Here is a 54,879-nt window from a genome sequence, read left to right on the forward strand (position 1 = left end):
GGAGCCACGGCGGTTGGCCGCGAAGCCAATGCCGGCTTCGATAACTCGACCGCGATCGGTTACCAGGCCACCACCACGGCGGCCAACCAGGTCACGCTGGGAGGGACCGGGTCGTCGGTGAGGATCGGCGATGTCGCTGCGTCCACCGCTGCCCAGAGCGGGCCGGTCGAAGCGGTCACGGTCGATGGCAATGGTGTGCTTGGTACCACGGCTGTTGCCTCGGCTGCCGCAGTCCGCGACGTCCAGGCCGGGCTCGGCTATCTCGCGGCGGTCTCCGACCAGCAGTTCAGCGCGCTCAGCGGAAGGGTATCGGGGCTGGAGAATGGGTTTGCCAATGTGAACTTCCGGCTCGATGAGCTCGACGAAAGCACATCTGGCGGGATCGCCGCTGCGATGGCCTTTGGCGGAACCATGATCGTCCCTGAAAGCAATGTTTCCGTCAGCGTCAACGCTTCGACCTACCAGGGTGAGCAGGGATTTGCCGGAACAGTCACGGCCCGTGTCGCGCCCAAGGTCTACGTCTCAGCCGGTGTTGCCGGATCGACCGCCCGGAACTCCACGGGTGGACGGGTCGGAGTAGCGTTTGGGTTCTAGCCAGGAGTCGAACATATGCCTGCCCGGGAAGCGTGGTTTTCCCGGGCGGGCATCTACAGCCATTCCAAACTGCGCTGAAAACTTGGAATGCTCCGGGAAGCGCTGGGTTGAGCGATTCCTGTGGTTTGTGCTGACGCCTGTTGCTGATCTTCAGCGGCGATTTCATGCTTGGCTTGACCTCCCTGTCCCCAGGAATGACGCGCCAAGCCAGTGGGTTTTTTCCTAATTATCAATTGTTTGGCGAGACGTTTGGTGCCTAATAGACCGCCGAAGTCCTTGAACAAATGGCAATACCAGCGCACTTTCCTTGAAACCAGAGTGCACCCCCAATAGTTGGCCGAGCATGTTCAAACGATATAATCCTTCAAATTGGGAGCTCGATTGGGTTGCCGTCGGCGAATCCGCGATGATCGTCGCTCTCGCTGTGTCAGCCGCCTACCTTCTGTACCGGGTTGTCTTTGCTATCGCCTATCGGATCACGCGATCTTCCGACACTCCGATTGACGACATGGTGCTGCGCAAGATCCAGCGTCCGATCAAATGGGCAATGATCGCCGTCTCGATCACTCTCGTTGCGGAAGCCAATGCTACGCTCGCTTCGATCTGGGAACCGATCGCCCGCTTCGTTCGCCCGGCGATCATGGGCTGGATCGCCTATACGCTGGTCAAGGCTTTTGCTGCCGGGTTGGAATATCGGCTCGAAGTTCGCGAAGAAGGCGAAGCGATCGACCTGGCAGCATCACGCAGCCGCAAGACGAGGATCGCCATCCTCTCGCGTACGGCGACATTTGCCATCGTCTTCATTACCGTCGGGCTGATGCTGTTGAGTATCCCGGGCGTGGCCGCAATCGGGACGACAGTCCTCGCCTCGGCCGGTCTTGCTGCCCTGGCTGTCGGTGCCGCTGCGCAACCTGCCCTGAAGTCGCTGATTGCCGGATTGCAGATGGCCCTGACCGAACCCTTGCGGATCGGCGACCTCGTCGTCGTCGACGGGCATACCGGGCGGGTCGAGGAAATCCGCATGAGCTTCATTACCGTGCGGACATGGGATGAGCGCGTTATCATCGTGCCGACCAGCCGCTTCTTGGAACAGAGTTTCGAGAACTGGTCGCGCAAGAGCGAGATGCTGACCGGACCGGTCTTCCTACATCTTGACCCAATCGCCGAGATCGAGCCGATCCGCATCGAGTTCGAGCGCTTCGTCAAGGCCCACCCACTTTGGGACCAGCGCAACATCGGCCTGTTGATGACCGATGCTTATCCAGAGAGCATCGCATTGCGGCTGTCGATGAGTTCCAAGACGATCGGCGACCTGTTCCAGTTGCGGTGCGATGTCCGCGAGCACATGCTGGAATGGCTTCGCGCAAACCAGCCAAATGCGCTGATCCGGCACCGTCTCGAATTGCCCGGGGGCCATCCGAAAGCGGAAGAACCACAACTGCCCTAGCCGGCTTCCGAATCATGTTTCTGGTCGCGTGTGGACTCAACCATCCCTTCGTGAATGAAGCCGATCGGCGTGACTTCAGCAGCGCGCTTCTTGAGCTCGCCGCGCATCTTGCGATATTCCTCTTCCATCTTGGCAGTGACGGTCGCGCGAGAATCCTTCAGCGCTTCGGCGAAGTCCGCTGAGGAAACTTCCTGCACGTCAGCCCCCGCCCGATGCAGCGCGTTCAAGCCAGCGCGGCGGACGACATCTTCGAGGTCCGCCCCCGTGAAACGCTCTGTCTTGCCAGCAAGATCGGCGAGGCTCACCTCGCTCGCGAGGGGCATCTTTGCGGTGTGAATCCCCAGGATCTGTTCCCTACCCTTCTTGTCCGGTGTGCCGACATACACCAGCTCGTCAAACCGCCCCGGTCGAAGGAGTGCGGGATCGACGAGAGCGGGCCGATTGGTGGCACCAATCACTACTACTGACTGGAGTTCTTCCAACCCGTCCATCTCGGCGAGGATAGTGTTGACCACACGCCCCGTGACCTGCGGTTCGCCTTGGCCCGATCCGCGCGCAGGCACGAGGCTGTCGATCTCGTCGATAAAGACGACGCAGGGTGAAACGGAGCGGGCGCGTTGGAACATCTTGGCAATCTGCTGTTCGCTTTCGCCGTACCACTTGGACAGCAGGTCGCTGCTCTTCATGGAAATGAAGTTGGCTTCGGCCTCCTTGGCGACAGCCTTGGCCAGCAAGGTCTTGCCGGTCCCCGGCGGACCGTAGAGCAGGAAGCCTTTGGCCGGACGGATCCCGAGCCGGCGGAACGCCTCCTGGTTCTTGAGCGGGAGTTCAATGCCTTCCTTGAGTTTCTCGATGGCATCGTCGACTCCGCCAATGTCTTCCCATCCGACATTAGGCATCTGGACCATGACTTCGCGCATGGCCGAGGGCTGGATCCGCTTGAGCGCGGAGAGGAAATCGTCTCGCTCGACGCACAGCTCTTCGAGCACTTCTTGCGGGACTTCGCGGGCATCGAGATCGATTTTCGGCATGATCCGGCGGACCGCATCGATTGCAGCTTCTCGCGCCAGAGCCGCTATATCAGCGCCGACGAAGCCATAGGTCATCCGGGCCAATTCCTTGAGGTCGACCTTGTCGCCCAGCGGCATGCCACGGGTATGGATCGACAGGATTTCGCGCCGACCATTCTCATCGGGCACCCCGATGACGATCTCGCGGTCAAAGCGACCCGGGCGACGCAACGCCTCGTCGATCGCTTCGGGTCGGTTGGTGGCCGCAATCACAACCACATTGGCGCGTGCTTCCAGCCCGTCCATCAGCGTCAGCAGCTGGGCCACCAGGCGCTTCTCCGCCTCGCCCGGTACCCGGTCGCGCTTGGGCGCGATGGAATCAATCTCGTCTATAAAGATGATCGCGGGCGCATTCTTGCTGGCGTTCTCGAACACTTCGCGGAGGGCCTTCTCGCTCTCGCCATAGCCCGACCCCATGATCTCGGGGCCGTTGATGATCGAGAAGTCGGCATCGCTCTCGTTGGCGACGGCCTGCGCGAGTCTGGTCTTGCCAGTCCCCGGAGGGCCATGCAGCAGCACACCCTTGGGCGGGTCGACGCCCAGCCTGGTAAACAGCTCGGGATAGCGGAGCGGCAGCTCGACCATCTCGCGCAACTGCTGGATGGTGTCATCTATGCCGCCCACGTCATCATAATTGACTACCGCGCGACCAACCTTGGCTTCTTCGAATTCGGTGCGGAGCTCGACTTCGGTGTTCTCGTCGATATGGACCGCCCCCTTGGGAACGGTCGAAACGACCCGCAGGCGAATCTGCGTGAGGGCATAGGCCGGAGCGTTGAACATCCGGCGTACTTCGGGCGGCATGTTCTGAACCGGCTGCTGGCCGGTCGTTGCGACGAGATCGCCTGCCACCAGCGGCTTGCGAAAGAAATTGCGCTTCAGGGCCTGGGTTGGCCCCTGCAACCGCATCTCGCGGCTGGCCGGCGCGAATACGACCCGCGTCGCCGGGCGCGATTCAACGGCGCGGATCATCACATGTTCGCCTGAACCCGCTTCGGCATTGCCGCGCTGCAACCCGTCGAGCCGAACGACTTCGAGACCCTGGTCCTCGGCATAAGCGGCCATCGCCACAGCGACCGTCGCGCGCTTGCCTTCGATCTCGACGACATCGCCTTCAGTGATGCCAAGCGCCTGAAATGCGGAGCGCGGCATGCGTGCAATGCCCTGTCCGCTTTCTTCCTGGCGAGCGGCTGCCACTTGCAGGCGTACCTGCCTGTCTTTCACCGCACTCTGCGCATCGGCCATCTAAGCTGGCTCCCATCTTGTCCGTATTCGAGGTCTTAACCGCCTAGCTAAGGAGCGCGGAGCCACTATGCAAATGTCCGCCGCTACAGCCAGTTTCCTGCATCGGGATGAACGCCAGGCAAGGACATGCCCTGAGGACAAGAAAAAAGCCCGGCTGGCGGACCAACCGGGCTGGAAAAGTTTGGGAGAGGATGCCTGAAAGGCCCGCCCTATGTGCTTGCATTGCGCGCATTGTGCAAGTGCGAAATAAGCCAAGACTGTTGCGTAAAACGCAATGTATGCGTTGCGCTGATCACTCAGGCTTCTGAAATTTCATGATAAATCTATCTGTCTTACCACGAACGCTTTCGTCAAAGACCGATAGGTTGACGTCGTCATTGCTGCGCCGCAACACGTCCGACTGGCCGACAAGGACGAACCCCGCCCCTGTCATTCGTTCGACCACCGTGGCAGGGTGGATCCGGTGCAGGCGATTCACGACGTCGCGCGGATCGCCCGCCGGACCGACATGGTCGATGATCGTGACTGTACCCCCGGGCCGGACCGCCGCAAACCAATTGGCAAGCATGAAATCAACGTCGAGCCGGGGAAATTCAAAGCGTTCCGATTCGAAGAACAGGTCATGGAAGGTGAGGTGGGCGAAGATGGCATCGACGCTGCCTGGTGCAAGCTGCATCCCGCGCGGGTCGCTCACCAAGGTGCGGATATTGCTGTCTGCAGCGAGTCGCGCTTCCCAGGCTTCGACATTGTGGAATCGCGTTGGATTGACAGCATAGACCAGCCCGCTGGGACCGACGAGATCAGCCAGTAGCGATGTGTAATAGCCCCCACCGGCCATGAAGTCGGCAACGATGTCTCCGCGTTCGACCGCGGAAAACTCCAGTACTTCGACCGGTTGGCGGCCTGCATCCATTTCGCGGTCGGCATCGCTACGTGCACTGTCGGTGACGGCGTCTTCGACTGACTGCGCGAAGGTGACCTGCGGCACGGCCACCGCCAAAGCAGCGACAAGAAGGCAATGCATTTTCATAGTAGCAATCCCCTGACAATCCCTAGCCTCGACGCTGCTCGCGATTGCGTCAATTGTGCAATCACGCTTCGACCAACCAGCATCGCCAGCCGACGGGTGGTTGGCGGATGACAGCCCACCCGATGGGCGCTATGCCGCGCTGCAACACCTGCCCTCCTCAGCCAGGAAGTAGTCATGCAGAAGCTCTATCCCGATGCCACTAGCGCCCTTGAAGGGGTGTTGAAGGACGACATGTTGATCGCCAGTGGGGGCTTCGGCCTGTGCGGCATTCCCGAACGCCTGCTCGATGCCATTCGCGATAGCGGGGTCAAGGGCCTGACCTTTGCCAGCAACAATGCCGGGATCGACAATGAAGGCATCGGCAAGCTGCTGCGCACCCGCCAGGTCAAGAAAATGATCAGCTCCTATGTCGGTGAGAACAAGGAGTTCGAACGCCAGTTCCTTGCCGGCGAGCTTGAGGTCGAGTTCTGCCCACAGGGCACACTGGCCGAACGGATGCGCGCCGGCGGAGCTGGCATTCCCGGTTTCTACACCAAGACCGGTGTTGGGACGCAAGTCGCGGAAGGCAAAGAGGCCAAGCAGTTCGAGGGCGAAGACTACATCCTCGAGCGGGGGATCTTCGCTGACCTCTCCATCGTCAAGGCATGGAAGGCCGACGAGACCGGCAATGTGGTGTTCCGCAAGACCGCCCGCAACTTCAATGTCCCAGCCGCCACCTGTGGCAGGATTTGCGTTGTGGAGGTGGAAGAAATCGTCCCGGCCGGCTCGCTCGACCCGGACTGCATCCATTTGCCCGGCGTGTATGTGCAACGCATGATCGTGGGCGCTCCCTACGACAAGCAAATCGAGTTCCGCACCACGCGTGAGCGGGCCTCGGCGTAGCTCGCCATGGAGCGTCGCGCCTCCCTGCTTGCGCTTCTGTTGCTGGCATTCGGCCTGCAAGGCTGTGTCGCGGCGGTGATCCCGCTGGCTGCGGGGGCAGCGATGGCGACCACCGTCCGCGACAACCCTGAAACACCGCAAGTGGAAACGAAGTTGTCGCAGCAGGCCGCGCCGGCAATTGCCGCATCCCCTGCATTGCGACCGGAAGATTCTGCAGGGGAAGGTACCGTCGCGCTAGCCTTGCCTGTCACGGATGCTCCCGTCGAAGCGGGCACCAATTCGCCGATCCCGCCCATGGCGACCACCACAGCCAGCGATGCCGCAACCTATGCTGCCTTCGCCGACTACGCGCTGGAGAACGCTGCGCGCACGGCGCTGGGCGATGCACTGCGACCTTCCGCGCTGCTGGAAAAGCCAGGCACCCTCACCCCGGATCGCGCCGCCTGCCGTTCGACTTCCAGTGCCGTATTGATCGACCTCGACCCGGTCGCCGACAAGCTCGATCCGACCGAGCCAATGACGCGGCCCGCGCTCGCCAATGCACTCGAACGTTTGCGGGAAGGCGACGTCGAAGTGGTGTGGAGTACAGGGCTGACCGCTGACCGTGCAGGCGAAGTGCGCGAGTGGTTGCGCCGCAGCGAACTCGATAGCGAGGGTGCTGATCGCCTGTTGCTCCTACGCTATCCGGAAGATCGCAAGCAGACCCGCCGCAATGAGGCGGCGCAGGATAGTTGCCTTGTCGCCATGCTCGGCGACGAGCGCGCCGATTTCGATGAGCTGTTCGATTTTCTCAAAGACCCAAAGGCCGCGTTTGGCCTCGACAAGATGCTGGGTGCAGGCTGGTTCCTCGCGCCCATCCAGGAAACCTCGCCGGCGGCAGACGATGCTCCGCCCGCAAACGATGACAATGAAGGACCTACCCCATGAGCTGGAACCGTGACGACATGGCCGCACGTGCCGCCCGCGAATTGCAGGATGGCTACTATGTCAATCTCGGCATCGGCATTCCGACGTTGGTCGCCAACCACATTCCCGAAGGCATGCATGTAACGCTGCAAAGCGAGAATGGCATGCTCGGCATCGGGCCGTTCCCCTATGACGACGAAGTCGATCCCGATCTCATCAATGCCGGCAAGCAGACCATCAGCGAGCTGCCGCACAGTGCCTATTTCGACAGCGCCACCAGCTTCGGCATGATCCGCGGCGGGCACATCGACCTGACAGTGCTGGGGGCGATGGAAGTGGCGGAGAATGGCGACATCGCCAACTGGATGATCCCGGGCAAGATGATCAAGGGCATGGGCGGCGCGATGGACCTCGTCGCGGGCGTGAAAAAGATCATCGTGGTGATGGACCACACCGCCAAGGACGGAACGCCCAAGTTCATCCCCGAATGCACGCTGCCGCTGACCGGCACCAATGTCGTCGACATGATCATCACCAACCTGGGCGTGTTCCACCGTGTCGACCATGATAGTCCGTTCCGCCTGATCGAGCTGGCACCGGGCGTCTCGGCCGACGAAATTGCTGCGAGCACGACCGCCAAATACGAGGTCGCGCTGGGCTGATCCTCCATGTGGTTTGAGCAACCCCGCAATCCGAACTCCCCGCTGGCCGGGCTCAAAGTGCTCGAGCTGGCACGTGTGCTAGCCGGGCCGTTCTGCGGGCAGATCCTCGCCGACCTCGGGGCCGATGTCGTCAAGGTCGAAAGCCCTCAGGGCGACGGCACGCGCTTTTGGGGGCCCCCGTGGGTAGAGCGTGAAGGTACAGATGGCATCGTGCACCGCGAGGCGGCCTATTACCATGCCTGCAATCGCGGCAAGCGATCGATCATTGCCGATTTCGGCAACCCGGCAGAGCTGGAGCGGGTCAAGGCGCTCGCAGCCGAAGCCGACGTAGTGCTGGAAAATTTCAAGACCGGCAGTCTTGCCAAATTCGGGCTCGACTATGCGGCGCTGGCCCCTGCCAATCCGCGGCTCGTCTACTGCTCGATCACCGGCTTCGGCCACGACGGCCCGCGCGCGCATGAGGCGGGGTACGACTTCGTCATCCAGGGCATGAGCGGCTTCATGTCGCTGACCGGCGAGCCCAACGGTGTGCCGGTCAAGATGGGGATCTCGATCTCCGACCTTTCTACCGGGGTGTGGTCCGCCAATGCGGTGCAGGCTGCATTGCTGATGCGCGAGCGTACTGGCATGGGTCAGCACATCGACATGTCATTGCTCGACTGTTCGGTTTCACTCCTGTCCAACCAGGCAAGCTATCTCTTTACCACGGGCGAGAACCCACCACGCATGGGCAATGCCCACGCACAGGTTGCACCCTATGGCGTTTTCCCCACCAGCGATGGGCATGTGATTCTCGCCCCTGCCAATGACCGGCTGTTTGCGCGGCTGATGTGCATGCTTGGGCTGGACGGACTGGTGCACGATCCACGCTTTGCCGATAATGGCGCGCGGATTGCCAACGCCGCCGAACTCGACGGGATGATCGCCGAAGCAACTGCGCGGATGACCAAGGCAGAGCTGTTGGAAGCCTGCCACCAACATGGCGTGCCAGCCGGCCCCATCAACCGTCTCGACGAGGTGTTTGCCGATCCGCAAGTGCGGGCGCGCGGAATGCAGGTCGAATTGAACGGCATGCTCGGCGTACGCAGTCCTTTCACATTCTCCGATGCAGAACTGGCACTCGATACCCCTTCGCCGACGCTGGGCCAGGATGACCGAAGCGATCCCGACTGACGGACTCGCTAGCCCGGGACCATGCCAGCCAACCAGCGCCACAGCCGTTCCAGCGGCCCCTGCCCGAACTGTCGGGCCCACAGCGGCGACGACCAAAGTATCAGTGCGATCGGTAGAACTATACTCGCAATGGCTTGCCAACGGCTCACTTCGCCAAACAACCCAAGGCCCCAGCTCGCATAGAGGCCGCTGAGCACCATGCTTGTCAGCACATAATTGCTCAGTGCAAGCCGTCCGACCGCAGCCAGCCGACCACATGTCGCACCGTCCGGAGCGAACAACGCCATGGCAATCGCTGCATAGGCCACGCCTAACAGCATGTCGAAAGGAGCGGAGAAGACCAGCGAAGCAATAGCGACGACCGCACCCGGGAAACCGCTATCCGCAATCCACCATGCCATCCAGAACAGAGCCGGCAACGATGCCAGCGCACAGATCGCCGCCAAGCGCTGCAACCGATAGATCGGCCATCCGGCCGCCAGCATGCGATTGCGCCACAAGGCCATGCCCAGGACAATGGCGGCAAGGTTCAGCGGTATCGACCCGGCGACAGTCCACAATTGTCCGCCGAGCCCGGTCAGGCGTCGGGAGAATCGTTCGCCAAAGGCCTCGCGGCCTTGCTCAAGCATATATTGGACGGCGGCCGGATCGGCTCCGAAATTCCGTTCGGCGAAATGAATCGCCTCACTACCCAATCGGCCCGAGAACCAGTCCCACAGTCCTCCGCCCAGCATGGAGAACCCTGCCCCCACGTGTAGTGCGACTAGCCCGACGGACGAAGCGATGAGGGCAAAGTTAGACAGACGCACAAAGAACGGCAGGAATAGGCCGGCCATGGCATAGGCCCGCAGGATATCATTGCTGGCCAGCAAGGTTGCGTGGACAATCCCGATCGCGAAGAGCACTCCCATACGGGCATAATGCGCGCGCCAGGGGTGCGCCCCACCCCGATCGAGCAGGATCGCGCAGCCAGCCCCGAACAGGATGGCGAACAGGGTGCGAAACTTGTCCTCGACGAAGACGAAGCTGATCACCCAGACGACCATGTCGGCTTCGGACTGTCCGCCCCAAGCCATCGGGTTGTAATAGCCCTGCGCAGGCATGGCGAAGATGAGCACATTCATCCACGCAATGCCAAGTATCGCCAGCCCGCGCAGCGCGTCGAGCTGGACGACGCGGCTTGCCGGATCAGGAGGCGGAGGCGGTTGCATGGCGCCGCCTTCTAGCAGGTCAGGAAAGGGCTGCCTTCAGGTCTTCGACCAAATCCGTCCGCTCCCAAGGGAACAAGTCGCCTTCCGCCTTTCGGCCAAAATGACCATAGGCGGCGGAGACCCGATAGATCGGCTTGTTGAGCCCAAGATGCATGCGGATCGCACGTGGGGTGAGCCCACCAAGTTTGCCGATGGCAAGGATTGCGTCTTCGATTTTCGCATCGTCGACTGTGCCGGTGCCATGGGTATCGACATAGAGCGACAACGGCTCGCTGACACCGATGGCATAGGCGATCTGGATCGTGCAGCGCCTGGCGAGACCGGCAGCGACCACGTTCTTGGCCAGGTAGCGAGTGATGTAGGCAGCCGAACGGTCGACCTTGGTCGGGTCCTTGCCGCTGAAGGCACCACCCCCGTGCGGCGCGGCACCGCCATAGGTATCGACGATAATCTTGCGACCGGTCAGGCCGGCGTCCCCATCTGGCCCGCCGATCTCAAATGAGCCGGTCGGGTTGATGTGCCACTTGGTTTCGTCCGACAGGAACCCAGCCGGCAGGATGTCGGCCACGACGCCCTTCACGTAATTCTTGAGCTCGGCTTCCTTCTCGCCCTGGTCATAGCCCGGCGCGTGCTGGGTGCTGACGACAACTGCGGTGCAGGCGACCGGCTTGCCGTCCTTGTAGCGCAATGTGACCTGGCTCTTGGCATCGGGTTCGAGGAAGGGGGCGGCACCGCTCTTGCGGTCGACAGCCATTCGGTGGAGGATCTTGTGGCTGTAGTCGATCGGTGCCGGCATCAGGTCTGGCGTCTCATCGCAGGCAAAGCCGAACATGATGCCCTGGTCGCCCGCCCCTTCATCCTTGTTGGAGCCATCGCTTCCGGCATCGACACCCTGCGCAATATGCGCGCTCTGGCCATGAAGATAATTCTCGAATGCGAGCGTTTGCCAGTGAAAGCCATCCTGTTCATAGCCGATTTCGCGGACGGTCCGGCGAACCGCCTTTTCGATTTCTTCCTTGGCCCCCGGGGCCCAGCCGCCATTCTCGGCCCAGTCTTCATTTGCGGCATCGTACATCGGTGCGCAGCGAATTTCGCCTGACAGGATGACCCGCTGGGTCGTCGTCATCGTTTCACAGGCAACGCGAGCTTCGGGATCCTTCGACAACATGAGGTCGACGATGGCGTCGGAGATCTGGTCAGAAACCTTGTCGGGATGCCCTTCGGAAACGCTTTCGGACGTAAACAGGAAGTCGCTGCGCATCATGCCTCGCTTGTGAAGGATATAAAGAAAACTTTATGTCTGATGCCAATCTCTAGCGCTGCTGCAAGCGCATGGCAACCAGTGAGGCGACCAGCAGGAGCATTGCCCAGATCAGTGCCACGGCATTCCCGAAACGAGCGAACAACGTTGCCGGTTTTGCAGGCGGGATGGCTCCGTCGATTCGCCCTTCCATCCGCTGGCCGAGCGAATGGCGCACGACTCCATCGGCATCGATCACACCGCTGATACCGGTTGTCGTTGCACGGATAACCGGCAAGCCTTCTTCAAGCGCCCGCATGCGAGCCTGGCCGAATTGCTGCGGTGGTCCCCAGCGGCCGAACCAGCCGTCGTTGGAAGGGTTGAAGATGAAATCCGGCCGCTTGCCACGATCGACGACCTGGCCTGAGAACACGATCTCGTAGCAGATCTGCATGCCTACCCGGCCAAACGCGCCGAGCTCCAGGGTCTGCGGGCCCGGCCCCTCGAAGAAGTCGATCGATCCGGCGACCAGGCGGCTGAGCCCGAGCGGTTCCAGCACCGATCGAATCGGCAGGTATTCGCCATAAGGCACAAGATGCGCCTTGCGATAGGAGCCAACGATCGCTCCATTTTCGTCGAGCGCTGTCACGACATTATAGGCACCAACCGCACGATCATTTTCGATCACCAGATCGGTGGCACCCGTCAGCAAAATGCTGTCGGGTCCTATTACCGAGGCAATCCGGCTCCGGGCATAGGCAGGGTCGCCGCCAGCGGTCGTAGCGCTGTAGTAGCGCTGCGGATACCCATCGCGGAGATAGTCAGGCAGGCCGGATTCCGGCCAGAGCACAATTCGCTTGCCCACATCGTTCTCGCGGCGCTGGCTGAGATCCGCAATGGTCACGAAAGAACGTTCGTACAGATTGGGGTCAGTGATGTCTTGCTGGTCGAAATCGGGCTGCGCGATCACGAAGCGCTGCGACCCTTCTCCTTCCGATCCGGACGGCAGATACATCCCGGCAGTCGCTATTGCTGCCAACAACAGCGCTTTGGCCCACGCCCTGGTTGAAAGCCACCAGACTAGGGCCCCTGAAACAACAATAGCGACCCCTGACAATGCGTAGGTGCCGAACCAGGGCAACACCACGGCCAGCCCGGGCGTATGATCCGGCCCCAGCAAGGCGAGGCTGAACGGCCCCCACGCAAAGCCGGTAAACATCCAGCCGCGCATCCATTCTGTGACCGTCCACATACCGGCAAAGGCCAACAGGAAAGCCGGCGATCCTTGCGGGCTTGGCACCAGCAGGTGCGACCCGACAGCCGCCAGCGCCGGATAGACTGCAAGGTAAAGCGACAGCAGCGGAACCGCGACCCAACCGAGAAAGGCGGGCATCTCGGACTGGTGCGTAAAGGCAGTGGCAATCCAGAAATTGGTGACGGTGAAATGCGCGACACCGAACAACCATCCACGCAAAAGCGCCGCCTTCCAGTCAGCGCTGCGCGATATCAGGACAACGGCCAATCCCATCGCCAGCAAGGCCAATGGCCAAAGCTTCAGTGGCGGGAAGCCAAGCGCAGCGATCGCTCCCAGGAGCAGGCTGGCCGACAAGGGGGCGCGTTCGAATAGGCGGTCAAGCTGCGGCACTATGGGCGGCATGAGGCGCTTCCTGAAGCTCGCTCCTTGCAGCTCTCGGTTTAGCCCACGGCGCTCAACGTACCGCCGTCGTCATCCGCCTTGCGCCGCCGACGAGGCTTCTTCTCGACCGGTTCATCGCTATCGGCTGCAATGGGCGGGGGAAGAACCGAAGCATCGATTTCGCCTTCAACGCCCTTCTCGCCTTCGTCCTCGCGACGCGGCTTGCGCGGTTTGCGCTGCTGGCGAGCCGGACGGTCATCCTCGCTATCGCCATCGTCGTCGCTGTCGTTGTCGTCGCGTTCCGGCTTGCGTCCCTTGCGGCGACCATCCTGGCGGTTGTCGTCATACCCGTCATTGTCATCGCGACGCGAGCGGTTGCCCCGGCCCTTGCGGCGATTGTCGTCGCCGTCATCATCGTCGTCGTCATCGTCCTGGTTCGAGCCGCGCTCCGCATCGCGCTTGGCGCGGGCTTCGTCCTGGCGGGCCTTGTTGTCGGCGATGACACGGAAATAATGATCGGCGAACTGCAGGTAGTATTCCATCTGCACACGGTCGCCATTGTGCTGTGCGTCCTGCGCCAGCTTCTTGTATTTGTCGAGCAGCTGCGGGGCATTGCCCCGCGCCCGGCTGTCAATACGATTGGCGCTATTGCCGCCACCACCGCCCTGGTTACGATTGCCGCGACCGCGACGACGGTTGTTATTACGATTGTTGTTCAAGGAATACTCTTCCTCATTCCCTGGGCGAAATTTGCCCTGCCTGGCCCCATGACCCGGCTGAAAAGTTCCCCACTTGTGCGATTTGGCGCCCAAGCGCGGCCCGTCATCTGCATTGCTGGTAAGCGCTTTCGCGCTGCGCATCTTCGCAAATGTTGGATCAAGACCGGGGAGAGCAGCAGTGCAATCCGCAGACCTTGAAATGAGAGTTAGCCCGTGATTCTTCCTTTGCCAAGCCCTTTGCGCAGAATCAGCGCCCGAGGTCGACCAGCAAGATCATGTCTAAGCGTTGATTCGTAGCCATTTTCCGCTGCCATTGCTGCGACCGAATCAGCCTGTCGATAACCGATTTCGAGCACAATTATTCCCTCAGGCGTCAGCAGGTCGGCAAGCTGCGGAATCAAGGCCCGATAATCGTCAAGGCCCTCGGGTCCTGAGAACAGCGCTTCAGGCGGTTCATGGTCACGCACCGACGGGGCAAGCTCGGCCCCTGTTTCGACGTAGGGCGGGTTAGCGATGACAAGGTCGAAAGAGCCGAGGCCACCTGCCCACCCGGCCTTGTTCCAATCGCGCAGGTGAAATGCCCAATCGCCTTCAATATCGAGCGCTATCGCATTTTCGCCGGCCACTTCGACTGCGGTCGGCGAAGCATCGATCCCGATCCCACAAGCGCCGGGACATTCGGCCAGGATCGTGAGCAGCAAGGCACCCGACCCAGTGCCGCAATCGAGCACGCGCTGCGGCGCAGGGCACGCCTCGAGAGCTGCAGCGACGACTGTTTCGCTGTCCGCGCGTGGGATCAGGATACCCGGTTCGACGTCGAAGATCCGTCCGAAAAATTCCTGCTCGCCAGTGAGATAGGCAATAGGCTCGTGGCGAAGGCGCCGGGTGACCAGGTCGTCGAATGCCGCAGGGGCCGAATCGCGCTGATGCCTGAGCAACAACTCCGATCGTGTCACACCCAGCGCATGCGCCATCAACAATTCGGCATCGAGCCGCGCGGTGTCGCTGGTCGCAGACAAGCGCTCGGCAGCGGTGCGGAGAGCATCGGCGACGGTCGTCAAAAGACCGTCACCCTTCCATCGCGGCCAGTCGCTTGGCCTCGTCCTCGGCGATCAGCGCATCGACCAGTTCGCTCAGCCCCGGCCCGGCGAGGATCTCGTCGAGCTTGTGCAGCGTCAGCCCGATGCGGTGATCGGTCACGCGGCCTTGCGGGAAATTATAGGTGCGGATGCGCTCGGAACGGTCGCCGCTGCCGACCATCGCCTTTCGCGCTTCCGCTTCCTCTCCCTGCACGGCTTCGCGCTGTTGCTCATACAGCCGCGCGCGCAGAACCTGCATCGCTTTCTCGCGATTCTTGTGCTGGCTGCGCCCGTCCTGGCAGGTGACGACAATTCCGCTCGGCTCGTGCGTAATCCGGATGGCGCTGTCGGTGGTGTTGACGTGCTGGCCGCCGGCACCGCTGGCACGGTAGGTGTCGATCTTCAGGTCGCCCGGATCGATCGCGACATCGACCTCGTCGGGTTCGGGCAGCACCGCCACCGTCGCCGCCGAGGTGTGGATACGCCCGCCGCTCTCGGTCACCGGCACGCGCTGGACGCGGTGGACCCCGCTTTCGAACTTGAGCTTGGCGAACACCCCTTGCCCGGTGACATTAGCGACGATTTCCTTGAACCCGCCAACTTCGCTGGCGTTCATGCTGACCGGCTCGACCTTCCAGCCACGCTCGGCGGCATAGCGCTCATACATGCGGTAGAGATCACCTGCGAACAGCGCGGCTTCATCGCCGCCGGTGCCAGCCCGGATTTCCAGCATCGCGGGCTTGTTGTCGGCGCTATCCTTGGGCAGCATGGCGACGGCCAGCTTGCGCTCGGCATCGGGCAAGCGCTCGCGAATATCCGCCAGCTCTTCTTCCGCCATCGCCTTCATTTCCGGATCGCCAAGCATCTCCTCCAGCCCGGCAATTTCCTCGCGCATGGCCTTCACGTCCGCCGCGACCTTGGCCACCGGCTCCAGTTCGGCATAGTCGCGGCTGGCCTTGACGAATTCATCACCCTCCAGCGTGCCCGACGCCATCCGCGCTTCGAGCTCGGCGAAGCGGTTGGCGATCTGGTCAAGGCGTTCGGCGGGGATGGTCATGGGCGCGTCAAAACAAGATTCTCAACCGCCGTAGCAATCTCACCGCCATCGCCCAGCACTCGAACCGTTATGCCGGCATCAGTAACTGGAAAAGTCACCAGAGTGTGCGAGGGGATCTTCTTCGCCTTGTCGAATCTCTTGCGTGGCGATCCACTTGCGAAAAGCTCAGCTGAAAACCCAGCACCACGCAGTCGAGCTAGCAACTGCACGGCATTCATCATGTGCTCGTCGTTTTCCAGCACAACGACTGCATCGGCTTTTGGTTCGATCCGCTCTCCAACCAACATTGCCAAGCGCTCAATACCTGCTGCCCAGCCGACTGCAGGCGTCGCCTGCCCGCCCAGACTCTCTATTAGGCCGTCATAGCGTCCGCCACCGAGAACCGTGCTTTGCGAGCCAAGCGTATTTGCTGCTGTCGACCCGACGTCTGGCATGAATTCAAAAGCCGTATGCCTATAGTAGTCCAAGCCACGCACCAAGTTTTCTGCCCGCTTCCATTTGACGCCAGCGGCGTTGAGCCCATCAGTAACAGCTTGGAAGAAGGCAAGCGCATCGTCAGACAAAAAGTCGTCAATCTTCGGTGCGTCACCGACGAAAACCTGATCCTTCCGATCCTTGCTGTCGAGAATGCGAAGCGGATTCTTTTCCAGCCGTTCCTGACTGTCCTCGCTCAGGTCACCCCTTACTGCGGTGAAGTAGTCAACGAGTGCAGCACGCCATCGTTCACGGCTCTCTGAGTCGCCAAGCGTGTTCAGTTGAAGACTAACGCCTTGGATGCCGAGTTCGCGAAGCAATTGATCTGCCATCGTAAGCAGTTCAACATCAGCCTGCGGCTCAGCAGCGCCGATAATTTCGGCATCAATCTGGTGAAATTGCCGATAACGGCCTTTCTGTGGTCGCTCAAACCGGAACAGGGGACCATGCGTCGCGAGTCGAATAGGCGCGTATTGAAGCCAACCATTGCTCAAATAGGCCCGGGAGATGCCTGCCGTAAATTCCGGACGCATTGTGACCTCATCGCCCCCACGATCAACGAACGAATACATCTCCTTGCCGACCACGTCGGTCGTCTCTCCGATGGACCTTGCAAAGACCTCGGTCATTTCCAGCACCGGCATCTCGACCCGGCGGAAGCGATAGAGCTTGCGGACGCGCTCGAAGGTTTCGACGACGAAGGCAAATGCCTCGGCATCGGCACCGAAAATATCCTGTGTGCCGCGAATGGCCTGCGGTGTGTTCTTTCCCATGGGCGCGCAACTAAGCGCAACTGCCCCCTTCCGCAATGCCGCAACCGCCGCTATTGGGCGCTACGTTTGGGAGGGGGCCGAACATAGAGTAAGAAAGCCCCAATATGCGCATCGACAAGATCCCCGCGGGCAACAACCCGCCCGAAGACCTCAACGTCATCATCGAAGTCCCCACCGGTGGCGAGCCGGTAAAGTACGAGTTCGACAAGGAATCGGGCGCGCTGTTCGTAGACCGAATCCTGCACACGCCGATGCGCTATCCGGCCAATTACGGCTTCGTCCCGCATACGCTCAGCCCCGATGGCGACCCGCTTGATGCGCTGGTGATCGCCCGTTCGCCCTTCATCCCGGGCTGCGTCGTACGCACTCGCCCGATCGGCGTGCTCAATCTCGAAGACGAGCACGGCGGCGACGAGAAGCTGATCTGCGTGCCGGTCGACACGACGTTCCCTTATTATTCGGATGTCGGGGAAACCAAGGACCTGCCGTCAATCATCTTCCAGCAGATCGAGCACTTCTTCACCCACTACAAGGATCTCGAAGCCGAGAAGTGGGTTCGCATCGGCAAATGGGGCGATGCCGCCGAGGCACGCCGGGTCGTAGTCGAAGCCATCGAACGCGCGTCTGTCTCTTGATACCTCAAGCGCCGGGCGCATCCCGTCCGGCGCACCTGTCTGTTCTAGCCATGGCCCCGGCGCGCAGTGGTGCATGCGACGCCATTGGCGCCGAATCGGCATTCAGCAGGGAAAGACTCAGGCTACGGCGGCGAACACCAGCTTGAAGAAGCCGGTCAGCACCAGAGGCAGGCCAATGGCCAGCAGCCACAGCAAGGTCTGGTCGCGGCGAAAACCCGAGGCGAGCGATTCGTCGGCTGCGGCCTCGTCGGACAAGTCGCGCCAGCGCCGTTCGAAAGACCGGCAGGCCGGGATGATCCCTGCGACCAGCACGCCGAGCGCCAGATAGGGCAGAATCGACATTCCGCCTGTTTTCATAGCGTTGACCGTCACGAAGATGGTCAGGCCGGTGTAGACGAGCAACGCATAGGCGACATTGTCGCTCATCGATTTGCGCCAGTCGCGAGCAGCTTGCGACTGCCCGTGCTGTGACTGCTCGTGGATGCTGTCCTCTCTCAGCGCTTTGTTCATGCGCGTCACTCTCCCCCGAAAGTTAAGGCTGTAGTATCTCAAAGAGTCGCGGTGCTGGCAAGGGCAGGTAACCAAAGCGTCTTGCACCCCGCCCGGCTTTGCCATGCATAAAGCCTGCCAATCTTCGAGAAACGGGGTTTTCGCGAGCGCTGGCGATGCTACATGAGGGCCATGAGCATGCTTGAGACCGACGATCCGGCACACGCCATCGAAGAAGCGACCAAAGCCGCCGCGCCCCCTATCCCGCAAGGTGGGCTCGAGGTCGTCTCCATCGCCAAGAGCTACGACAAGCGTGCAGTGCTGACCGATATCTCGCTAAGCGTCGGCAAAGGCGAAGTGCTGGGCCTGCTTGGCCCGAACGGGGCCGGCAAGACCACGTGTTTCTACTCCGTGATGGGTCTGGTGCGCCCTGATGCCGGACGCGTGCTGATGGATGGCGAGGATGTGACTCACTTGCCGATGTACCGCCGCGCGATCCTGGGTCTGGGCTATTTGCCGCAGGAGACCAGCATTTTCCGCGGCATGACGGTGGAGCAGAACATCAACTGTGTGTTGGAAATGGTCGAACCAGACCCGGAAACACGTGAGAAGGAGCTCGACCGGCTGCTCGACGAATTCGGGCTGCAACGCTTGCGCACTTCGCCCGCCATGGCGCTCTCAGGCGGGGAACGGCGACGCTGCGAGATTGCCCGCGCGCTGGCAGCGAAACCATCGATCATGCTGCTCGACGAACCCTTTGCGGGGATCGACCCCCTGTCGATTCACGACATCCGCGATCTGGTGAAGGACCTCAAGACCCGCGGCATCGGCGTTTTGATCACAGACCACAACGTACGCGAAACGCTGGAGATCGTGGACCGCGCCTGCATCATCTATGGCGGCCAGGTCCTGTTTGCCGGGACGCCGCAAGAGCTGGTGGCAGACGAGAATGTGCGACGGCTTTACCTCGGAGAGAGCTTCACGCTCTAGAGGACACCGCCATGGCGCTCGGACCCAGACTGGATCTTCGCCAATCGCAAAGTTTGGTGATGACGCCGCAGCTGCAGCAGGCGATCAAGCTGCTGGCGCTGTCCAATCTCGAGATCGAGACCTTTATCGGCGAAGCGTTGGAATCTAACCCGCTGCTGGAAGCTGGCGAAGTCAGTCGCGAAGACAGCATCGGCGATGCGCCGGCCCTGCCCGAAGAAGCCGGCGCCGATACCTACGGCGGCGACGACAACCCCCTCGACATAAATGTCAATGCGCTCGACCGGGATCGCGACACCGGCGATGGGGAATGGGGTGCGGCTGGAGCGGCATCCTATAGCGACGACCTCACGCCGATCGAGGATCGACGTTCGGCCGACACCACTCTGGCCGAGCACCTGCACGAGCAGGTTGGCGCTCTTGCCTTTAACCAGCGGGAGGAATTCCTCGCCCGCAATCTTGTCGATCGGCTCGACGAAGCGGGGTATCTCGATGCGGACTTGCGGTCTGTCGCGGCCGATCTTGGCGTTGCCCTTTGTGAACTCGAAGACGCGCTCGAGCTGGTTCAGACGCTCGATCCCACCGGTGTCGGTGCGCGCAGCTTGAGCGAATGCCTCGCCTTGCAAGCCAAGGAAGCCAATCGCTACGATCCCTGCATGGCGCGACTGCTCGACAATCTCGATCTCGTCGCCAAGGGCGAGTTCGCGCGGCTCAAGCGCATGTGCGACGTAGATGACGAAGACTTCGCCGACATGCTCAGCGAGCTGCGCAGCTACGATCCCAAGCCCGGCCTGCAATACGGCGGTGGCGAGGCTGGCGCAGTCGTGCCCGATGTCTTGCTGACGCGCGACGACGCGGGCCACTGGAAAATCGCCCTGAATGAAGCCACCCTGCCCCGACTGGTGGTCAACCGCGGTTACTTCCTCGAGCTGCGCGAAGGCTGCACCGACAAGGACAGCAAGGCCTGGCTCAAGGAGAAGCTCGGCGATGCAAACTGGTTGATCAAGGCGCTCGACCAGCGGCAGAAGACCATTCTCGCCGTGTCATCTCAGATCGTGAAGAAGCAGGCCGGGTTCTTCAAGAAAGGCGTGAGCGAGCTCAGGCCGCTGACGCTGCGCGAAGTCGCGGAAGAGATCGACATGCACGAAAGCACAGTCAGCCGTGTGACCAGCAACAAATACCTCAACTGCGATCGTGGCACCTTCGAGCTCAAATACTTCTTCACCAGCGGTGTCGGAAGCGCCGATGGCGAAGGCGCGAGTTCGGAAGCGGTCAAGGCACGCATCAAGGCCCTGACCGACGCCGAGGACCCCAAGAAGATCCTCAGCGACGACAAACTGGTAGAATTGCTCAAGGCCGAGGGCTTCGATCTCGCCCGACGCACGGTGGCCAAATACCGCGAGGCCATGGGTATTGGTAGCTCGGTTCAGAGGCGCAGGGCGAAGAAGCTGGCAGGCTTGGGATAACCTTTTCCACGCACAGCACGTCGAAAGTGTTGCCATGGCCGCAGCCAAAAACCGCCAAAAATGAACGGCTTTCAGGTGTGACTCGAAAGACTCACTCAAAAAGTCTTAACGTCGGAAACGGGTTGTTAACCTTTTTTGGTGAGAACTGACGTGGTTAATCCAAGGCAACACCTCTGAACGAGGGGTTACCAGCCCATGGGGGCCAACAGTAATTACAAGGGTAAGGGGGACCACCCGATGCGTGTACTGCTGATCGAAGACGAGCCGACAACGGCAAAAGCCATCGAGCTGATGCTGACGACTGAAGGCTTCAATGTCTATTCGACCGACCTCGGCGAGGAAGGCCTCGATCTGGGCAAGCTGTATGATTACGATATCATCCTGCTCGATCTCAACCTGCCCGACATGCACGGCTACGACGTGCTCAAGAAACTGCGCGTTTCGAAGGTGCAGACCCCGGTCCTGATCCTGTCCGGCATTGCCGAAATGGACAGCAAGATCCGCTCATTCGGCTTCGGTGCCGACGACTATGTGACCAAGCCGTTCCACCGCGAAGAGCTGGTCGCCCGCATCCACGCCGTGGTGCGCCGTTCGAAGGGCCACAGCCAGTCGATCATTCGCACCGGCAAGCTGGCCGTGAACCTCGACACCAAGACCGTCGAAGTCGACGGTGCCCGCGTCCACCTGACCGGCAAGGAATATGCGATGCTCGAGCTGCTATCGCTGCGCAAGGGCACCACGCTGACCAAGGAAATGTTCCTCAACCATCTCTATGGCGGGATGGACGAGCCGGAACTCAAGATCATCGACGTGTTCATCTGCAAGCTGCGCAAGAAGCTCAGCCTGGCATGCGGCGGCGACAATTACATCGAAACCGTCTGGGGCCGCGGCTACGTGCTGCGCGATCCGGACGAGACCGCCGAAGCGGCGTAGTTCCAGGTTCAACCAGTTAACCAATACGCCCGGGGTTCGCGCCCCGGGCGTCTTGCTTTCAGCGTTGACACAACCAGGGTTGCTCCCTCGCTATCCCTGCGGTCGCAAGGTTGCGACCGTTACATGCGGCCAGCTCAACCCGTTGAAGTCCAGCAGGACCATCTGCGTATATTGAAGCTGGAGAAGTGGTGAGCCATCGCGATCGGTACCGGTCTCGATCCAGAAGGTGGACTGCGCCAATGGTACGTCGGCGTTGGGGCCGTTTTCCGTGCCTTCAAGGAACGCGATGTTGGCAACGCCTCCTCCAACCTCGGGTGGAATCGGGTCAGCCGCTCGCGTTGTCAGCTGGATCACAACGGTGCGATCGATGGTCTGGCCGTCGAGAGCGTCGCGCAAGAACTGGTTGGGATCGTCGAGATGCGCCTGGTCGAGCCCCGGCACACGGGCAAGGTCGGTCCGCGAATCCAGGGCATTGGAGAGATCCTCTTCCGGAAACGGTACAAGGCTGGTGGGATCACCAATGACAAACGGCGTGATCGACACCGGGTCGATGCGGGGCTCAACCACTTCAAAGGCGATACCCTGCATATTGATGGTGGTGCCGTGGGGGATCGAGCCCATACGCACGACGGTAACCGGCTCGTTCGGGTCGGTCGTGGCCGGTACGAGATTGAAAACGCCGGGCTCGAAATGCTGCCCGCTGTTGTCGAATGTATCGACGATTTCCTGCAGATAGGCGGCGCCGCCGAGGAAGATATCCTTCTCGAACAGGCTGCGGTTGGCGATGCCTGTGTCCCCGCTGATGTCGGTGAAAGACAGGGTTTCTCCTGTCATGTTCAATTGCAGGAAATGCGCTGTGTTTCCCGATTGCCCGCCGAAGTTGGGCCGCCAGATCATGTTGAAGCCGGTCCCTTGCCACACTCGTCGCGGCTGGTCTGCGGGCTCGCTCCCGACAAGTCCACGCAGCAGCTGGAGGAAGTCGGTTCCATCTTCGGTCAGCGATTTCAGGGCTTCCGCGCCCAGGGGCTGGTTGTGGTCATGGCTAAACCTGAAATTGGTATCGATTGGCATGGCTAGTCTCTCCATCTGCGAGCGAGGCGTGCGTGCCGCTCCTCCAAACAGAAGCTAGTCGATCGATGGCCGGGCAAGCGTGACCGCTGTCACGCCGGAAAAGGGGTGGGCATTCCCGCTCTCAGCCCAGCAGTTTCAACCGATCGCGCTGGACTAAGAGCCAGTGCGCGACTAGCTCTCCGGCGCATGTCAGCATTCAAGGAAGGCGACCCCACCACATTGGGTCGGCTGTATGGCCGCAGCCAGGGCAAGCCGCTGCGCCAGAAGCAACAAGACCTCGTCGACAATCTGTTGCCGCAGATCGCGGTACCGGAAGAAGGCCCGGTGACGGCAATGTCGCTGTTCAGCGAGGATTGCCCGCTGCACTTCGAAATCGGCTTCGGCGGCGGCGAGCATCTGGCCTATCGTGCCGACCTGCTCCCCAACCACGGCTTCATCGGGGCCGAGCCTTTCGTCAACGGGGTGGCACAGGCGCTGACCCATATCGACGAGCAGCGTTTGTCCAACGTACGCTTGCATATGGGCGATGCCCTGGATGTGCTGCAGCGCATTCCCGACGGCGCGCTGACCATGATCTACCTGCTCCACCCCGATCCCTGGCCCAAGAACAAGCACGCCAAGCGGCGGATGATGAACGATGGCCCGGTGCAGATGTTCGCCGACAAGCTCAAGGCCGGCGGCGAGCTGCGCTTCGGCACCGACCACCCGATCTATTTGCGCCACGCGCTGATGGTGATGCGCCGCCATACCGAGAGCTTCGAATGGGTCACCGAAGGCCCTTCAAGCTGGCAGGAGCGCCCCAGCGGCTGGCCGGAGACGCGCTACGAGCACAAGGCCCGCACGGTCTATGGCCATGAGGTGTGGTACTTCCGGTTTCGGCGGAAGTAGGTCGTGATCGGGGGCAAAGGCCTGGTCGGTGCCGCTTTCCTTCTGGCGGGGCTCGTTTTTGTAGGCGGCGGCGTTTTCAAGACCTGGGAAGTGAATGCGCTAGCGGCTACGGGGGTGCATACCCGCGGTGAGGTTACCTACATGAAGCGCAAGTCAACCAGCGGTCGGAGCGGAGGGCGAAGCTGGTATGCCTGGGTTGTCTTCAGGACTTCGACCGGCGAGGAAATCGGTTTTGAGAACAGACAGGGCAGCGCCCTTCGATCTCACGAGGTGGGCGACATCGTGGACGTCGTCTACGACCCGGCGGATCCCAGCGACGCCATCATCGACAATTTCTGGACCCGTTTTGCGTGGGTTTTCGCAACGCTGTTTGCCAGCGTCTTCGTTCTACTGGGAGGCTGGTTAGTCCGGCGCGATCGCCGCGAACAGCGAGAAGACGGCTGGATACGCTGAGTTTCCAACCGCCTCCGCAGGCGATACACCTGCAGGAGGAGGAACGATCATGCCGCGTTTCATGTTCTGGATAGGGTTGGTGTTTGCGCTTGTCGGGACTGGGCTCGCCTATGGCACCTTCTACGCCTGGACTGCTTCACAGAGCATGGTCAATGACGGAGTCCAGACCGAAGGCAAGGTTATCGACCTCGAGTACCGGCCCAGCGACGATGGCGGGGGCACCTATGCCCCGGTGGTCGAATTCCACGACCGTGATGGCAACCGGCAGGTCTATTATTCGGCCGCATCGAGCAATCCACCGAGCCATTCGCGCGGGGATGTGGTGACGATCTATTACATGCCCGACACGCCCGAACGAGCGATGATCGACAGTTTTTCCGACCGCTGGATGGTCATCCTGATCACCGGGATCATGACGCTCGCTTTCGGTGGCATCGGCTACGGCATCCTGTTCTTCATGGTCCGTCGCTGGCGCACCGTCCGGCGGCTCAAGGCACATGGCATGGCGATCATGGCGGATTTCGAAGGCTGCCATCTCGACACCAGCACACGGGTCAACGGTCGCAGCCCCTGGCGCGTGGTCGCGACCGCGATCCATCCCGGCACCGGCAAGAAAGACGCCTTTGAAAGCGAGCAGATCTGGGTCAACTTGAGCGAAGAGCTGCAGGGCAAGAAGCTGCGCGTGCTCGTCGATCCGGCGCGGCCGCACGATCACTACGTCGATTTGTCCGAGTATATAGCCGAGGACTAGCGCGCTCAGGCGAAGGTGAAATCGACCATGATCTCGCTGGAAATTGCCTCCAGTGCTTCCTGTGCCCCCTCGGGCCTCACCGCATCGGGCAGGCTCACGCTGACATGCGCGCGGAACAGCCGTTCGCCCGCATGCGCGCCGGTTTCCTCGCCGCTGGAAAGGCTTTCGATATTGGCGCCGAGCCCTGTGAGGATGCGGGTCACTTCGCGGATGATACCCGGCCGGTCCTGCCCGATCAGTTCGAACATCAGGGCGCGGCCACTGGCCGCCGGGCTCTCGCCTGCCGGCAAGGCCGAGACAGTCAGCCCATGCGCGTCTATGCCGCGCACTTCCTGCTCCAACTCGGCCACGCGCAGCGGGTCGATCTCGACCAGCACGGAGCCGACATAGAGTCCGCCGAGTCGGCTCAGATGCCCTTCCTGCCAATTGCCGCCGGCTGCGAAAATCGCGGCCGAGAGCGCTTCGGTCAGCCCCGGCTTGTCGCTGCCGGTGACGGAGAGGACAATGCGGGTGATTTCGGTCATGACCTTAACCCACCACGCCTGCGGCGGCCAGCACCGCCAAGGTGAGGATATCGGGCGCAATCGCGGTCATCGGGGCGATCTGCACCGGCTTTTCCATCCCGATCAGCATCGGTCCGATGGTGGCGTTGCCGGCGAGTTCGCGCAGCAGCTTGGCCGAGAGATTGGCCGATTGCAGGCCGGGCATGACCAGCACATTGGCCGGGCCCGACAGGCGGCTGAAAGGATAGAGCGCCATCACCTTGGGGTTGAGCGCGGCATCGGGTGCCATCTCGCCTTCGTATTCGAAGCCCGGCTGTTCGGCATCGAGGATCGCCACCGCGTCGCGGATATTGCCGAGCCACTGGCCCGACGGGTTGCCGAACGTCGAATAGCTGAGGAAAGCCACCCGCGGTTCGTGCCCCATGCGGCGGGCGACAGCGGCGGTTTCCTTGGCGATATGCGCCAGCAGTTCCGCGCTCGGCCGTTCGTTGATGGTGGTATCGGCGAGGAAGGTGGTGTGGTTCTTGCCCACCATCATGTGGATGCCGAAGGGCACCGCGCCCGGCTTGGGATCGAGCACCCGGTTCACTTCGCGCGCGGTCTGCGAGAAGGTACGGGTGAGGCCCGAGATCATCGCATCGCCATGGCCCAGCGCCACCAGCAGCGCAGCGAAGACGTTGCGTTCCTGGTTGACCATGCGACGCACGTCGCGCTCGGTATAGCCTTTGCGTTGCAGCCGCTTGTAGAGATAGTCGACCATCTCCGGCACGTAGGACGAATCTGCCGAGTTCTGGATTTCGAAGCTGCCCGGATCGGGCACACCCAGCATGTGCAGCCGGTCGACCACCTGCTTGGTCCGCCCGACAAGGATCGGCGTGCCATAGCCGAAATCGCGATACTGGATCGCTGCGCGAAGCACGACATCCTCTTCGGCTTCGGCAAAGACCATCCGCTTGGGATTGGCCTTGCACACTTCGTAGACATTGGTCAGCGCGGCGGTGGTCGGGTTGAGCCGCGCCTTCAAGGACAGGCGGTATTCGTCGAAATCCTCGATCGGCGCACGCGCCACGCCGCTGTCCATCGCAGCCTTTGCGACGGCAGACGACACGACTTCGATCAGGCGCGGGTCGAACGGGGCCGGGATGATGTAATCGGTGCCGAACTTCTGGTTCATGCCATAGGCGGCAGCGACTTCATCGGGCACGCGCTCGCGGGCGAGATCGGCGATGGCCTTGGCGGCGGCAATCTTCATTTCTTCATTGATCGCGGTCGCCTGCACGTCGAGCGCGCCGCGGAAGATGAAGGGGAAGCCCAGGACATTGTTGACCTGGTTGGGAAAGTCGCTGCGCCCGGTAGCGATGATGGCATCGGGCCGCACCGCCTTGGCTTCGTCGGGCATGATCTCCGGCGTCGGGTTGGCCATGGCGAAGATGATCGGGCTGTCAGCCATTTTCGCGACCCATTCGGGTTTGAGCGCGCCGGCGGCGGAGAGGCCGAGGAAGATATCCGCCCCCACCAGAGCTTCTTCGAGGCTGCGCGCTTCGGTCGGCACGGCATGCGCGCTCTTCCATTGGTCGACCCCGTCGCGGCCCGGATAGATCGGGCCCGAGCGATCGCACACGATCACGTTCTCGTGCGGAATGCCCAGCGCCTTGATCAGCGCGGTGCACGCGAGGGCCGAGGCCCCGGCCCCGTTCACCACCATGCGGCAGTCCCTGAGGTCGCGCCCGGTCAGGTGGCAGGCATTGATCAACCCGGCTGCAGCGATGATGGCGGTACCGTGCTGGTCATCGTGCATCACCGGGATGTTCATCTTCTCGCGCAGAGCCTGCTCGATGATGAAGCATTCGGGAGCCGCGATGTCCTCGAGGTTGATGCCGCCAAAGCTCGGTTCCATCAGCGCCACCGCGTTGATGAAGGCTTCGGGATCCTCCGTGTCGAGTTCGAGGTCGATCGAATCGACATCGGCGAAGCGCTTGAACAGCACCGCCTTGCCTTCCATCACCGGCTTCGAGGCCAGCGCACCAAGGTTGCCAAGTCCGAGGATCGCGGTGCCGTTGGAAATCACTGCAACCAGGTTGGAACGGGCGGTATACTTGGCTGCCGTCGAAGGATCTTCGGCAATGGCTTCCACCGGCGCTGCCACGCCCGGTGAGTAGGCCAGGCTGAGGTCGCGCTGGGTCGCCATCGGCTTGGAGGCGATGATCTCGATCTTACCCGGGCGGATGGTCTCGTGATAGAACAACGCTTCGCGCGTTGTGAAACCTTGCGGTTTGTCGTCGGCCAACTTGCGGCTCTCCTTTGCTTTGGCCGCCCGATACCCAATGCAGCCGTGCAGCGATAGGGGGAAAGCTGGTGTGCTTCGCTTCCCGAATCGCTCGTCCCGACGCTACGGCATGCCGCATGGCGGGCAAGTCCACACCCATGATGGAACAATACCTGGCGCTCAAGGCCGAGGCCGGGGACGATTGCCTGCTGTTCTATCGCATGGGCGACTTCTTCGAGCTGTTCTTCGACGATGCCAAGGTCGCCAGCGGCATCCTCGACATCGCGCTCACCGCACGCGGCAAGGACAGCGGCGAACCGGTGCCGATGTGCGGGGTCCCCGTGCATGCGGCGGAAGGCTATCTCGCCCGGCTGATCAAGGCCGGGTGCCGGGTCGCCATTGCCGAGCAGGTAGAGACGCCCGAGGAAGCGCGGGAACGCGCCAAGCGCGAGGGCAAGCCGGTGTCCAAGGTGCTGGTGAAGCGCGACATCGTGCGCTTCGTCACCGCCGGGACATTGACCGAGGACGCGCTGCTCGAACCACGCCGCGCCAATGTGCTCGCCGCAGTGTGCGAGGTGCGCGGGATGATCGGGATCGCGCATTGCGACATCTCGACCGGGCGGATGGAGCTGGAGGAATGCGCGCCCGAAGCCATGGGTGCCGCACTGGCGAGGCTCGGTGCGAGCGAGGTGGTGGCACCGGAAGGCTGGACCGAAGCGCCCGAGCAGGCGACCTTGCGCCCCCGGACCGAGTTCGCCAGCGACGAAGGCGAGACCCGGCTCATGGCCATCCACGAGGTCGCCACGCTCGATGGCTTCGGCGACTTCTCGCGCGCCATGCTGGCGGCAGCGGGCGGGCTGGTCGGCTATCTCGACCACGCCGGGCGCGGGACGCTGCCGTTCCTGCTGCCGCCGGTCATCTCCAGTGGCGAAGCGCGCTTGGCGATGGATGCGGCGACCCGCAGTTCGCTGGAGATCCTCGCCTCGCAACAGGGCGAGCGCGCGGGAAGCCTGATTGCCGCGGTCGATCGCTGCGTGACAGGAGCCGGCGCGCGCCAGCTGGCGGAAGACCTGTCTGCCCCGCTCACCAGCCGCGACGCCATCGAAATGCGACTCGCGCTGGTCACCTTCTTCCACCAGGACCCGCTGTTGCGCGCCGACCTGCGCGAAGTGATGCGGTCCGTGCCCGACCTTGTTCGCGCGCTGGGGCGGATCGTCGCGGGCAGAGGCTCACCGCGCGACCTGGGGCAGGTTCGGGACGGGTTGGCCGAGGCGAGGCGCATCCGCGACCATCTGGCGGGCAAGCCTGACCGTCCGGCGCTGCTCGAGGCACTGCTGCCGGCGATGGCCGGGCACGGCGCGCTGGTCGATCACTTGCAGCGCGCATTGGTCCCCGCCCCGCCGACCACGCGTGACCAGGGCGGTTTCATTGCTACCGGTTACGACGCGGCGCTGGATGAATTGCGCAGCATCTCCGGCAATGCCCGCCGCGCCATCGCCGCGCTCGAGGCCCGCTACAAGGGCGAGACCGGCATCGCCGCGCTCAAGATCAAGCACAATGGCGTGCTCGGCTATTTCATCGAAGTGCCCGCCAAGCATGCCGATGCGCTGATGGCACCCGACAGCGGCTTCACTCACCGCCAGACCATGGCCGGTGCGGTGCGTTTCAACTCACTGCAGCTGCACGAGGAAGCGACTCGGATCGGCGAGGCGGGCGGACGCGCGCTGGCCGCCGAGGAAGCCCATTTCGAGGATCTCGTCGCGACCGTTGCCGCCGCCCGCGAAGCCATCGCCGCGACCGCTGCCGCGCTGGCCCGGATCGATGTGGCAGCAGGACAGGCCGAACGCGCCGCCGAGGGTGACTGGTGCCGCCCGACTGTGACCGATGAGCACAGCCTCGCCATCACCGGTGGCCGTCATCCGGTGGTCGAGGCAGCGCTACACAAGGCCGGCGTACGCTTCGTCCCCAACGACTGCGCGCTCGCCGAAAGCGACCGACTGTGGCTGATTGGCGGCCCCAACATGGGCGGCAAGTCGACCTTCCTGCGGCAGAATGCGCTGATCGTGCTGTTGGCGCAGGCCGGGTGCTACGTGCCTGCCTCCTCGGCCACCATCGGCCTCGTTGACCGGCTGTTCAGCCGCGTCGGCGCGTCGGACAACCTCGCCCGCGGCCGCTCGACTTTCATGGTCGAGATGGTCGAGACCGCGGCGATCCTGGCGCAGGCGACCGAGCGCAGCTTCGTCATCCTCGACGAAGTCGGGCGCGGCACCTCCACCTATGACGGGCTGGCTCTCGCCTGGGCGGTGGTCGAAGCGGTGCACGAGACGATCCGCTGCCGTTGCCTGTTCGCGACGCATTATCACGAGCTGGCACGGCTGGCCGAGACCTGCGATGCGCTGTCGTTACACCATGTCCGGGCCAAGGAATGGAAGGGCGAGCTGGTGTTGCTGCATGAGCTGTCCGAAGGCGCTGCCGATCGCAGCTATGGCCTTGCCGTGGCCAAGCTGGCCGGGGTTCCGCCACATGTCGTCAAACGCGCCAAATCCGTGCTCGACCGACTGGAGAAAGGCCGCGCTGAAACCGGCGGGCTTGCCGCCGGGCTGGGCGAGTTGCCGCTGTTCGCCGCAGCGATGGAAGAGGTTGAGGAAGGCACAGGCGACACGCTCCGTACCAGACTTGCCGAACTCGATATCGATGCACTGTCCCCGCGCGAGGCGCTTGATGTACTTTACCAATTGAAAAACGAAGCCAGCCAAACGGAAACTTAACCTCCGTCTGCCATGCTTGCTCTTCATGAAGGGCTACATGTTCCAAAGCCGCGGCGGCGCGTTGTTTTTCGTTGGCCTGACTCTGGTCGGCGTGGCCGGACTCGTCGGCACGGAAGAGACCGATGGTGCCATCGCCAGTGCGACCGCCCAGTTCGAGCAACAGGGCGAAGACTTCCGTGAGCAGGCCGAAGCCATGTCCAATCCGGGCGAGCCGGTTCCGGTTGTCGCTACTGAAGCCGAGCCAGCCCCGCCGGAAGACCTCGAATTCGCATCCGACGAAGATTTGATTGTCGATCCGACCGGGATCGACCCAACACCGGTCATCGAAGATCCTGCTGAAGGCGAAGTGCTGGAAGTCGAGACGGGCTCGAGCGGCCCCGCCGAATAGAATCCAGGACCCAAGCCGGCATTCGTCCGTTTAACCTTCTCAATGGATCAGGAGGGACAGTGGCGGAATCCGGCTACAGCAAAGGCGACAATGCGGCACAAGGCGAACGCAGCACGGCGCTTGCGGTCGATCGTACGGAGATGGCCGAGGACCGCACAATCATGGCGGTGGAGCGCACATTCGCCGGCTGGATCCGCACCGCTTTCGCGTCCATCGCCATCGGATTGGGCTTCAGGGCCCTGTTCGGCGAACTGCAGCCACCGTGGCTGGCAAAAGCGATTGCCACCAGCTTCATCCTGCTGGCGATCTGGATTGCACTGAGTGCAGCCAACCGCGCCTGCACCTCGATGGAGAAAATGCGCGAGCATGCCGTTGACCGTCCGCGGCAGCGCCAGCTGCGCTGGATCGCCTATGCCGTCGCTACCGGTGCCGGGCTGCTGGTGCTGGGTCTGTGGGTGCTCAACGATGGCAATCTTGCCGATGTCTAGGCTCAAGCCCTAGCGCGTCGGCACCGGGGCATCGCCCGAATAATCGTAGAACCCCTTGCCGGTCTTGCGCCCGAGCCAACCGGCTTCGACGTATTTCTGCAGCAGCGGCGCCGGGCGGTACTTGCTGTCGCCGGTGGTGTTGTAGAGCACCATGATGATGTCGAGGCAGGTATCGAGCCCGACGAAATCGGCCAGTTCGAGTGGCCCCATCGGATGGTTGAGGCCGAGCCGGCAGCCCTTGTCGATATCGGCGATGCTGGCGGTCGACTGGCCGAGCACGAAGATCGCTTCGTTTATCATCGGCAGCAGGATACGGTTGACCACAAAGCCCGGTTCGTCCTGCGACAGTACCACCTGCTTGCCCAGCCCCTCGGCAAAGGCAACGGTACGCGCTTCGACGTCCTTCGCGGTAGCAAGTCCCGGAATAACTTCGATCAGGCCCATCACCGGGACCGGGTTGAAGAAATGCAGGCCAATAAACCGTTCCGGATCACTGGTGTAGTTGGCCATGCGCGTGATCGGGATCGAGCTGGTGTTCGACGCCATGATTGCGCCTTGCGACAGCACTTCGCTGGCTTTCTCGAAAATCGCCTGCTTGATGCCTTCCTTCTCGGTTGCCGCTTCGATGATCATTTCGGCCTCGGCCATCGGCGCGTAGTCGGCAACCGGAGTAATCCGGGCGAGAGCCGCTTCCGCGTCGGCAATCTCGATCTTGCCGCGCCCAACCAGCTTGGCGAGCGCCCTTTCGATCCCGGCCTTCGACTTCTGAGCGACTTCCAGCGAAACGTCCGCCAGCAGCACGTTCATCGCGTTCTGGGCAATCGTCTGGGAAATGCCCGAGCCCATCTGGCCCGCGCCGATAACGCCGATAGTCTTCATGGAAATGCGCTTTCTCTTCGCAGTTGCAGCAAAGCGTGCCTGTTAGCGAGCCATGGCCGCGCTGGCTACCTGTTTGCGCCCTACCTGTTTTGACCAGGAACCCACTTAACATCGGCCTTGCCATCGTCATTGGCGACCCGGGCAAGCACAAACAAGAAATCCGACAGGCGGTTGATATAGGAGAGCGCGGCGGGATTGACGGGTTCATCCGCCGCCAAGGCAACCACGGCGCGTTCGGCTGCGCGGGTTGTTGCACGGGCGACGTGGACGCGCGCTGCTGCCTCGCCACCACCCGGCAGGACGAAGCTGGCCAGCGGTTCGAGCCGTTCATTCATCGCGTCGATGGCCTCCTCAAGCCATGCGGTCTGCCGCGGCACCATGCGAAGTGTCATTTCACCCGGTTCGAAATCTTCTCCGGGCGTAGCGAGATCTGCGCCGAGATCGAACAGGTCGTTCTGGATACGGAACAGCGTAGCGGCGTGATCGGTGCCTTCGAGCGCGACCGCCGCAACGCCTATGGCCGAATTCGCTTCATCGACAACACCGATCGCGGTCATCCGCGCATCATGCTTGGCGCGGCGCGAGCCATCGACGAGCCCCGTTGTCCCGTCATCGCCGGTGCGGGTGTAGATCTTGTTGAGCTTGACCATGGGTCAGCCCGCTAGCGCACCTACTGCGAAATCGCCAGCAGGATGGCGACTACCACGATGGCGAGCGCCTGGTACTTGATGCGGTTGAACATCATCTTGTTCTGCAACAACTGCATCTCGGTGACGTTTTCGCCTTCCCCGGTTTCCAAGTCGATCTTGGTGCTCTGGAGAAAGGCAACGATCCCGCGCACGAGCGAATAGAGCACGAGGCCCATGAGGATCACGAGGGCAATGATGAGTATCCAGGTCATGGCTAGTATCTAGGTGCTCCCAAGCGATATTCCACATGGCCATTGGTCCATGCGCAGGCGATCGGCCCATTGAGTGCCATTTTCACCTGCCTTGCGATGATCCGCAAGGGCCTTCGACCCACGTCGCTTGGCGAGTTTCTGCCCGGCCTCGTCCAGCAACAACGCGTGGTGGTGCCAGCGTGGGACCGGCAGGCGCAGCAGCGCCTGCAATAGCCGGTGAACATGTGTGGCGGGAAACAGGTCCTGCCCGCGCGTCACCAGGGTCACGCCATCGGCGGCATCGTCTAGCGTTGCCGCCAGGTGGTAGCTCGCCGGCAAGTCTTTGCGCACCAGCACGACATCGCCAAGGGTGAGAGGATCGGCGGCTTGAGCACCTGCCAGATTGTCGTCCCAGGTCAGCGCGCCGGTGATCGTGAGGGCTTTTACCACATCGAGCCGCATGGCTGCCGGAAGCGATGGGTCGACCGATTTGCCCTTGCAGGTACCGGGATAGACCAGTCCCTCGGGGCCCGGCCGTGCACCTGCGGCCTCGATATCTTTCCGGGTGCAGGTGCAGGGATAGAGCAGGCCCATTGCTGCCAGCTGCTCGGCGGCGTGCTGATAGCTTGCCAGCCGCGCCGATTGAGGTAGCACCTCGTCCCATTCCAACCCCAGCCACTCGAGGTCGCGACGGAATTCATCGGCCAGCTCGGGGCGACTGCGCGGCCCGTCGATATCCTCGATCCGCAGCAGGAAGCGCCCACCCGCCGCTTGCGCGAGGTCATGCGCCACGATCGCCGAATAGGCATGGCCCCAGTGGAGCAAACCGTTGGGACTGGGTGCGAAGCGGGTTGTGACCATCTTGACTCACATTCTTCGAAAATGGCGCGACTCGCCAAATCCCGCTGTGGATAGCGCAAATGTCATGGGGTTGACGCTTTTTGCCGTAAATGATTCCTGTGATGTCAGTCGGGGAGAACAAGAGTGTTCAAGGCCGAATTGATTGAACGGGCGGCGCATTTCCGCAGCGCCGAGGGGGATCCGGTCCGCAGCCTGGACTCCTGCCCTTCACTTGTCCTCAATGCGGACTACACCCCGCTCTCCTATTACCCGCTGAGCCTGTGGCCGTGGCAGACCGCGATCAAGGCGATCTTCCTCGACCGGGTCGACGTGATCGAGACCTATGACCGCGAGGTCCACTCGCCCAACCTCGACATGAAGATCCCCAGCGTGATCGCGCTGCGCGACTATGTTCGCCCAAGCGAATTTCCGGCCTTCACCCGCTTCAACCTGTTCCTGCGCGACCGCTTCGCCTGCCAGTATTGCGGCGGTACTCAGCATCTGACCTTCGACCACGTCATCCCCCGCCGCCAGGGCGGCAAGACGACGTGGGAGAACATCGCCACCGCCTGCGCGCCGTGCAACATGAAGAAAGGCGGGAGGACGCCGCGCGAGGCGCATATGCACTTGCACACCCAGCCAATCCGCCCGACGCACTGGCAGCTGCAGCAATACGGCAAGCAGTTCCCGCCGAACTATTTGCACGAGACGTGGCGGGATTGGCTGTATTGGGATGTTGAGCTGGAGGCTTAGGGTTCAGGCCAACAGCGCGGCAATCGCTAGGTCAAAGTGCAAGCGTGCACCAGAAACCGGCCTTATAATCCCGATACCTGATGCAAAGTCAGATCCACCGGAATCGAAAAGCCGCTTGTAACGGTGATAACGCCAATCCTGCAGCGCTTCTTTGGCAAGTTCTCTAGTGGCGAGGTCGAGTTCGCCGTGAACCGCGTAGAGTCGGTCAACGGCATATTCCCTGCCCCGCGTCCCTAGTCCGCTTACATATTCTAGCTTTCCGCTCACCCACTTTTCTTTGATGATCGCGGCAAGCGTCGAGCTGATGGTCGCATTGAAGTTGTCTGCGTCCCCGCTGGCATCAATGACGATGAGAGGCTGCAAGAGGGCGCCTTCAGCTTCGGGATCGAAACTCTCAATCGCCTTCAGAACGGTCTCTTCAGCCACGTTCGCGAGATATCGGGGTGCCATCGGACTAAGTCACCGCCGCCCGCTGCTTAAACTCGGGCGTATCCCACGCCTCTGTCGCCAGAATATCCGCAAGCTCCTCCGCCGTGCGCGCCATATCTTCGAAGCGCAGATATGCCGGTGCGAAGCCGAGGCGCAGGATATCGGGTGCGCGGAAATCGCCGATGATGCCGCGAGCGATCAGGGCCTGGCACAGGGCGTAGGCTTCCGGGTGGCGGAAGGAGAGCTGGCTGCCGCGCTGCATAGGGTCGTCAGGGCTCACGAGTGGCAGATCGACGCCTGCGTCGGCCAGACACTCGCGGAAGAACTCGCTCAGCGCGCGGGACTTGGCCCACAGCCGCGAGACGCCGACCTTGGCGATCAGCTCCACGCCTACTTCCAGCGCGCTCATGGCAAGGATCGAGGGCGTGCCGCACAGCAGCCGGTCGACACCCGGAGCGGGCGCATAGTCGTCGGAAAAGTCGAACGGGGCGGCATGGCCCATCCAGCCGGAAAGTGGCTGTTCGAGCGCATCATGGTGCCGCTCGGCAACGAAGGCATAGGCCGGGGCACCGGGGCCACCGTTGAGATATTTATAGCCGCAACCGACCGCGAAATCGGCCCCGCACGCGTTCAGATCGACCGGTAAGGCACCGCCCGTATGCGACAGGTCCCACAGCACCAGCGCACCCACATCATGCGCCGCCTTGGTGAGCGCCGCCATATCGAACATCGCGCCGGACTTGTAGTGCACATGCGTCAGCAGTAGCAGCGCGACGTCTTCGCCCAGCGCGTCGGTCATCACATCGCGTTCGGCCAGCCGCTGGGTGGCGAGGCCCTGCCCCTCCAGACCCTGGATCATGTAGAGATCGGTCGGGAAATTGCCCGGTTCGCTGAGGATCACTTTCCTGCCCCCTCCCGAACCATCACTTCGCATCTTGAGCGCCGCGCTGATCAGCTTGAACAGGTTCACCGAGACACTGTCTGCGACGATGACCTCATGCGGCTGCGCCCCGATCAGTGGCGCGATCTTGCCGCCGACGCGTTGCGGCAGGGTGATCCAGTCCGCGTCGTTCCAGCTGCGGATTAGCCCGTCGCCCCATTCGCCGCGCATGACCTGCTCTAGCCGCGCTGGCGTCGCCTTGGGCAGCGCGCCGAGTGAATTGCCGTCGAGATAGATGACGCCCTCGGGCAGGTCGAACCGCTCGCGATACTCGGCCAGCGGGTCCGCCGCATCCAGTTCGCGCGCCTTACTCAACATCGGGCAACTCCCGCAGGATCGCCCGGCACAGACCGGCGTCGCCGCCGGCAATCTTGAGCGGCAGCGCGATCAGCTCGTAGCGGCCTTCCTCGACCCCATCGAGCACCAGCCCTTCGAGGATGCGCATGTCGTGTTTGAGCACCGCCTTATGCGCATCCATGGTCTTGGATTCCTGCGGATCGACCGAGGGGGCATCGGTGCCGATCAGCTTGACGCCCTGCTCGGCAAGCCAGTGGATCACGCCTTCGTCGATGGCAGTGAAATCACTATCCCAGGTATCGTGCGGGAAAGCCTCGAAAGTGCGGAACAGCACCCGGTCGGCACTGGCGAGATGCGGCAGGTCGCCCACGCGGACCTTGCCGTTCGCCCTTCGCGCATCGACCACCAGGCATTCGCCGATATAAGGATCGAGTTCCATGCTGGCGGCATCCAACCCGTCCTCGGCATAATGCAGCGGCGCGTCGCCATGGGTGCCCGAATGGGTGCTCATGGTCATGCGCCCGACGTTGACTGGCGAGCCTTGGTCCATCCGCCAGGTCCGCTCGAACGCGAAGCCGGTATCGCCCGGCCACACCGGCAGGCCTGGTCGCAAGGTCTGCGAAATGTCCCAGATACGGCGCTGCGATCTCCACGAACTCATATCGCCGTTCTCACGCTCAGCAGCTCGGGAAAGAAGGCCTGTTTCAGCACTCCTTCCAGATAGGGTACGCCCTGCGTCCCGCCGGTGCCACGCTTGAAGCCGATGATACGCTCGACGGTCTTCAGGTGCCCGAAGCGCCAGCGCTGGAAATGGTACTCGAGATCGACCAGTTTTTCGGCCAGCTCATAGAGATCCCAATGCGCCTGCGGGTCGCGATAGATTTCCGCCCATGCCGCTTCGACCTCTTCGGAGCGTTCCCACACCGTGTCGAGTTGGCGCCCAAGCACAACCTCGGGAATCGCAAACCCGCGCCGTGCCAGCAGGCGGATCGTCTCGTCATAGATGCTCGGCTGCTGCAGTTCAGCCTGCAGGCGATCGGCCCAGTTGCCGGTCTTCTCGTGCATCACCACCATGTCAGGGTTGCGCCCGCCGAGGAGGAATTCCATCATCCGGTACTGCGGCGACTGAAACCCGCTGGAGCGGCCCAGGTGTGGGCGGATGGCGGAATAATCATGCGGTGTCATGGTGCTGAGCACATCCCAGCTCTGGATCAGCTGCGTTTGCGCCCGCGCCACGCGGCTGAGCATCTTGAAGCTGGGGCGAAGGTTGTCTGCCGCGATACAGTCGCGCGCCGCGAACAGCTCGTGCAGGCATAGCTTGAGCCACAGCTCGCTGGCCTGGTGGACGATGATGAACAGCATCTCGTCATGCGCGTCCGACGACGGATGCTGCGCCGCGAGGATGCGGTCGAGATCGAGATAGCTCGAATAGGTAACGTCTTGCGCCATGCACGAGGCACTAGCGGGAAGTGGTTGCGGAGGAAACTACTGCTCGATGATCTTCGTACGTGGATGATGCTTGTCGAGGTGATCTTTCACGATCTTCAGATTGCGCGAGTTCGAGCGATAGATGAAGTCAAGTGCATCGCCGACGATAGGCACTGTGCCGACCGCTGTATCGAGCGCAATATTGCCGGCCATTCGCCACAGCTTCCACCTGGGCAGGTCGAGGTTGCGGGCTTCCCACACGATGTAGGCCGCCATGCCGGCCGCGATCAGGTCGCCCACCACGGGTACGAGCCCAACGATGGAGTCGAGGCCGACGGGAATATTGGTGCCCGGGACCTTGAAACTGCGCTCTAGGACGAATTCCATCGCTTCGATGCGTTTGCGCACGGAGAGGGGATCACTGCCGGTGGGCACCTCGATCCCCATGACCTGCACCCGCGGGCCCTGGCCAGCACCGGAACCCTGCGAACCCGCAGGACGAATTGGCTCCAATCGAGACCCGTCGTTCATAAAAGTCACTCCTTTTCTTAAGATATGGGAGCGATTGCCAAGGGAAACAAGGGGTGACGACCCCAGCGGTTTTCGCTGAAGCCCCCGACCCCGCCGCGAACGAGTGACCAACGGATCGGTGCCCCGAACGGAATGAACACTTCGGCATCATTCATGGCTCCTTCCGCTCCGGCCAGCAGATTGGCCGCTTCATCGGCAGTAGGAGCATCCAGCGACTGGTCGACAAGTACGTCTGCATCAGGCGAACATACGGGTTGCGAAATGTCGCAATTGAACTGGTTCAGAAACCAGCGCGCACCGGCATACCGCGCCAGCCGGTCAACCAGGCGCAGGTCGGCTGCCTCGCCGGGCTGGGCCCGCTGCAGCGTCACCCCGATGCTGGCGAAATCTTCCGCAAGCTTTTCAAACAGCAGGTTCGAACCCGGGCCTTGTGGCAATGAGACGGACAAGCGCGCGGCCGTGCCGGCTGAACTGGTCCATTCTGCGATCCGCCTCCTCGCCTCGCCGCGCCGTTCCTCCAGAGACTGGCCGGTCCAGCGCTCGCCAGCGGCACGGCGGTCGCCGGGCAGCCCCGGGGCGACAATACGGGTCGTCGGCACCCAGCCAGCAAGGTTGAAGGCTTGCAGCAAGCGCGGCCGGTCTATCGCCATAGACAGAGCTTCGCGCCGCTCCGCAGTAGCAAGGAGCCCACGGGCATTGCGGAACGAAAGGCCAAACAGTCCGACGGTCGCATCGAGCCGCAACGTGCCACTGGAAAGCGGTCCAGTCTCGGCCAACGGGAAACTGGACATACGACCGTTGAGCACGATCTCGAGCTCACCATTGCGGAATGCATCGACCGCCCGCTGCGCTGGAATGCCCGATATTACAACGTCGAGGACATTGTCATCCCAGGCCCGAAGCTCCGGCAAGCCCCGAAACTGCGGAGCGATCGGCTGCAGCCGCATTTGCTCGTCGCCTTCGAGTCTTCGCATCGGCCCGGTGCCCTGGCCGTCAAGGCGCAAGCCAAGTTCCGGCTGAGCCAGCATTTGGAGGAATTGCGGCATCGGTCCACGGAGGCGCACCTCAAGGACCCGATCCGCCATTACCCGGATCTCGTCAATCTTCTGCAGGTCGAGGCCCAGCGTGGTACCTTCAAGCGATTGGATGGCGCGTTCCAGCGAAGCCTTCACCGAAGCAGCATCAAGTTCGTCGCCATCGGGCCAGTCCGAGCCGCGTATACGAAAGAAGAAGCTGAGCCCGTCTTCCGTCACGATCCAGCGTTCGGCAATTGCAGGGACGACTTCACCGGTTTCGTCCATTGCCACCAGCCCTTCGCTGGTAGCCTCGCGCACGAGCTGGCCGGCATAGGACAGGCGGTTTCCGCTCTCGAATGGATCGTCCTTGTCGCCGATCACGGCGACCGAGACCGCGCCTTCATCCGCACGCGATGAACATCCTGCAAGCAGCAGGCCGGCACAGCTCATTGTCAGGGCAAACAGGCGCATGGCTGCTAACTAGCAGCGTTCTTGTCCTGGGTCAGCGAAAAGGATCAGATTTTGCGCAGCTTGTCGGGCTCGCCGTAGCCGGGCTGGAAACCGGCGGTGCGCACGAAGCGCGGCGTTGTCGATTCGTCCGGGCTTGTCGGCTGGCTGCGGGCCTGCGCCGGATCAACTTCGTGATCAAAGGCAATACCGAAGCGGTTATCCTGAACCCATGCCACGCTGCCATCGACCCATTCGATATTGCGCAGTTTGACCGACAGGCGTGCCCCGCGCATTACGCGGACCGAACCTTCCGCCATCATCCCGCCGGCAGACAGGTTGCGAACTTTCACCCGTTCAAGCGAATCCGCCCCTTCCAGACGCAGATCGGCCATCAGGAACAGGCTGTCGCGGGATATATTGCGCGTATCGACGGCAGGCATGGAGCGACGCAATCCTTCTTCGGTTCAAGCTAGCCCTCCCACTCACAGGACGGCTCCCCAGTGGTCCGGCATAGCCTAACTACCCTAACGAAGGTTTAAGCGTGTTTTGTGCTGGGTGCGTTGCGCTCAGTCGTCGCGCGAGATTTTCTCGCGGCGTTCGTGAGCTTCCTGCGCTTCGACAGTCATGGTGGCAACCGGGCGGGCTATGAGCCTCCTCAGCCCGATCGGGTCGCCGGTCACTTCGCAGTAGCCGTATTCGCCCTGGTCGATGCGACGCAGCGCGGAATCGATCTTGGATATCAGTTTACGCTGGCGATCACGTGTGCGCAGCTCGATGCCCCAGTCGGTCTCGCTCGATGCACGATCGTTGAGGTCGGGCTCACGGATAGGGCCATCTTGCAAGGACTGTAGCGTCGCACCGGCTGCAGAATGGATCGATTTCTTCCATTCGAGCAGCAGCATGCGAAAGTAATCCTGCTGCTTTTCATTCATATACGGCTCGTCATCGCTGGGGACATAATCCGCTTCCAGCTTGCTCTTTGCCGCTTTCAGAATCTCGCTGTCTTCATGTGCCTTTACGGCCATGGTTGTCCTCTCAGCCTGAGTATCCGGTCCGATCGCCCATCCTGCCGACCCCGAAATTTCGGTGGTCCAGCCGACCTGATGAGCGCGCCTATAGGGGTCACGCGGGGGGCGCACAAGCGGCAATGAGGCTCAATGTCCAAATGTGCACATACAAAGCCGAGTCCGGATCGAACAGGAGCTGAACAGACAGCAATCCGGCGACCCGGCTGAACAAAAGACGCAATGTGGTTAACCAAGTTTTTACCATAAGCGGCTTGAACTCTGTGTCACCAAGCCGGCGGGTCTCCTGTCGGTTCAAACAGGGGGAATGAGAGCCATGAAACTGACTGCAATCGAAAGCAGCAACGAGGCAACCGAGGCAACGGTCGCAGAGAGCCTCGTCATCGCACAATGCCTGGCAGCCGCCGCTGCTGGTGAAACGATAGCGTTGTTCGATCTGGGCGTAATCTATTCGACCGGCAGCCATGGCGCGCAGTATGATCTCATCGAAGCACATAAGTGGTTCAACCTCGCTGCTTCGCGCGGGCATGAGGAAGCCGCTTGGTGCCGGGCTGATATCTCCGACGAAATGACCGCCCGCGAAATCGCTGAAGCCCAGCGTCGCGCACGTGACTGGCTTGCGGCGGAACGCAAGGCTGCCTGAACCGTCTTACCCGCCTTTTCTAAAAGGCGTCCTGCGGTCGAGATGGTTCTGGTCGACTTCGACCCCATGTCGCTCGCGTTCGAGGAAATCGGCGACGGCTTCGCGAAATCCCGGATCGGCGATCCAGTGCGCTGACCATGTCTTGGCTGGGGCATAGCCCCGTGCCAGCTTGTGCCCGCCCTGGGCACCCGCCTCGACCCGCTTTAGGCCCCGTGCAATCGCGGCATCTATCGCCTGATAGTAGCACAGCTCGAAATGCAGGTAGGGCACGTGCTCGGTGCAGCCCCAGTAGCGGCCGTAGAGCGCATCCTTGCCGATCACATTGAGCGCCCCGGCAATTGGCCTCCCCCCGGCATAGGCGAAGATCAGCAGCAGCTGGTCCGCCATTCGCTCTCCCAGCAATGAGAAGGCTTCGCGCGTCAAATAGGGTGTGCCCCATTTTCGTGCGCCAGTGTCCTGGTAGAAGACCCAGAAAGCATCCCATTCCGCTTCGGTGATCTGAGCGCCAGTAAGGTGGCGGATCTCGACCTGCTCCTGCGCTTTCTTGCGTTCCTTGCGCAGGGCGCGGCGCTTGCGGCTGGCGAGGTCATCGAGGAAATCGTCCCACGATCCGTAGTCGCGGTTCTCCCAGTGGAACTGGATATCACTCCGCAGCAGCCAACCCGCAGATTCGAAGATCGGCAACTGGGCGGGATCGACGAAGGTCGCATGCGCGCTGGAAAACCCGTTCTGCTCGCACAATTGCTCGGCAGCGCGGAGCAGCGGGACGCCCAGCGCATCGTCGGCGAGCAAGAGGCGGGGACCCGTCGCCGGAGTGAAAGGTGCCGCGATCTGCAGCTTGGGGTAATAGTTCCCACCCGCGCGCTGAAAGGCATCGGCCCAACTGTGGTCGAAGACATATTCGCCCTGGCTGTGACCTTTGAGGTAAGCGGGGAGCGCCGCCAGCGGCACACCGGAATCACTTCCGATGACTATCGGCGCGGCCTGCCAGCCCGTGCCGGGACCCACGCTCCCCGAATCTTCCATCGCGGTCAGGAAAGCGTGCGACATGAAGGGATTGTCCGCCCCGCCCAGCGCATCCCAATGCGCCGGCTCGACCTCGCCGACCCCGCCCAGCACCCTCGCGACAAAGGCTGTCTCGCTCACGCCAGGCCCTCACCTTCCGCAATCAGAGAGTCGGCATGGAGCAAAGCCCGCGCCCGGGTCTCCGGCGAATTCACGGTCCAGGTCAGCACCGGCAGGCCCTTGGCGCGCAATCCGGCGATCCAAGCATTGGGCAGCGCCGCGATATGGTAAGCGAGGAAATCGGGCTTCGCGATGGCGAAGGCCAGCCGCCGTTGCCAGCGCTTCTGCGTGTAGCCGTGTTCGTCCTCGCGCATCACCAGTCCGGCCACCGTTTGCGGCGAATGCCTGCGGAACCAGCGTGCGACACGCGGGTCGAAACTCATCACCGCATGCTTGCCCGAGTAGCCCTCCAGACATCGGCTGACCTCGCGACAGGTCTGCTCGACATCATAGCCGCGCTTGGACTTTATCTCGATCAGCAAGGGCACGCGCCCGGCCACCAGTGCGAGCAGTTCGCCCAGCGTCGCCGGGCTTTCATCGCTGTCGAGATAGCGCAATTGCTTGAGCTCGACCCCAGTCGCACCTTCCGTCAGACCGTCCTTGCCGGTCAGCCGAAGCAAGTCCCAATCGTGGAACACCATCGGCCAGTCGTCGGCGCTGCGCTGGATATCGCATTCGATCCCCATGCCCGCTTCGACCGCCAGCTTCGTCCCCGCCAATGAATTTTCGGGGACACTGGGTCCATGCAGCCCACGATGGGCATATTCCCACTGCGTCAGCCAATCGGGAACCGGGCGCGTTGCCACCTAGGCGTTACTCCGCCAGCGCAACGATCGCGTCGACTTCGACCGCGACCCCCAGCGGCAGCGACGGCACCCCGACCGCCGCGCGGGCGTGCTTGCCGGCCTCGCCGAACACTTCCAGCATCAGGTCCGACGCGCCGTTGACGACCTTGGGCTGGTCCGTGAAGTCGGGCGTCGAATTGACGAAACCGCCCAGCTTGACCACCCGCTCCACCCGGTCGAGCGAGCCGAGTGCGGCCTTGAGCTGAGCGAGGATCATCAGCCCACAGCCGCGTGCCGCGCGCATGCCGTCTTCGAGCGAAACGTCTTCGCCGAGCCGCCCCTTGAGGAGCACTCCGTCAACGAAGGAGACCTGGCCGGAAACATAGGCAAGACCGCCCTGCACCACCACCGGGACATAGCTTGCCACGGGAGCGGCGGCTTCAGGCAGAACAATGCCCAGTTTGGACAGGCGGGCTTCGATGCTCATCGGATCATTCCTCCAGGCGTTCGAGGATCCACGGAAGCGCATGCTCCCATTCGTCGATGCGGGCGTGGGCGTGGCCCGCTTTCTCCCCGCAGGCGATATGCGGCGCAATGGCCGGTTCTCCGCACAGGTGCAGGCGGGTGACATGCGGAACGGTCTCCGCTGCCGAGCCATGATGCTGGGCCAGGTCGTCGATGAACAGCGCTTTGGTGGGCTGGCGTTCCTCGAGGATCTTCGCCAGCGCCGGGCCCTTGGGCCCCTGGTTGGTATAGACCGGGGCTTGAATCCCATAGCGCAGTAGCTGCTCGGCCCGCTTGTCGCGCCGTTCGTCGAGCAGGTTGGTAAGGATCACCACGTCGGCCTGCTCGGCAATGGTATTGATCGATTCCACCGCGCCGCGAATGGGATCCTGCCGGTCCATCTCATGGTCGAAGAACAGGTTGAGATACTTCCAGATATCGACCGGTTCGACCAGCGCGCCGCTGGCCTGGTAGCTCAACGCCTTGCCCCAATCGCCATTGTCGAGCGCGAAGTCGATCCCGTGCTCTTCATCGAGGAAGTCGCGGAAATGAGTGACCATGTGCAGCAGCACTTCGTCACAGTCGGAAATCACAAGTGGTCGGCTCATTTCGTGAGCTGCTCCCGGGCATCGAGCAGGACCTGCGGTTCTACGCCAAGGGCGTCGGCGGCGAGCATCAGGTCCGGCTCGTGATTGGCTAGAAAATCGAGGACCGCAGCGAGCACGGTGCGATCGGTCAACCGTTCACGCAGGATATCGGGTGTCAGGCCCGTCAGCGCAAGCAGGCGTTCAGCCCGCGTATCCTCCGTCAGCACCCAGCCGAGCGCCTTCAGCCCCAGCGCATCTGCGTCGTCGGGATTGTGTTCCGGGGAAGAGGGTGCGCGAATAATTGGCAAGGCTCCTTGCAGCGGGCTAGAGGAGTGGCACGAAAGGAACCGCTCCAGTGGCAAAGAGAATACTCGTTGTCGAGGATAACGACCTAAACCGGAAATTGTTCTGCGATGTGTTGCGGGCCAAGGGGCACGAGGTGTTGCCGTGTGCCGATGGCAACAACGTGCTCTCGTCCGCGCGCGAGTTCGGCCCCGACCTAACCATCATGGATATCCAGCTGCCCAATATCTCCGGCGTCGAGCTGATCGCGGCGATGAAGAAGGATCCTACTCTGGCAACGATCCCGGTGCTCGCCGTCACTGCCTATGCCGGCAAGGGCGACGAAGAGCGCATTCGCGATGCCGGGGCGGCCGATTACCTGTCCAAGCCGGTCTCGATCGGTCCGTTCATGGCAGCGGTAGATCAGCTGTTGTAAGGGCCGCGCGAAACACCCCGCGCTTGACAAGCGGAGCGCAAACCCGCTTTCCCAAGCGCAGCAACTACACGGGCCGGACGGTTCCCGCCCGCAACCAAGGATAGACCCTTTATGGATCGCGCCGACGTCGATAGCCGCATTCGCACTCTCATCGACCCCTTCAACAAGAAAGGCGTCACTATCACCGATGCCTCGACCTTCCAGAACGACCTGGAATTCGACAGCCTTACAGTGATGGATTTCGTGGCCGAGATCGAAGACGAGTTCGACATCATCATCTCCATGAACCAGCAGGCCGAGATCGAGAATTACGGCCAGCTGGTGGATGCCGTCACCAAGATGGCGAGCGAATAATGAGCGAAGGCATTTCGCAGCCGGACCAGCCGGCCGAAACCGAAGGCGGGGAAAAGGACCTGTTCTCCAAGTTCGACGACATCATCGCGCTGCGCAGCGGCTTGCTCGCCAGCGGGCAGGAAGACCCGTTCAGCCTGGTGATGGAGAAAGTGCTCTCGCCGACCCGGGCCATCTGCAACGGGCGCGACACAATCCTGCTCGGCACTTACAACTACATGGGCATGACTTTCGATCCGGAAGTGATCGAAGCGGGCGAACAGGCACTGCGCGATTTCGGCAGCGGCACCACCGGCAGCCGCGTACTCAACGGTACCTACCAGGGCCACAAGGAATGCGAGGACGCCCTGCGCGAGTTCTATGACATGGACCACGCAATGGTGTTCTCTACCGGCTACCAGGCCAATCTCGGGATCATCAGCACGATCGCCGGCAAGGGCGATTACATCATCCTCGACATCGATAGCCATGCGTCGATCTGGGATGGCTGCGCGATGGGCAATGCCGAAGTCGTGCCGTTCAAGCACAACGATATCGAAGCCTTGGAAAAGCGCCTCAGGCGAATTCCGGAGGGCGCGGGCAAGCTGGTTGTGCTGGAAGGCGTCTATTCCATGCTCGGCGATATCGCCCCGCTCAAGGAGATGGTCGAGATCTCCAAGAAATACGGTGCCATGGTGCTGGTCGACGAAGCGCATTCGATGGGCTTCATCGGTGAGCATGGCCGCGGTGTGTGCGAGCAGGCCGGGATCGTCGACCAGTGCGATTTCATCATCGGCACTTTCTCCAAGAGCGTCGGCACGGTCGGCGGCTTCTGCGTCTCCAACCATCCCAAGTTCGAGATCATGCGGCTGGTGTGCCGGCCCTATGTCTTCACCGCGTCGCTCCCGCCCAGCGTGGTGGCGACGGCGGCGACCTCGATCCGCAAGCTCATGCACGGCTCCAACAAGCGCGCGCATCTGTGGGAGAATTCCAAGACCCTGCACAAGGGGCTGACCGATCTCGGCTTCGAGCTCGGCACGAAGGAACCGCAGAGCGCGATTGTCGCTGTCATCATGCCGGACCTGCAGAAAGGTGCGGCGATGTGGGAAGCGCTGCTGAAGGAAGGGCTTTACGTCAACCTCGCGCGCCCGCCGGCGACGCCCGCCAACATGACGCTGCTGCGCTGTTCGCTGTGCGCCGAGCATAGCGAAGAGGAAGTGCAGACCATCCTCGGCATGTTCGAGCGCGCCGGCAAGGCGACCGGGATCATCTGATGCTGGGCGTGCTCGCCCCGCTGGCGCTGTTCCTGGTGTCGGGTGACACCGTGGCGGCGGAGGAAACGGAAACAGCACCGGCGTGCCTCGACATCAGCGGTGAGCTCACGCTTGAAGGCGAATTGAGTTCAGGCAGCGTCACTCTGACGCGGGGCACTGCCGACGGGGGCAGCGAAGAGTTTGAGCATCGCTTCCTCATCCTCACCCTGCCATGGCAGGAATGCTTCTTCGACAGCGATGGAGTGATGCACAAATTCGGTCGGGTCCATGCCTATACCGAGCTTGGCGATGTCGAAGAGCTGATGCGGCGCGCCGAGGGCAAGACCGTGAGGCTGACCGGCGAGGCCTTCCCCGGCCACACCCGCTATCACATGGCACCGCTGGTGCTGGAGGTCTATGGTTTCGCCACGGTCGACCCCGAAGACTTGGACGACCCGCTGGCGCATTAGTTTTTCGGCTGCGCGAGCAACCATGCCGCCAGCCTCGTCGCGATGGCAGCCCCGACAAACTGCGCCACAACGAACATCGGCACATCGGCGGGGGCGATCCCGGCGAAGGTATCGCTGAGCGAGCGAACAACGGTAATCGCGGGATTGGCGAAACTGGTCGAGGACGTGAACCAGTAAGCGCTGGTGATGTACAGCGCAACGCCCGCCGGAATCGCTTCGGCGCGATGCCTGAGCAGCAGCAGGATCGTCAGCACCAGCCCGAGAGTCGCGATCAGTTCGCCGGTCCATTGGCCAATGCCGGCGCGTGCCTTGGTCGAGAATTGCAGGATTTCGAGATCGAACATCAGATGGACGGCCAGCGCGCCGAGCGAACCGATTGCGACCTGCGTGGCGATGTACAACCCAGCCTCACGCGCGCCGATCTGCTTGCGCAGCAGGAACGCGAAGGTCACCGCCGGGTTGAAATGCGCGCCTGAAATCGGGCCAAGCATGGCGATCAGAACATAGAGGATCGCGCCGGTGGCGATGGTATTGGCCAGCAACGCCAACGCCACGTTTCCGCCGGCCAGTTGTTCCGCCATCACGCCGGAGCCGATGACTCCTGCAAACAGGAAGAAGCTGCCGATCCCCTCGGCAGAGAGTTTTCGGGAAAGAGTTGGCTCAGGCATCGCGGCTCCACGGTAGGTGGCTCGCGATTGCCCGATTGTGTGACGCGATCAAGACATAAAGTCGAGCGGGCAGCGCAAGGAGGTGATGCGCGGCCCGCTCGCTCTGTCAGGCAGCCTCTTGTGCTGCCCCCTCTCCAACCGGTGAAGCGATCGTCTCTTCCTTGTTCTCCGGGAAGATCGGCCACAGCAGCTGCTGGCCGAGCGTTGCTGGAGCGAGGTTCTCGACGCCATAGCTTTCTGGATAGCTGCGGGTGATCTTGGCGGTGCCGAACAGCACGTCCCAGAAGAACAGCAAGTTGCCGTAGTTGCCCTTGTAGTGTGTTGCGGGATCGTTGGCATGGCGGCCGTGGTGTGCATGGTGCGTGCTCGGCGTCGAGATCGTGCGCTCGACCACCCACATCACGGGGCTCAACCACTTGATCCGGTACAGCGGTTTGTCCCAAGCGACGTCCGAATGCGCGCCGATAATGACCGCCATCTTGACCACCAGATAGCCCGCATACACCCACCCGAGACCCATGTAGAGCAGTGCGCCTGCGGTCCACAATCCGGGCATCATCATGTAGTAAATGATGTTGTTCCGGTAGACGAGCCGCACACTCATGTACTTGGCGTTGTGATGCGCGCGGTGGAGATTGTAGAGCCATGGGAAGGTGTGGCTGGCGCGGTGCCACCAGTATTGCGTCATGTCCTCCAGGACCAGGAAAAGTGCGATCGCTGCAAAGACGTTGAGATTGGTCAGCGCCCCTTCGAGACCCGGTGCGATCGCTGCCATGATCGCGGCGGAGAGGAACACGATGCCGGGTTGGGTGACGGCCAGCAGCATGGTCATGCTGACGCCTTCGACAATCCCGTCGTCCCGCGTCTGCTCTCCCTTGGTGAACAGGTTCGAACGCCACAGTTCCAGCAGGCCGAAGCCGATGTAGATGGCGAGGACGGCGATGGTCGATGTCGGCATGATCCACTCCCTTGTTGCAAGCGGCATAGCGAGCTATCACCTCCAAGAATGTCAAATATTGAACAATTGGAAACTCCCCGCCAAGGACGCTCACTGGCCTCGCCGACGTTGTTCGGCTTGCTCGAGCCTGAGCTGCAGGCCGAGCTGCGCGAAGCTGCCCCGTTGCGCCGCTTCGCCTCAGGGCAGCTGATCCAGCAGCGCGGCGAGGAATCGAACGGTTTCTGGCTGATCGAGAGCGGCGCAGTGGTGGTCGGGCAATATCTGCCCGATGGCGACTTCCGCGCTGTCGCGCATTTGCAACCGGGCGATTCCTATGGCGAGCTGGCGTGGCTTGCCGGTCGCGCGCGGGTTGTAGACGCGGTGGCCAAGACCGCCAGCACCGTCCGCTGGATCGAAGGCGCGCGTTACGAAGCGCTTCTCGCCCGCAGTCCTGAGGCCATGCGCCGCTTGCTCGGCGGTCTGGCGGAGGAACTACAGGAGATGATCGACCTGGTCGCCGGACAGCACGGGGGCACCGGGCTTAACCGGATCGCACATTTGCTGCGCAACCTCTCGGCCACCGGCCCGGTCATCACGCTCGGGCAACAGGAGCTGGGCGACTTGGCCGGCGTCACCCGCGTCACCGCCAATGGCGCGCTCAAGGAACTGGAAGCGGCGGGCTGCATCACCCGCGGCTACCGCAGGATCACAGTCACCGACCGCGCCCGGCTGGCGGACTGGACTTGATCGAGCAGGCCTAGCCCGCGTCCGTCACGCTCTCGGTGGGCGCACCGGCGCACGGGTCTTCCTTCTCGCCCCTACCGCCGAGCTGGGTGATGGCGAGGATCCCGCCCACCACCAGCACCACGAAGACGGTCGTCACCCAGCCCAGGTACTTGTCGATGAAAGCCTTGATGGGCGCGCCGAAGATGCGGAATAGCAAGCCGACGGTGAAGAAGATCGCCCCGCGCCCGGCGAGACTGGCCAGGATGAACGGCACCAGCGCCATACCCAGGAATCCGGCGGTGATAGTCAGCAGCTTGAACGGTACCGGGGTCGCCCCGGCGATGATCACCGCAGCCACGCCATATTCGTCGAAGGTGCATTGCGCGGCGGGAAGCGCGTCATAAAGGCCGATCGCCTTGAGCAGCGGCACGCCGACCGTGTCGAACAGCGCCCAGCCGATGAAGTACCCAAACAGCCCGCCGACAACCGAGCTGAGGGTGGCGATGATGCCGAACCGCAGCGCCTTCTTCGGCTCGGCCAGGCACATCAGCCCCAGCAGCGGGTGCGGCGGGATCGGGAAGAAGCTCGCTTCGATGAAGCAGAAGAACGCCAGCCACCACTGCGCCGCCGGATGCGCGGCTTTTTCCAGCGTCCATTCATACAGCCCGCGCAGCGGTTTCATGACCATGTGAGACGTGTTCCCCAAAGTGGAACGCAGCGATTAGGGGAGGCGGCAGCGGCACGCAAGCACCAAACAAACTAACCTATTTGGCACTTTTCTATTGACATCGTCACGCTCTTTGGTTAGAGAAACGGAACATCGCGATATACCGATTCGACACGGGCGGCCCTGCAGGATGCAGCGTCGCCCGTTTGTGTTGGGGCTCGCAAGCGACCGGATGAACCGCAGGCCAATCCGGCAATGCTCCGGTGACAAGGATCGCCACACTCGGCTTGGGCGACGACGCACCCATCTACGCCGACCTGCGAAATGCGGGCTCGAGCATCATCCCTCCGCCACCGGTACACCCGCGCGCCCGAATCGGGGCGGCGGGCGAAAGAGTCTGGTGCTGGATCCGCCGAAGCCGGGGCGGCTGGCTGTGGCCAGACGCTGTCGAAGTGCCATTGGTGGAAGAAACAGAAGCCTACCTGGTCGGCGCGGGGCCTGTGTCCGTCCCGACCCGCAGTTGGCAGGTATCAGCCCCAAGGATCGAACTTTCAGCGAGTGAATACAGCCTCTTGCTGGCAGATGCAGCAGGGCAGGCCTTGTGGGTCCGGCAGATCGGACGGCACGCGCTTTCCGACCCGGTGCTGCTCGCTCAGCTTCCCTGACCTTCCAACCTGCAAGAGGACTCCCAAATGGCAGACCCCGTAACCTATCAGAGCAATTCGCCGCGCCACGCGTTGCCGCTGCTGTTCGCGGCGCAGGCTCAGAAGGAGCCCATCGTCAACGAAGCCCTTGGCCGGCTTGACGCTCTGCTTCATCTGGCGGTTTCCGGACAAAGCAATGACCCGCCGCAATCGCCTGTGGAGGGTGAATGCTGGCTGGTCGGGTCAAGTCCGACCGGCAGTTGGCAAGGTCAGGCTGAGAGGATTGCCGCATGGTTCGCCAACGATTGGCTATTCCTGGAACCACGTGACGGCATGCTGTGCTGGAACGCCGATACCTCGCAGTTCCATTTCCATGCCAGCGGCTGGAACGTTCCCGTGCGGCCTGGCGCACCTGCCGGGGGAGCGACGATCGATGCCGAAGCGCGGCTCGCAATTGATGAAATAATTGCTGCACTGACTGCAGCAGGAGTCGTGGGTCCGTAACCGGCTAAGCAATGGATTCGGAACGGATTCCGCAGCTACACATTGCAAATTACGCAAAGAAAATTTGCGAGCCTCCGGAAATGCGGCATTCTTGCAACAGATTGATGTGTTTGTCAGCTTGCCACTAACGGGGGGAAAAGTTAGATGGGAGTCTCTTGGTGGCTCCAATTCGCTTAAAAGGGGAATTACATAATGAGGAAACTCGTCATCGGAATGGCGATGGCCTCCACGGCCCTTGCATCGCCGGCCCTCGCTCGTGACGATGCTTGGTATGTCGAGGTAGACGGCGGTGTAATGGTCGTCGAAGACATCGATCTCAATATCAACACTGTCGCAGACGACCTGACCATTGGAACCGACGAAGGCTTCGACTTCGGCGGTATTGTTGGTTACGACTTCGGCGCAGTCCGCCTCGAAGCGGAAGCCAGCTATCGCGAAGCCAATGTCGATGAAATCGCCGTTGGCCTCGGTGGCTTCCCGAACGGCGGCGTCCGTGGCGCCCCGACCGGCAAGTTCCCGGGTGGTGGTGACGTCAGCGCGCTGAGCTTCATGGTCAACGCCATGGCCGACTTCGGTCCCGACGATGGCCTGCAGGGCTTCATCGGCGGTGGTGTCGGTGTTGCTCGCACCTCGATCACTGCCAGCACCAACCCGAACTCCGCTCCGGGTCTCGACGATTCGGACAGCGGCTTCGCCTGGCAGCTCATCGGTGGTATCCGCGCTCCGCTGAACGACAAGTGGGACGTTGGCCTCAAGTACCGCATGTTCAATGTCGACAGCGTCGAGCTGATCGATCGTGCCGGTCGCCTGGTTGACGACAACTTCCGTTCGCACTCGCTGCTCGGAACGCTGACCTACAACTTCGGCGAACCGCCGGCACCGCCGCCTCCGCCGCCGCCGCCGCCGCCGCCGCCGACCGCTCCTACGCCGCCGCCGCCGCCGCCTCCGCCGCCGCCGCCGCCGCCGTGCAACACCGGTCCCTACATCGTGTTCTTCGAATGGGATCAGTCGGACATCACGCCGGAAGCTGCGACCATCCTGAACAACGCAGTGGCTGCCTACGCCAACTGCGGTACGGCTTCGGTCATGCTGGCCGGTCACGCCGACCGTTCGGGCTCGGCTACCTACAACGTCGGTCTTTCGGAACGCCGCAATACCTCGGTACGCGAGTACCTCAACGGTCGCGGTATCCCGGATGCGCGGATCTCGTCGGAAGCCTTCGGCGAAACACAGAACCGCGTCCCGACCGCAGACGGTGTTCGCGAACTGCAGAACCGTCGCGTGGAAATCACTTACGGTCCGGGTTCGGGCATGTAAGTTCGGATTTTCCGACAAACACGAAGAGGGGCCGGAGCAATCCGGCCCCTTTTTCGTTATGGGGTCAGATACTCATTGCGGAGACCCTTAGACATGAAGACCCCGATTGCCTTGATGGGCGCATCCCTGCTCCTCGCCGCCTGCCAGTCGGTCGGCGACCTCCCGACCGAACAGCTCGCCGATGCGCGGCTGACTCTTGCCAATGGCGTTCCCGCCGGCACCGCACAGCTGGTAGCCAGCGGCGATACCGTCACTCTGGCTGTTGCCGTGGCTGGCATCTCCGAAGGCGCACACGGCTTCCATCTCCATACGACCGGCACCTGCACCCGGCCCGACTTCACCTCTGCCGGAGGCCATCTCAATCCGACCGGTGAGGGACATGGACTCGAGGACGACGATGGCAGCCATATGGGCGATCTGCCCAACCTTGTCGCATCATCGTCTGGAACGGCCACCGCTCGCGTGACACTGCGAGGATCGCGCGCCGACATCCTGGCCGCGTTGTTCGATGCCGATGGCACTGCCGTGGTTATCCACGCCGACCCTGACGACGGCACCAGCGAACCTTCCGGCAATGCCGGCAAGCGCGTCGCTTGCGGCGTGCTTACGCGCTAGCCCTGGGGTAGCCGGAGTCAGTCCTCCAGCTCTTCACCGGCTTCGCGGGCTCTGGCTAGCAAGGTCTGCTCGGCTGCCGGCACCGTTCGATAGGCCACGATCAACAGAATCAGCCCGATCGGCACTGCCACCAGTAGGCTGAGCCCACCGGTAGAAAGACTGCCGGTCATGGTCGAGACCTGGCCTGCCATGTAGGGTCCCAGCGCCAGACCGACGAGCGTCGTCGCTAGGAAGAACGTGGCCGTGGCTGTTCCGCGCATGCGAGGTAGGACCAGGTCCTGCGTGGTCGCAGCCGCCCCGCCCAGCGCAGAGCTCGCGAACAGAGACTGCAGGAATGCCGCGACATAGAAGGTTGTCGTGTCCTGTGTGGTAAACATCACGAACAGGAAAGGCGCCGCTGCCACAAGGCCGAACGCTACCACAATCAGCCTGCCCGCCGGATTGCGCTCACGTAGCCAGTCTGCGGCGCGACCGCCGCCGATTACTCCCAGGAAGCCGCCGAGGGCCCCCGGCCCGCCAATCCACCAGCCAGCTGTGGATGGCGCCTCTTCCAGGATGCGGATGGCATAGGGCGCTGCCCAGAACGAGGCTGCGTAGGACATGAAAGCGACCATGCCGTAACCAAGGATGGTCGTCAGGAATGCCGGTGTGCCCCAGATCAACCTGAACGTGGGCGCATCGCGCCGCTCCAGCGTACTGGCCCACGAGAAGATCGCGTAGTAGCCAATCCCGATAGCCCCCCATTGCTGGTAGTTCTCAGTGACCAGCGCCATGACGTAGGCGATGCCACCAATAACGAGCGCCCCCGCAAGGTTTAGCAAGAGCCCCCGGCTGCCTGCCTTCGAAGCACCGATCAAAGTGAAAGGTGGGATAACCGCGACCAGTTCGCGCAAGAACCCCCGGAATGGGTCCTTCGGAGGTGGGGTGATAATACCCTCACTCTCGCCGCGTAATGGCTCGCGCAGGGTGAAGACAAGGCAAGCCAGCAGCAGTCCGGGCAGACCGACGATGATGAAGGCCGCCTGCCATCCGGCCAGGCCCATTGGCGCATCGACCGGATAGGCAGCGTTCCAGCGCTCGACAATGGCGCCGCCGATCAGGAGCGACACACCACCGCCGATATAGAGACCGGAGGCATAGATCGCGAGCGCGGTGGCGCGCATCTTCTTCGGAAACCAGTCGGAAATGAGCGAATAGGCACTTGGGCTGGCGGTTGCTTCCCCAACTCCTACGCCAATGCGGGCAACACTGAGAGTAGCGAAGTTCTTGGCAAAGCCTGACAGCGCAGTGAAAGCAGACCAGATCGCCAGGCCTGCAGTCATCAGTCGCACCCGGTGCCAGCTATCGGCCAGCTTGCCGAGCGGGATCCCGAACAGCGCGTAGAACACACCGAATGCCGTGCCGTAGAGAAAGCCGATCTGGTCATCGCGCAGGCCAAGGTCGGCCTTGATGTCCTCGGCCAGGATCGAGATGATGTTCCGGTCGACGAAATTGAGGACGTAGATGATCACCAGGATCGTCAGCGCGTACCAGCTATAGGCTGGGACCTTCGGATCGGCAGCTGCCGCTTGATCCGGCACAGCCTGGTCGGTTGCCTCACTCACGCTCTCTCTCCCCTAAACACTTTTTAGACCGGCGGCGCATCTGCCGGGTATTGCAATCCGTCCTGCAGCCCCGCCTCGGCGAAACCCTTG

The 54,879-nt window shown here is 62.2% G+C and carries 62 protein-coding genes (1 of these 62 only partly in view); 27 read left to right on the forward strand and 35 right to left on the reverse strand.

What is annotated here, in order from left to right; all coding sequences use genetic code 11:
* On the forward strand, window positions 1-594 hold a 594-nt coding region (locus QPW08_RS00005), incomplete at its 5' end, for a YadA-like family protein (protein ID WP_284123677.1).
* A gap of 343 nt (window positions 595-937) precedes the next feature.
* Window positions 938-2,041, forward strand: coding sequence for a mechanosensitive ion channel family protein (locus QPW08_RS00010; protein WP_284123678.1), 1,104 nt, complete (start codon window positions 938-940; stop codon window positions 2,039-2,041).
* Here the strand turns inward: QPW08_RS00010 and QPW08_RS00015 are convergent.
* Window positions 2,038-4,356: a CDC48 family AAA ATPase gene (locus tag QPW08_RS00015; RefSeq protein ID WP_284123679.1), complete on the reverse strand. Its 2,319-nt coding sequence runs from the start codon at window positions 4,354-4,356 to the stop codon at window positions 2,038-2,040. The two genes, QPW08_RS00010 and QPW08_RS00015, sit on opposite strands and share 4 nt — an antisense overlap.
* A 292-nt stretch (window positions 4,357-4,648) precedes the next feature.
* Entirely contained in the window at window positions 4,649-5,386 is a 738-nt protein-coding gene (locus QPW08_RS00020) for a class I SAM-dependent methyltransferase (RefSeq protein WP_284123680.1), read from the reverse strand.
* A gap of 174 nt (window positions 5,387-5,560) precedes the next feature.
* Between QPW08_RS00020 and QPW08_RS00025 the strand changes: the two genes are divergently transcribed.
* The 4 genes from QPW08_RS00025 to QPW08_RS00040 are packed head-to-tail and all read left to right on the forward strand — an operon-like array spanning window position 5,561 to window position 9,009.
* A complete protein-coding gene (locus QPW08_RS00025; protein WP_284123681.1) occupies window positions 5,561-6,268 on the forward strand; it encodes a CoA transferase subunit A in 708 nt (235 codons plus the stop codon).
* 6 nt (window positions 6,269-6,274) lie between these two features.
* Window positions 6,275-7,195, forward strand: coding sequence for a hypothetical protein (locus QPW08_RS00030; protein ID WP_284123682.1), 921 nt, complete (start codon window positions 6,275-6,277; stop codon window positions 7,193-7,195).
* On the forward strand, window positions 7,192-7,836 hold the full coding sequence (locus QPW08_RS00035) for a CoA transferase subunit B (RefSeq protein WP_284123683.1): 645 nt from the start codon (window positions 7,192-7,194) through the stop codon (window positions 7,834-7,836). The genes QPW08_RS00030 and QPW08_RS00035 overlap by 4 nt, the downstream gene beginning before the upstream one ends.
* A 6-nt stretch (window positions 7,837-7,842) precedes the next feature.
* Entirely contained in the window at window positions 7,843-9,009 is a 1,167-nt protein-coding gene (locus QPW08_RS00040) for a CaiB/BaiF CoA transferase family protein (protein ID WP_284123684.1), read from the forward strand.
* Between the two features lie 8 nt (window positions 9,010-9,017).
* Here QPW08_RS00040 and QPW08_RS00045 read toward each other — a convergent pair whose 3' ends face one another.
* From QPW08_RS00045 to hisS, 7 genes are all read right to left on the reverse strand, one after another.
* Window positions 9,018-10,220, reverse strand: a complete 1,203-nt coding sequence (locus tag QPW08_RS00045; protein ID WP_284123685.1) for a DUF418 domain-containing protein — start codon at window positions 10,218-10,220, stop codon at window positions 9,018-9,020.
* 19 nt (window positions 10,221-10,239) lie between these two features.
* On the reverse strand, window positions 10,240-11,481 hold the full coding sequence (gene metK, locus QPW08_RS00050; protein WP_284126254.1) for a methionine adenosyltransferase: 1,242 nt from the start codon (window positions 11,479-11,481) through the stop codon (window positions 10,240-10,242).
* Window positions 11,482-11,533: 52 nt separating this feature from the next.
* Entirely contained in the window at window positions 11,534-13,117 is a 1,584-nt protein-coding gene (lnt, locus tag QPW08_RS00055) for an apolipoprotein N-acyltransferase (protein WP_284123686.1), read from the reverse strand.
* 38 nt (window positions 13,118-13,155) lie between these two features.
* Window positions 13,156-13,815, reverse strand: coding sequence for a DUF4167 domain-containing protein (locus QPW08_RS00060; RefSeq protein WP_284123687.1), 660 nt, complete (start codon window positions 13,813-13,815; stop codon window positions 13,156-13,158).
* 206 nt (window positions 13,816-14,021) lie between these two features.
* Window positions 14,022-14,876 (reverse strand): peptide chain release factor N(5)-glutamine methyltransferase, encoded by an 855-nt coding sequence (gene prmC, locus QPW08_RS00065; protein WP_284123688.1) that lies wholly within the window; start codon window positions 14,874-14,876, stop codon window positions 14,022-14,024.
* A gap of 7 nt (window positions 14,877-14,883) precedes the next feature.
* Window positions 14,884-15,951 (reverse strand): peptide chain release factor 1, encoded by a 1,068-nt coding sequence (prfA, locus tag QPW08_RS00070; RefSeq protein ID WP_284123689.1) that lies wholly within the window; start codon window positions 15,949-15,951, stop codon window positions 14,884-14,886.
* Window positions 15,948-17,198, reverse strand: coding sequence for a histidine--tRNA ligase (hisS, locus tag QPW08_RS00075; RefSeq protein ID WP_284123690.1), 1,251 nt, complete (start codon window positions 17,196-17,198; stop codon window positions 15,948-15,950). Before hisS ends, prfA begins: the two co-directional genes overlap by 4 nt.
* 104 nt (window positions 17,199-17,302) lie before the next feature.
* Here hisS and ppa point away from each other — a divergent pair, with 104 nt between their 5' ends.
* Window positions 17,303-17,833, forward strand: a complete 531-nt coding sequence (gene ppa / locus QPW08_RS00080) for an inorganic diphosphatase (RefSeq protein ID WP_284123691.1) — start codon at window positions 17,303-17,305, stop codon at window positions 17,831-17,833.
* A 117-nt stretch (window positions 17,834-17,950) separates the two neighbouring features.
* Here the strand turns inward: ppa and QPW08_RS00085 are convergent, their stop codons facing one another.
* Window positions 17,951-18,343, reverse strand: a complete 393-nt coding sequence (locus QPW08_RS00085; protein ID WP_284123692.1) for a hypothetical protein — start codon at window positions 18,341-18,343, stop codon at window positions 17,951-17,953.
* Between the two features lie 171 nt (window positions 18,344-18,514).
* On the opposite strand from QPW08_RS00085, the gene lptB reads away from it, so the two are divergent.
* The 3 genes from lptB to ctrA all read left to right on the forward strand — a co-directional run bounded on the left by lptB (window position 18,515) and on the right by ctrA (window position 21,708).
* The gene (gene lptB, locus QPW08_RS00090; protein WP_407674536.1) at window positions 18,515-19,312 is read left to right on the forward strand and encodes an LPS export ABC transporter ATP-binding protein; all 798 of its coding nucleotides are present in this window, start codon (window positions 18,515-18,517) and stop codon (window positions 19,310-19,312) included.
* Between the two features lie 11 nt (window positions 19,313-19,323).
* On the forward strand, window positions 19,324-20,775 hold the full coding sequence (gene rpoN, locus QPW08_RS00095; RefSeq protein ID WP_284123693.1) for an RNA polymerase factor sigma-54: 1,452 nt from the start codon (window positions 19,324-19,326) through the stop codon (window positions 20,773-20,775).
* Window positions 20,776-21,012: 237 nt separating this feature from the next.
* Window positions 21,013-21,708 carry a response regulator transcription factor CtrA gene (ctrA, locus tag QPW08_RS00100; RefSeq protein WP_284123694.1) on the forward strand — a complete coding sequence of 232 codons (696 nt, stop codon included), beginning with the start codon at window positions 21,013-21,015 and terminating at the stop codon, window positions 21,706-21,708.
* A gap of 90 nt (window positions 21,709-21,798) precedes the next feature.
* Here ctrA and QPW08_RS00105 read toward each other — a convergent pair whose 3' ends face one another.
* The gene (locus QPW08_RS00105; protein WP_284123695.1) at window positions 21,799-22,779 is read right to left on the reverse strand and encodes a heme-binding protein; all 981 of its coding nucleotides are present in this window, start codon (window positions 22,777-22,779) and stop codon (window positions 21,799-21,801) included.
* A 186-nt stretch (window positions 22,780-22,965) separates the two neighbouring features.
* On the opposite strand from QPW08_RS00105, the gene trmB reads away from it, so the two are divergent.
* From trmB to QPW08_RS00120, 3 genes are read left to right on the forward strand one after another with little or no spacing between them, the layout of a single operon-like run.
* On the forward strand, window positions 22,966-23,667 hold the full coding sequence (gene trmB / locus QPW08_RS00110) for a tRNA (guanine(46)-N(7))-methyltransferase TrmB (protein ID WP_284123696.1): 702 nt from the start codon (window positions 22,966-22,968) through the stop codon (window positions 23,665-23,667).
* A gap of 3 nt (window positions 23,668-23,670) precedes the next feature.
* Window positions 23,671-24,120: a DUF3592 domain-containing protein gene (locus tag QPW08_RS00115; protein ID WP_284123697.1), complete on the forward strand. Its 450-nt coding sequence runs from the start codon at window positions 23,671-23,673 to the stop codon at window positions 24,118-24,120.
* Between the two features lie 49 nt (window positions 24,121-24,169).
* The gene (locus tag QPW08_RS00120; protein ID WP_284123698.1) at window positions 24,170-24,871 is read left to right on the forward strand and encodes a DUF3592 domain-containing protein; all 702 of its coding nucleotides are present in this window, start codon (window positions 24,170-24,172) and stop codon (window positions 24,869-24,871) included.
* Between the two features lie 5 nt (window positions 24,872-24,876).
* On the opposite strand, the gene QPW08_RS00125 is transcribed toward QPW08_RS00120, so the two are convergent.
* Together QPW08_RS00125 and QPW08_RS00130 are read right to left on the reverse strand one after the other, a co-directional pair.
* Window positions 24,877-25,395: a glycine cleavage system protein R gene (locus QPW08_RS00125; protein WP_284123699.1), complete on the reverse strand. Its 519-nt coding sequence runs from the start codon at window positions 25,393-25,395 to the stop codon at window positions 24,877-24,879.
* A 4-nt stretch (window positions 25,396-25,399) separates the two neighbouring features.
* Window positions 25,400-27,661, reverse strand: coding sequence for an NADP-dependent malic enzyme (locus QPW08_RS00130; protein ID WP_284123700.1), 2,262 nt, complete (start codon window positions 27,659-27,661; stop codon window positions 25,400-25,402).
* A gap of 116 nt (window positions 27,662-27,777) precedes the next feature.
* On the opposite strand from QPW08_RS00130, the gene mutS reads away from it, so the two are divergent.
* Genes mutS through QPW08_RS00145 form a run of 3 tightly spaced genes read left to right on the forward strand, consistent with a single transcriptional unit; the run spans window position 27,778 to window position 31,284 of the window.
* Window positions 27,778-30,408 (forward strand): DNA mismatch repair protein MutS, encoded by a 2,631-nt coding sequence (mutS, locus tag QPW08_RS00135; RefSeq protein ID WP_284123701.1) that lies wholly within the window; start codon window positions 27,778-27,780, stop codon window positions 30,406-30,408.
* 37 nt (window positions 30,409-30,445) lie between these two features.
* Window positions 30,446-30,796, forward strand: coding sequence for a hypothetical protein (locus tag QPW08_RS00140; RefSeq protein WP_284123702.1), 351 nt, complete (start codon window positions 30,446-30,448; stop codon window positions 30,794-30,796).
* 59 nt (window positions 30,797-30,855) lie between these two features.
* Entirely contained in the window at window positions 30,856-31,284 is a 429-nt protein-coding gene (locus tag QPW08_RS00145) for a YidH family protein (RefSeq protein ID WP_284123703.1), read from the forward strand.
* Window positions 31,285-31,293: 9 nt separating this feature from the next.
* Here the strand turns inward: QPW08_RS00145 and QPW08_RS00150 are convergent, their stop codons facing one another.
* From QPW08_RS00150 to gluQRS, 4 genes are all read right to left on the reverse strand, one after another.
* Entirely contained in the window at window positions 31,294-32,163 is an 870-nt protein-coding gene (locus tag QPW08_RS00150) for a 3-hydroxyacyl-CoA dehydrogenase NAD-binding domain-containing protein (RefSeq protein WP_284123704.1), read from the reverse strand.
* An 80-nt stretch (window positions 32,164-32,243) separates the two neighbouring features.
* Complete coding sequence (locus tag QPW08_RS00155) at window positions 32,244-32,813, reverse strand: cob(I)yrinic acid a,c-diamide adenosyltransferase (protein WP_284123705.1); 570 nt, start codon at window positions 32,811-32,813, stop codon at window positions 32,244-32,246.
* Between the two features lie 20 nt (window positions 32,814-32,833).
* A complete protein-coding gene (locus QPW08_RS00160) occupies window positions 32,834-33,064 on the reverse strand; it encodes an HIG1 domain-containing protein (RefSeq protein WP_284123706.1) in 231 nt (76 codons plus the stop codon).
* 9 nt (window positions 33,065-33,073) lie between these two features.
* On the reverse strand, window positions 33,074-33,904 hold the full coding sequence (gene gluQRS / locus QPW08_RS00165; protein ID WP_284123707.1) for a tRNA glutamyl-Q(34) synthetase GluQRS: 831 nt from the start codon (window positions 33,902-33,904) through the stop codon (window positions 33,074-33,076).
* A 123-nt stretch (window positions 33,905-34,027) separates the two neighbouring features.
* Here gluQRS and QPW08_RS00170 point away from each other — a divergent pair, with 123 nt between their 5' ends.
* Window positions 34,028-34,636 carry an HNH endonuclease gene (locus QPW08_RS00170; RefSeq protein WP_407674537.1) on the forward strand — a complete coding sequence of 203 codons (609 nt, stop codon included), beginning with the start codon at window positions 34,028-34,030 and terminating at the stop codon, window positions 34,634-34,636.
* A gap of 3 nt (window positions 34,637-34,639) precedes the next feature.
* Here the strand turns inward: QPW08_RS00170 and QPW08_RS00175 are convergent, their stop codons facing one another.
* From QPW08_RS00175 to dksA, 8 genes are all read right to left on the reverse strand, one after another.
* Entirely contained in the window at window positions 34,640-35,062 is a 423-nt protein-coding gene (locus tag QPW08_RS00175) for a hypothetical protein (protein WP_284123708.1), read from the reverse strand.
* A gap of 28 nt (window positions 35,063-35,090) precedes the next feature.
* The gene (kynU, locus tag QPW08_RS00180; protein ID WP_284123709.1) at window positions 35,091-36,323 is read right to left on the reverse strand and encodes a kynureninase; all 1,233 of its coding nucleotides are present in this window, start codon (window positions 36,321-36,323) and stop codon (window positions 35,091-35,093) included.
* Window positions 36,313-36,963 (reverse strand): arylformamidase, encoded by a 651-nt coding sequence (kynB, locus tag QPW08_RS00185; protein WP_284123710.1) that lies wholly within the window; start codon window positions 36,961-36,963, stop codon window positions 36,313-36,315. The genes kynU and kynB overlap by 11 nt, the downstream gene beginning before the upstream one ends.
* Window positions 36,960-37,751, reverse strand: a complete 792-nt coding sequence (locus QPW08_RS00190) for a tryptophan 2,3-dioxygenase (protein WP_284123711.1) — start codon at window positions 37,749-37,751, stop codon at window positions 36,960-36,962. The genes kynB and QPW08_RS00190 overlap by 4 nt, the downstream gene beginning before the upstream one ends.
* 36 nt (window positions 37,752-37,787) lie before the next feature.
* Entirely contained in the window at window positions 37,788-38,177 is a 390-nt protein-coding gene (locus QPW08_RS00195) for a DUF4112 domain-containing protein (protein ID WP_284126257.1), read from the reverse strand.
* A gap of 101 nt (window positions 38,178-38,278) precedes the next feature.
* Window positions 38,279-39,727, reverse strand: coding sequence for an ABC transporter substrate-binding protein (locus QPW08_RS00200; protein WP_284123712.1), 1,449 nt, complete (start codon window positions 39,725-39,727; stop codon window positions 38,279-38,281).
* Window positions 39,728-39,792: 65 nt separating this feature from the next.
* Window positions 39,793-40,167: a PilZ domain-containing protein gene (locus QPW08_RS00205; RefSeq protein ID WP_284123713.1), complete on the reverse strand. Its 375-nt coding sequence runs from the start codon at window positions 40,165-40,167 to the stop codon at window positions 39,793-39,795.
* 126 nt (window positions 40,168-40,293) lie between these two features.
* The gene (gene dksA, locus QPW08_RS00210; RefSeq protein WP_284123714.1) at window positions 40,294-40,752 is read right to left on the reverse strand and encodes an RNA polymerase-binding protein DksA; all 459 of its coding nucleotides are present in this window, start codon (window positions 40,750-40,752) and stop codon (window positions 40,294-40,296) included.
* A 316-nt stretch (window positions 40,753-41,068) separates the two neighbouring features.
* On the opposite strand from dksA, the gene QPW08_RS00215 reads away from it, so the two are divergent.
* Window positions 41,069-41,395 (forward strand): SEL1-like repeat protein, encoded by a 327-nt coding sequence (locus QPW08_RS00215; protein ID WP_284123715.1) that lies wholly within the window; start codon window positions 41,069-41,071, stop codon window positions 41,393-41,395.
* A gap of 6 nt (window positions 41,396-41,401) precedes the next feature.
* On the opposite strand, the gene QPW08_RS00220 is transcribed toward QPW08_RS00215, so the two are convergent.
* The 5 genes from QPW08_RS00220 to QPW08_RS00240 are packed head-to-tail and all read right to left on the reverse strand — an operon-like array spanning window position 41,402 to window position 44,644.
* The gene (locus QPW08_RS00220) at window positions 41,402-42,541 is read right to left on the reverse strand and encodes a GNAT family N-acetyltransferase (protein WP_284123716.1); all 1,140 of its coding nucleotides are present in this window, start codon (window positions 42,539-42,541) and stop codon (window positions 41,402-41,404) included.
* A complete protein-coding gene (locus QPW08_RS00225) occupies window positions 42,538-43,266 on the reverse strand; it encodes a glycerophosphodiester phosphodiesterase family protein (RefSeq protein ID WP_284123717.1) in 729 nt (242 codons plus the stop codon). The genes QPW08_RS00220 and QPW08_RS00225 overlap by 4 nt, the downstream gene beginning before the upstream one ends.
* Before the next feature lie 7 nt (window positions 43,267-43,273).
* Entirely contained in the window at window positions 43,274-43,732 is a 459-nt protein-coding gene (locus tag QPW08_RS00230; protein ID WP_284123718.1) for a RidA family protein, read from the reverse strand.
* 4 nt (window positions 43,733-43,736) lie between these two features.
* Complete coding sequence (locus QPW08_RS00235) at window positions 43,737-44,357, reverse strand: HAD family hydrolase (protein ID WP_284123719.1); 621 nt, start codon at window positions 44,355-44,357, stop codon at window positions 43,737-43,739.
* Complete coding sequence (locus QPW08_RS00240; RefSeq protein WP_284123720.1) at window positions 44,354-44,644, reverse strand: DUF3572 domain-containing protein; 291 nt, start codon at window positions 44,642-44,644, stop codon at window positions 44,354-44,356. The genes QPW08_RS00235 and QPW08_RS00240 overlap by 4 nt, the downstream gene beginning before the upstream one ends.
* A 47-nt stretch (window positions 44,645-44,691) precedes the next feature.
* Between QPW08_RS00240 and QPW08_RS00245 the strand changes: the two genes are divergently transcribed.
* The 4 genes from QPW08_RS00245 to QPW08_RS00260 all read left to right on the forward strand — a co-directional run bounded on the left by QPW08_RS00245 (window position 44,692) and on the right by QPW08_RS00260 (window position 47,107).
* Window positions 44,692-45,054, forward strand: a complete 363-nt coding sequence (locus QPW08_RS00245; RefSeq protein ID WP_284123721.1) for a response regulator — start codon at window positions 44,692-44,694, stop codon at window positions 45,052-45,054.
* Between the two features lie 111 nt (window positions 45,055-45,165).
* Entirely contained in the window at window positions 45,166-45,408 is a 243-nt protein-coding gene (locus tag QPW08_RS00250; RefSeq protein ID WP_284123722.1) for an acyl carrier protein, read from the forward strand.
* The gene (gene spt, locus QPW08_RS00255; protein ID WP_284123723.1) at window positions 45,408-46,658 is read left to right on the forward strand and encodes a serine palmitoyltransferase; all 1,251 of its coding nucleotides are present in this window, start codon (window positions 45,408-45,410) and stop codon (window positions 46,656-46,658) included. The genes QPW08_RS00250 and spt overlap by 1 nt, the downstream gene beginning before the upstream one ends.
* Entirely contained in the window at window positions 46,658-47,107 is a 450-nt protein-coding gene (locus tag QPW08_RS00260; protein ID WP_284123724.1) for a DUF4431 domain-containing protein, read from the forward strand. The genes spt and QPW08_RS00260 overlap by 1 nt, the downstream gene beginning before the upstream one ends.
* Here the strand turns inward: QPW08_RS00260 and QPW08_RS00265 are convergent.
* Both QPW08_RS00265 and QPW08_RS00270 read right to left on the reverse strand, forming a co-directional pair.
* Window positions 47,104-47,775: an aquaporin gene (locus tag QPW08_RS00265; protein WP_284123725.1), complete on the reverse strand. Its 672-nt coding sequence runs from the start codon at window positions 47,773-47,775 to the stop codon at window positions 47,104-47,106. The genes QPW08_RS00260 and QPW08_RS00265 overlap by 4 nt on opposite strands.
* Before the next feature lie 106 nt (window positions 47,776-47,881).
* Complete coding sequence (locus QPW08_RS00270; RefSeq protein WP_284123726.1) at window positions 47,882-48,733, reverse strand: sterol desaturase family protein; 852 nt, start codon at window positions 48,731-48,733, stop codon at window positions 47,882-47,884.
* A 48-nt stretch (window positions 48,734-48,781) separates the two neighbouring features.
* On the opposite strand from QPW08_RS00270, the gene QPW08_RS00275 reads away from it, so the two are divergent.
* Window positions 48,782-49,459: a Crp/Fnr family transcriptional regulator gene (locus QPW08_RS00275; RefSeq protein WP_284123727.1), complete on the forward strand. Its 678-nt coding sequence runs from the start codon at window positions 48,782-48,784 to the stop codon at window positions 49,457-49,459.
* A 10-nt stretch (window positions 49,460-49,469) separates the two neighbouring features.
* Here the strand turns inward: QPW08_RS00275 and QPW08_RS00280 are convergent, their stop codons facing one another.
* Window positions 49,470-50,126 carry a YqaA family protein gene (locus QPW08_RS00280; protein WP_284123728.1) on the reverse strand — a complete coding sequence of 219 codons (657 nt, stop codon included), beginning with the start codon at window positions 50,124-50,126 and terminating at the stop codon, window positions 49,470-49,472.
* Between the two features lie 266 nt (window positions 50,127-50,392).
* Here QPW08_RS00280 and QPW08_RS00285 point away from each other — a divergent pair, with 266 nt between their 5' ends.
* From QPW08_RS00285 to QPW08_RS00300, 4 genes are all read left to right on the forward strand, one after another.
* A complete protein-coding gene (locus tag QPW08_RS00285; protein WP_284123729.1) occupies window positions 50,393-50,770 on the forward strand; it encodes a hypothetical protein in 378 nt (125 codons plus the stop codon).
* Window positions 50,771-50,797: 27 nt separating this feature from the next.
* Window positions 50,798-51,253: a DUF2793 domain-containing protein gene (locus tag QPW08_RS00290; RefSeq protein WP_284123730.1), complete on the forward strand. Its 456-nt coding sequence runs from the start codon at window positions 50,798-50,800 to the stop codon at window positions 51,251-51,253.
* 192 nt (window positions 51,254-51,445) lie between these two features.
* On the forward strand, window positions 51,446-52,570 hold the full coding sequence (locus QPW08_RS00295) for an OmpA family protein (RefSeq protein ID WP_284123731.1): 1,125 nt from the start codon (window positions 51,446-51,448) through the stop codon (window positions 52,568-52,570).
* 93 nt (window positions 52,571-52,663) lie between these two features.
* Window positions 52,664-53,185: a superoxide dismutase family protein gene (locus tag QPW08_RS00300; protein WP_284123732.1), complete on the forward strand. Its 522-nt coding sequence runs from the start codon at window positions 52,664-52,666 to the stop codon at window positions 53,183-53,185.
* 17 nt (window positions 53,186-53,202) lie between these two features.
* On the opposite strand, the gene QPW08_RS00305 is transcribed toward QPW08_RS00300, so the two are convergent.
* Together QPW08_RS00305 and queC are read right to left on the reverse strand one after the other, a co-directional pair.
* Window positions 53,203-54,789: a spinster family MFS transporter gene (locus tag QPW08_RS00305; protein WP_284123733.1), complete on the reverse strand. Its 1,587-nt coding sequence runs from the start codon at window positions 54,787-54,789 to the stop codon at window positions 53,203-53,205.
* Between the two features lie 23 nt (window positions 54,790-54,812).
* Window positions 54,813-54,879, reverse strand: partial view of a 7-cyano-7-deazaguanine synthase QueC gene (gene queC / locus QPW08_RS00310; protein ID WP_284123734.1) — the end only. Its footprint extends 638 nt past the window's final position; 67 of the gene's 705 nt are visible here — the last part of the coding sequence; the start codon falls outside the window, past its right edge; its stop codon occupies window positions 54,813-54,815.

It is taken from the genome of Parerythrobacter aestuarii, from assembly GCF_030140925.1.
GTDB lineage: Bacteria > Pseudomonadota > Alphaproteobacteria > Sphingomonadales > Sphingomonadaceae > Parerythrobacter > Parerythrobacter aestuarii.

Excerpts from the sequence above, each read along its gene's own strand:
- QPW08_RS00195 (WP_284126257.1), bottom strand. The coding sequence starts at position 38,177 with ATGGGGATCGAGGTGCCCACCGGCAGTGATCCCCTCTCCGTGCGCAAA.
- QPW08_RS00205 (WP_284123713.1), bottom strand. The coding sequence starts at position 40,167 with ATGCCTGCCGTCGATACGCGCAATATATCCCGCGACAGCCTGTTCCTG.
- QPW08_RS00190 (WP_284123711.1), bottom strand. The coding sequence starts at position 37,751 with ATGGCGCAAGACGTTACCTATTCGAGCTATCTCGATCTCGACCGCATC.
- QPW08_RS00160 (WP_284123706.1), bottom strand. The coding sequence starts at position 33,064 with ATGACCTGGATACTCATCATTGCCCTCGTGATCCTCATGGGCCTCGTG.
- QPW08_RS00200 (WP_284123712.1), bottom strand. The coding sequence starts at position 39,727 with ATGAGCTGTGCCGGCCTGCTGCTTGCAGGATGTTCATCGCGTGCGGAT.
- QPW08_RS00015 (WP_284123679.1), bottom strand. The coding sequence starts at position 4,356 with ATGGCCGATGCGCAGAGTGCGGTGAAAGACAGGCAGGTACGCCTGCAA.
- mutS (WP_284123701.1), top strand. The coding sequence starts at position 27,778 with ATGGCGGGCAAGTCCACACCCATGATGGAACAATACCTGGCGCTCAAG.
- prfA (WP_284123689.1), bottom strand. The coding sequence starts at position 15,951 with ATGACCATCCCCGCCGAACGCCTTGACCAGATCGCCAACCGCTTCGCC.
- ctrA (WP_284123694.1), top strand. The coding sequence starts at position 21,013 with ATGCGTGTACTGCTGATCGAAGACGAGCCGACAACGGCAAAAGCCATC.
- QPW08_RS00280 (WP_284123728.1), bottom strand. The coding sequence starts at position 50,126 with ATGGTCATGAAACCGCTGCGCGGGCTGTATGAATGGACGCTGGAAAAA.
- spt (WP_284123723.1), top strand. The coding sequence starts at position 45,408 with ATGAGCGAAGGCATTTCGCAGCCGGACCAGCCGGCCGAAACCGAAGGC.
- metK (WP_284126254.1), bottom strand. The coding sequence starts at position 11,481 with ATGCGCAGCGACTTCCTGTTTACGTCCGAAAGCGTTTCCGAAGGGCAT.
- QPW08_RS00215 (WP_284123715.1), top strand. The coding sequence starts at position 41,069 with ATGAAACTGACTGCAATCGAAAGCAGCAACGAGGCAACCGAGGCAACG.
- QPW08_RS00020 (WP_284123680.1), bottom strand. The coding sequence starts at position 5,386 with ATGAAAATGCATTGCCTTCTTGTCGCTGCTTTGGCGGTGGCCGTGCCG.
- QPW08_RS00035 (WP_284123683.1), top strand. The coding sequence starts at position 7,192 with ATGAGCTGGAACCGTGACGACATGGCCGCACGTGCCGCCCGCGAATTG.
- QPW08_RS00155 (WP_284123705.1), bottom strand. The coding sequence starts at position 32,813 with ATGGTCAAGCTCAACAAGATCTACACCCGCACCGGCGATGACGGGACA.
- dksA (WP_284123714.1), bottom strand. The coding sequence starts at position 40,752 with ATGGCCGTAAAGGCACATGAAGACAGCGAGATTCTGAAAGCGGCAAAG.
- QPW08_RS00260 (WP_284123724.1), top strand. The coding sequence starts at position 46,658 with ATGCTGGGCGTGCTCGCCCCGCTGGCGCTGTTCCTGGTGTCGGGTGAC.
- QPW08_RS00265 (WP_284123725.1), bottom strand. The coding sequence starts at position 47,775 with ATGCCTGAGCCAACTCTTTCCCGAAAACTCTCTGCCGAGGGGATCGGC.
- rpoN (WP_284123693.1), top strand. The coding sequence starts at position 19,324 with ATGGCGCTCGGACCCAGACTGGATCTTCGCCAATCGCAAAGTTTGGTG.
- hisS (WP_284123690.1), bottom strand. The coding sequence starts at position 17,198 with ATGGGAAAGAACACACCGCAGGCCATTCGCGGCACACAGGATATTTTC.
- kynU (WP_284123709.1), bottom strand. The coding sequence starts at position 36,323 with ATGTTGAGTAAGGCGCGCGAACTGGATGCGGCGGACCCGCTGGCCGAG.
- gluQRS (WP_284123707.1), bottom strand. The coding sequence starts at position 33,904 with ATGGTCACAACCCGCTTCGCACCCAGTCCCAACGGTTTGCTCCACTGG.
- lnt (WP_284123686.1), bottom strand. The coding sequence starts at position 13,117 with ATGCCGCCCATAGTGCCGCAGCTTGACCGCCTATTCGAACGCGCCCCC.
- QPW08_RS00010 (WP_284123678.1), top strand. The coding sequence starts at position 938 with ATGTTCAAACGATATAATCCTTCAAATTGGGAGCTCGATTGGGTTGCC.
- QPW08_RS00030 (WP_284123682.1), top strand. The coding sequence starts at position 6,275 with ATGGAGCGTCGCGCCTCCCTGCTTGCGCTTCTGTTGCTGGCATTCGGC.
- ppa (WP_284123691.1), top strand. The coding sequence starts at position 17,303 with ATGCGCATCGACAAGATCCCCGCGGGCAACAACCCGCCCGAAGACCTC.
- QPW08_RS00120 (WP_284123698.1), top strand. The coding sequence starts at position 24,170 with ATGCCGCGTTTCATGTTCTGGATAGGGTTGGTGTTTGCGCTTGTCGGG.
- QPW08_RS00275 (WP_284123727.1), top strand. The coding sequence starts at position 48,782 with ATGTCAAATATTGAACAATTGGAAACTCCCCGCCAAGGACGCTCACTG.
- QPW08_RS00295 (WP_284123731.1), top strand. The coding sequence starts at position 51,446 with ATGAGGAAACTCGTCATCGGAATGGCGATGGCCTCCACGGCCCTTGCA.
- QPW08_RS00235 (WP_284123719.1), bottom strand. The coding sequence starts at position 44,357 with ATGAGCCGACCACTTGTGATTTCCGACTGTGACGAAGTGCTGCTGCAC.
- QPW08_RS00300 (WP_284123732.1), top strand. The coding sequence starts at position 52,664 with ATGAAGACCCCGATTGCCTTGATGGGCGCATCCCTGCTCCTCGCCGCC.
- QPW08_RS00150 (WP_284123704.1), bottom strand. The coding sequence starts at position 32,163 with ATGAAGACTATCGGCGTTATCGGCGCGGGCCAGATGGGCTCGGGCATT.
- QPW08_RS00025 (WP_284123681.1), top strand. The coding sequence starts at position 5,561 with ATGCAGAAGCTCTATCCCGATGCCACTAGCGCCCTTGAAGGGGTGTTG.
- QPW08_RS00290 (WP_284123730.1), top strand. The coding sequence starts at position 50,798 with ATGGCAGACCCCGTAACCTATCAGAGCAATTCGCCGCGCCACGCGTTG.
- kynB (WP_284123710.1), bottom strand. The coding sequence starts at position 36,963 with ATGAGTTCGTGGAGATCGCAGCGCCGTATCTGGGACATTTCGCAGACC.
- QPW08_RS00230 (WP_284123718.1), bottom strand. The coding sequence starts at position 43,732 with ATGAGCATCGAAGCCCGCCTGTCCAAACTGGGCATTGTTCTGCCTGAA.
- QPW08_RS00045 (WP_284123685.1), bottom strand. The coding sequence starts at position 10,220 with ATGCAACCGCCTCCGCCTCCTGATCCGGCAAGCCGCGTCGTCCAGCTC.
- QPW08_RS00270 (WP_284123726.1), bottom strand. The coding sequence starts at position 48,733 with ATGCCGACATCGACCATCGCCGTCCTCGCCATCTACATCGGCTTCGGC.
- QPW08_RS00125 (WP_284123699.1), bottom strand. The coding sequence starts at position 25,395 with ATGACCGAAATCACCCGCATTGTCCTCTCCGTCACCGGCAGCGACAAG.
- trmB (WP_284123696.1), top strand. The coding sequence starts at position 22,966 with ATGTCAGCATTCAAGGAAGGCGACCCCACCACATTGGGTCGGCTGTAT.
- QPW08_RS00085 (WP_284123692.1), bottom strand. The coding sequence starts at position 18,343 with ATGAACAAAGCGCTGAGAGAGGACAGCATCCACGAGCAGTCACAGCAC.
- lptB (WP_407674536.1), top strand. The coding sequence starts at position 18,515 with ATGAGCATGCTTGAGACCGACGATCCGGCACACGCCATCGAAGAAGCG.
- QPW08_RS00250 (WP_284123722.1), top strand. The coding sequence starts at position 45,166 with ATGGATCGCGCCGACGTCGATAGCCGCATTCGCACTCTCATCGACCCC.
- QPW08_RS00105 (WP_284123695.1), bottom strand. The coding sequence starts at position 22,779 with ATGCCAATCGATACCAATTTCAGGTTTAGCCATGACCACAACCAGCCC.
- QPW08_RS00140 (WP_284123702.1), top strand. The coding sequence starts at position 30,446 with ATGTTCCAAAGCCGCGGCGGCGCGTTGTTTTTCGTTGGCCTGACTCTG.
- QPW08_RS00040 (WP_284123684.1), top strand. The coding sequence starts at position 7,843 with ATGTGGTTTGAGCAACCCCGCAATCCGAACTCCCCGCTGGCCGGGCTC.